Below are 57,671 nucleotides of genomic sequence, written 5' to 3'. Positions count from 1 at the left end.
ATTACTATTTGTCTGTGACCCCCGAAAAGGTTTACGATCGAATTCGCTTGGTTGGACCTTATTCGAATCCAAATGTGCCAACGCCATTCTCTTCCAATATTCCATTGCGTCTGCGTCAAGAAGACTATCATGATGATGCCATTATTTTGAAGCTCGATCGCCAGAAGACAACCTTCTTGTTGGCTCGGCTAGCGAACCAGCATGGCATGGAAATGACGATTGATAATGCCCAGTTTGTTGGTGTTTGGACACCAGCCGGGAAGGATGCGCCGTTTATTGCCGTTGAACCTTGGTGGGGGATTGCCGATACGGTTGATGCCACCGGTAACTTTAAGGAAAAGTTTGGTGTGAACGTCCTTGCAGCGGGTGATACCTTTAACGGTTCCTACTCGATGAATTTCTTTTAAGCAAAATATTTTAAATCAATCAATGAAAGAAAAAAGCCAGCTGCTCATCCAGCTGGCTTTCGGATTATTAGACTATGAAAATTACAGAATTATTTGAACAGAAAAAGCCAATTGCCCAGTCAGCCTTAGCCGTTCCGATGGCATTGGGGCCGGCCGATAAATTTACCCCCTTCAAGCAGGCGTTAGACCAGAAGAATCCAGATGCTGTTATCTGGCAAGCTGATGCCATTGTGGATGAGTTTTCCAAAGAAGTCATTTGGGACCAGGTTAAGGCCGGTGGTGCGCAGGCGGTTGAAGAAAGAGACGCTTCCGCGATGAAAAAAGCCGTAATGAAGGCAGAATTGGACCAGGCTCACCAAGAATTTCTATCTAATTGGCCGGCTATGCACCAGCAAATTGTCAAGGAATTAGTGGACAACGCTCTTCAAACAGCAGGAGATCACTTGGTTTTGCTGGCTTATACGACGAAAGAGGCCGGTGGTCAGGGAGAACTAGCGCCGGCTGACCAGGCTTATTTCTTAGCCACGGCATTGCAAGCCGGAGCAGACCGTTTTGCCGGAGTCTACTTGCCAGAGGAACTGGATGAAAATTTGCAGGAAAAGGTCATAGCCGTCGCCGAGAAAGTGGCTGTTCCGGTTATTCGAACGGGAATAATTGATGATTTGACGCCAGAAACAATTCGAGCGGCTTTCTCTGCTTTGTTGACCAAGAATCCGGATGTGGTGAATTTGCAGGTTGCAGCTGATCGACTAGCTGAAATTGACTTAGCTGATTTTGAATTAATTTTAGCCGGTTTGGCTGATCGAGCCGGCGAAACTGCTCTTGTGTTAACGGTTACCGGTATCCTTTCGAAGGATCAAATTGAATCTTGGCTTGTTTTTCAATCTGCCCTCGTCACCTTAGCCTTAGGGGAAAATTGGCAGACACCGTTGATTAAAAGTACGATTAGTGAATTAGGTTGGGCGTAATTGTTACTGTATCTATGAACTGATGTTTGTTTAGATTTTTTCAACAATTTGTGCGAATTGTGCGATGCTACTTGTCGATAATTTTGGGAATCAGAATGCATTGAACAGCAAACGTTGAATGCAGAAGTGCTCGATTGCCTATGATATAAAATAAATCTGCATGGATTAGAAAAACTCGTTTAAGAGATAGGAGCTTGCCTAACAAAGTTAGTGATGTTATACTATTGTTAACCAACTGAGGTAGTTTATCTATCTACCTACCCGGCACTCTTCGGAGTGCTGTTTTTTTTATGCTCAAAACTTAGCTTTACTGACTAGCCGTTCGACAGTATTATCGGCAGAAAAAAGACTCCGTTTTCCTTATCGGTTGATAGGGAGAGCGGAGTCTTTGCTTTATTGTCCATTATTGTTTGGGTATAGGTTGTTTAGATAGGCAACCAAACCTGATTTGACATCGCGAGCAATCTTTTGCTGATAGGAACTTTGACGAATGTAAGAGAAGTCATGGTCTGAATTAATGAAACCATTCTCGAGTAAGACGGCGGGTCTGGTGACGTCTTTAATCACGAGGTAAGGCATCGTTTCGTAACCGCGATTTTCAAGTGGGAGGTTATTCAGTGAGCCGTTTAAAGCTTGGGCGAGTGATTGTGAATTGTCATTATAATAATACTGGGAAACGCCAGAAGCACTGTTGTTCGACTCTGAGGAGTCGAAGTGGAAGGAAATCTGGGCATCGGCGTTATACTTTTCGGCCTTGCGGGGGATGTAAAGTAAGGGAACAACGACATCCTTGGTGCGGACCATGATGACCCGCGCACCGGCATCGGTCAGAACTTTTTCGGTCGCCAACGCTGTTTTCAGGGTGTAGGTCTTTTCATAATGCTTGCCATCCGTTGAAATCGCACCGGTATCGGAACCACCGTGACCGGGGTCTAAGACGATGGTTGCTTCAGACAACTGGGTAGCAGTTTTCAATTTAGTGTTATTAGCAACCCAAGAAGCAACCCAACCCACTTTTTGATTATTATCACGCTTAACCTGCCACCAACCATTGTTTTTAGCAACGACAGTCAGTTTGGTGCCGGCCTTCAACTTGGTGATTTGTTTGTAGTTCAGTCCCGGACCCGTTCGTAAGGGAACTTGGTCTGGACGAGTCGTCAGTTGGTTTTGTTGCGCCAGCGAGATGATGAGAATCATGGTCGCGAAGGTGAAGACGCCAACGATGATGGCTCCGATTTTATTTTGTTTAATCCAATTTATTAAATGAAACATCAATCCGGCCTATTCTTCATATACTTCTGTTTATTTTATCACGAATATTCCAGAAAAAGGGTTCTTGATTCGAGTATAATAGAAGACATGAAACAATTTAGAGTAGAAAACTTAACGTCTGTATACGGCGAAAAGGTCCTCTTTGATGACCTTTCCTTTTTGATTACCCAGGGTGATCGTGTTGGTCTAGTAGGGGTCAATGGTTCTGGGAAAACGACCCTGTTAAATGCCCTTTCCGGTAAACAACCGGCTGATCATGGAACAATTTCGACCCAAAATGATTATCGCGTTGGATACTTGGAACAAGATCCTGATTTGGCTGGACACATGCAGGTCCTAGATGCGATTTATGCTGGGGACCAGCCTGTTTTTCAAACAATTCGGGCTTACCAGGAGTCCTTAGATTTTCTGGCGCAAGATCCTGAAAATCCAAAGGCAGCCAGCCGCTTTGAAAAGGCCCAGGCTGCCATGGATCGGGATGATGCCTGGACCATCGAGGCCCAGATTAAGACTATTTTAACGCAGTTACATTTAACGAATTTAAATCAAGAAGTGGCTAGCCTGTCGGGTGGTCAAAAAAAGCGTGTTGGTTTAGCGCAGGTTTTGATTCAAGAGCCGGATCTCCTGATTTTAGATGAGCCGACCAACCACTTGGATTTTGATTCCATTGCCTGGTTAGAGCAGTATTTGGCCAAGTATAAGGGTGCCTTATTGACGGTTACGCACGACCGTTATTTCTTGGATCGAGTAACGAATCGAATTTTTGAGCTTTCCTTTGGGAAACTCTATGAATACCAAGGAAACTACCAAGATTACGTCGAGGGCAAGGCTATTCGCCAGGAAAACGAGGCGGCTGCTGAACATAAGCGCGAAAAGCTTTATGAAAAAGAACTGGTTTGGATGAAAAAATCAGCCCGAGCCCGGACAACGAAGCAAAAGGGCCGAGAAAAGGCCTTCGCGGAGTTAGAGGACTCGCTAGGGAATGTGCGTACGGACCAAGACGTTGAGGTGTCATTGGGCCAGCAGCGTCTGGGTAAGAAAGTAATTGCCTTAGATCATGCCTCTTTGGCTTTTGGCAATCAGGTGATTTTTAAGGACCTGTCATTGCGTTTTGGTCAGCGCGACCGAATTGGTATTACCGGACCGAATGGGGTTGGAAAATCTTCTCTTTTGAATGTTTTGGCCGGTCGGTTGCCATTGACTGATGGGGTATTAGAAATCGGGGAAACGGTGCGAATCGGCTATTACACGCAGGTAACGGAGGAAATCCCGGCCGATAAGCGGATGATCGAATACCTAACGGATGTTGCTTCGAGTGTGAAGGACCGCGATGGAAACGTTATTTCCGCCAAGGACCTGCTAGAGCAGTTTCTCTTCCCAAGCTTTATGCATGGAACTTTGGTGCGTAAGTTATCTGGTGGTGAAAAGCGCCGGTTGTACCTACTAAAGATTCTTTTGCAGGAACCAAACGTTTTGTTACTGGATGAGCCAACTAACGATTTGGATATCGGCACCTTAACTGTTTTGGAAAATTTCCTGGCCCGCTTTGCAGGAACTGTCGTGACGGTTTCCCACGATCGTTACTTTTTGGACAAGGTGGCCGACTATGGTTACTACTTGTCTGGTAATGGTCAAGTTGACCGATATAATGGCGAGTTTTCAATTTACTTGGATGAGGTTGTCTTACCCGGTGAAAAGAGTGCTGGGACAGGTCGTCTGGATAAAAAAGAAAAATCAGCAACTGAAAAGCCATCAGTACCAGCACAAAAGCCTAAAGAGCGTAAGTTAACCTACATGGAAAAGCGTGAATGGGAAACGATTGAGGATGAGATTGCTGATTTGGAAGCGCAAGTAGAGGATTTTAATGACCAAATGGCCGCCAATGGTGCCGATTACCAAAAGGTCGCTGAAATTCAAAGCCAATTGCAAGAGGTCTCTGATGCCCTTGATGCGAAAATGGAACGCTGGGCCGAATTAAGTGAAATTGTTGAAGGACAGGGCTAAAACCCTGTTTTTTTATTGAGGTGGCTAAGATTATTTTGGGGCTTTGAATGACCATTGTCCTCCTTGTTTCCGTCTAATGATGCTGAAAAAAGGAGAAACCGATGAATTTGAATCAATTTTTGCTAGCTCTTCACCTGACGCCTGGATTAGGTAAGGCTAAAGAAGCAAAGGTCATTGCCGCTTTGAATCAGCAGGGCAACCCAGAGCAGGGGCCCTATCCCTGGCCCTTTTTAACGTTGGCCCTTGTTCTAGGATTGGAACCTGGATCACAACCATATCGGCAGATTCAGGCGAGCTATGAATGGTCATTGGACAAAGCTTTAGCATACCAAGGAGACTGGTTGACCTACTTTGATGCTGACTATCCGAAGAGATTGAAAGAGATTTATCAGCCGCCATTAGTCCTCTTTTACCAGGGGGATTTTCGGGCGCTGACTCTGCCGTCACTGGCAGTAGTTGGGGCGAGGGCTGCCAGTCCTTATGGGCTAGCGGCCCTACGGCAATTGTTGCCGGATGTGGTCAAGACAGGGATTAGTGTTGTTTCGGGGTTGGCGAAGGGGATTGATGTGATGGCTCATCAGATGACTTTTCATTATGGTGGTGTTCCGGTGGCGGTCATTGGCACAGGGTTGGACCGGGCATATCCAGCAAATCACCGTTTACTGCAAGACCAGGTTGGTCAGCAGGGGTTATTGTTGTCGGAATACCCAGTAGGGTCCTTGCCATTGAGAAGCCACTTTCCAGACCGCAATCGAATTATTGCGGGCCTTTCGAGTGCCACGTTAGTGATTGAGACCAAGCACCATTCCGGGTCGCTGATTACTGCTAATTTAGCGTTACAAGAAAATCGACAGGTTTTAGCGGTTCCTGGTCCGATTAATGCGCCCCTGTCGGTCGGCCCAAATGAATTAATTCAGGCAGGTGCGTTGCCAGTCTTAACGAGCAGTGATATCATTAAAGCGGTTTCATGTTTGACTTAAAAATTTGCCTTATATAGTAGGAAAATGATTCCACCCGTCTTGCCAAAGCGTAGCTTTGACTGGTATGATGGGAGAGTTAAACCAAAAGGAAAGCTTGCTTTTGGTTGATAAACGTGATTATTGATTCAAAACAATCACCTTTGTCGCCAATCAAGTAGCTTTAGAAAAATGGGGAATCACACGTTGGTAGAAGCAAAGACCAAGAAAACAACTGCTCCAAAGAAAAAGAGTAAGAAGAAAACAAGTAAAAAATTAGTGATTGTCGAGAGTCCGTCAAAGGCCAAGACAATTGAAAAATATCTTGGCTCGACTTATCAAGTTGTTGCCTCGATTGGCCATGTCCGCGACCTCCCTAAGTCAACGTTGGGTGTTGATGTTGACCAGGATTACGAACCAAAGTACATTAATATTCGCGGTAAGGGTCCGGTGATTAAGGACCTGAAAAAAGCTGCTAAGGCTGCCAAGCAAGTCTATCTCGCATCCGATCCGGATCGCGAAGGAGAGGCGATTGCCTGGCATTTACAGCATATTTTGGACCTTGATCCAGAACAAAAGAACCGAGTGGTCTTTAACGAAATCACGAAGGATACGATTAAAAATGCCTTCAAGGAACCACGGACCATTAACCAAGACTTAGTTGATGCTCAGCAGGCTCGGCGGATTATCGACCGGTTAGTGGGTTACTCAATTTCACCAGTGTTGTGGAAGACGGTTAAGCGTGGCTTGTCAGCCGGCCGAGTACAATCAGTTGCCCTCGGCTTGATTATTGCCAGAGAACGCCAAATTCAAGCTTTCCAACCAGAGGAATACTGGACACTGGATTCCGAATTCAAGAAGGGCAAGTCGAAGTTTAAGGCGAACTTCTATGGTTTTGCTGGTAAAAAGCAACCGTTACCTGATAACGCCGCCGTTCAAGCGGTCATGGCTGATTTGGACTTGAAAAAGCCCTTCCAGGTATCAGAAGTCAAGGCCAAGGAAAGAAAGCGGCAACCGCAGCCACCATTTACAACGTCAACCATGCAACAAGCGGCCAACACCCAGTTGAAGTTCCGAACACGGAAGACGATGATGACGGCTCAGCAGCTTTACGAAGGAATTAACTTAGGGCGTGGCCTCGGTCAAGTTGGGTTAATTACCTATATGCGTACGGATTCGACCCGACTTTCAGCCGTGGCGAAGAATGCTGCTGCTCAGTATATTCATGACGAGTGGGGCGAGGAATATTCAAGCCATAAGCCCGTTGCCGGGACGCCGCAAGAAGGGGCCCAAGATGCCCACGAAGCAATCCGTCCAACGGATGTCACGAAGACACCAGCGTCGATTAAGGATAAGCTAACTCCTGATCAATTCAAGCTGTATTCCCTGATTTGGTCGCGCTTTGTCGCATCTTTGATGACGCCAGAAATTTTGGATACCTTAGCCGTGACGGTTGAGCAAAATGGCGTTTTATTCCATGCCAATGGATCAAAGACGAAGTTTGCTGGATTTACCAAGGCTTATCCGGCTGCTAAAGAAAAAGATAACCTTTTGCCTGACTTGGCAAAGGGGGATGAAGTCGACTTGGCGAAGACAAACCCCGAACAGCACTTCACGATGCCACCAGCCCGCTATACTGAAGCGTCTTTGATTAAGGCTTTGGAAGAAAACGGTGTTGGTCGTCCTTCAACTTATGCACCAACATTGGATACCATTCAGCGGCGGAACTATGTTCGGGTGGATGCACGGAAATTTGTGCCCACTGAATTAGGTGAAATTGTCCAGACAATTGTTGAGGATAAGTTCCCAGATATTACCGATACCAAGTTTACGGCCCAGGTTGAGCATTCACTAGATGAGATTGAAGTCGGTGATAAGAAGTGGGTCCCGGTCGTCGATGAATTTTACAAGCCATTCTCTAAGGAAGTTCAGTCCGCTGAGGAGACCTTGGAAAAAATTACGATGCACGATGAATTAGCTGGCATGGACTGTGAAGTCTGTGGCGCACCAATGGTGATTAAGATGGGCCGCTATGGTAAGTTCTATGCTTGTTCTCGCTTCCCTGACTGTCGGAATACAAAGGCGATTGTGCAAGAAATCGGCATCACTTGTCCAAAGTGTGGTAAGGGACAGGTTGTGGAACGCAAAACCAAGCGTGGTCGGAAGTTTTATGGCTGCTCTCGCTATCCTGACTGTGACTTTGTCTCATGGGATAAGCCAAAGGATCCAACTCAAGTAGACGAACAGGCTGCTAGCGCAACTGGTGAAGACCAGGAAGCTAATGGTGCAGTCGCAACTAAGACGAAGAAAAAAGCACCCGCGAAGAAAAAAACGAGTGAAGCGAAGTAAAAGAATTTTTGAAAAGCCGCCACTAATGATATGTCCTAATTTTTGGGTTCATATCACTAAGGACGGCTTTTTTTGAGAAATGAGTAAGAAAGGTGGCTGTATGGCTACAAGTAAGAAAGTTTTAACCATTGCGGGATCGGACTCGCTAGCCGGTGGAGGACTCCAGGCTGATTTGGCCACCTTTGCCGAGGCTGGTTTGGCTGGCTTTTCGGCGATTACGAGTATTGTCAGTATTCAGCCTAGTAATGTGGCGGTTTTTCCTGTGCCAGATGAGGTCTTTGACCAGCAATTGAATTCTTTATCCCAGGTCGAAGACTTTGCTGCCATTAAGGTGGGGATGTTAACGTCGGTCAAGCAATTGGACCGGGTGGTTGCCTTTTTACAAGACTATGCCGGTCCAATCGTGGTTGACCCTGTATTGGCCTTGAAGGAAGGCCACCTGACCGAGAATAAAGCGCTGGTCCAAGGGTACTTGGACCGCCTGTTGCCACTGGCAACGGTCACGACACCGAATTTAAATGAGGGGTTGGCTTTGGCAGAGCGGGCTAGCGCCTTGGCGAAAACGTCGAGTGATTTGGCAAAATTAGCACAAGAAATCAGTCAGCGTGGTCAAACTGCCGTATTCCTAAAGGGCGGCCAGGGATTTGTGGATGAAAAAGCTCTGGATGTGCTGGCAGTGTCAGGCCAAATTAGTTATTTGGCACAAGCAGCCTTAGGCGAGGATGCCTTTGTTGATGGCGCCGGTTGTACCTTAGCGGCAGCAATTACGGCCAAATTAGCTTTGGGCGAGAACTTGCAACAAGCGGTTGAGCAAAGTCAGTTTTTTGTTCATCAAAGCATTCAGCAGGGGTATCGTCTGAATGACAGTCGAACGGATGGCAACGTCTTGCAGATTGGTGCCAAGTGGTCGAAATAAAGCGGGCTAGTTAACCCTTTACTGATTTTGTGATAGAAAAAAGGAGTTCTCCTACTTAGGAGAACTCCTTTTAGTATGTGTTTAAAAAATTAGCCCTTACCATCTTGGAAGGCAGCATAAAGGGTCATCCCCCCATCAACAAAGAGGGTCGTACCAGTCACGTACTTGGCTTGATCGGATGCTAGCCAAACGGCAGCATCGGCCACGTCTTCAGGATCACCAATCTTTTGCATTGGAATCATCGATTGCGTTTCTTCATATTGGGCCTTGTCAGCAAACTTTTCCGCATTAATTGGTGTGTTAATGGCACCGGGAGCGATATTGTTAACGCGAATACCCTTTGGCGCATATTCCATGGCAATCGTTTCGGTAAAGAGCTTGACACCACCCTTAGCAGTTGCATAGGAAGCAAAGGTTGGCCAAGGAATTTGTTGGTGGACGGAAGACATATTGATGATGTTACCAGTCCGGTCATTGTCCAACCAGTAGTTGAGGGCTTCTTTTGCCCCAAGGAACACACCGGTCATATTAATGCCAATGACTTTATTCCATTCCTCAAGTGTGATTTTGTGGGTTGGTGTTTGAATTTCCATTCCAGCATTGTTGACCCAAACATCCAAACCGCCAAAGTTATCAATCGCAGCCTGTAAAAGGGCCTTGACGCCGGTTTCAGTTGAAACGTCAGCCTTGACGGCAACAGCATCGCCACCATTTTCTCGAATCTTGTCGACGGCCGCTTGCGCCCCGGCTTCGTCGGAATGGTAGTTAATGACAACGTTCATCTTTTCTTGAGCAAAGCGCAATGCAATCGCATTACCAATACCCTTTGAGCCACCGGTAATCACGGCAACCTTTTTGTTCAAATCGTTAAACATCTAGTTCCTCCTTGTACAAAAAAACAGCGAAAGTTGGTTTCGCTGTCTACTGTATCTTAATGAACTTGGATTGGCAAGTTTATTTGTTTTGCTTGCGGTATTGAACGGCCGTCACACCGGCTTCTTGCTTGAAGACGGTGTTGAAGTATGAGAGGTTGGGGATGCCAACCTTGAGGCCAACGAGGGCGACAGAGTCTTTGCCATCTTTGAGTAGCTTCTTGGCATGGAACATCCGCACTCGTAGAAGATAGCTTTGTGGGCTTTCTTCGGCTACGGTCATAAAGGCCCGGTGTAGGATACCGGATGAGACAGAAAAGTCTTCGCTCAAGGACTCGAGTGTAATTCGATTCTTATAGTTGGCTGACAGGTATTCTTTCACTCGGAAGACTAAATCAGCCTTATCGGATAGTTCGCCAAATGGCTGACAATCAGAGCAGGGACGGAAACCCTCGAACAATGCCTCGTCATTTGTTTTGAAAATTTGAATATCTTCAGGGTGGGTGTCACTACCATGGACGCATGAGGGACAACAAACCCGCTTATCGGTTGTGACACCGTAGATAAAGCTACCGTTATAGTCTGCATCTCGATTGTGAATTGCTTGCCAACGTTTTTTTGTTAATGAGTACATCCTGAAGACCTCCTTTTAGAATTTATCTAGTTCCCATAAATTGCTTATGAAAAAGTTCCAGACAATAATAACACAAATTGGTCTATTTGAGTATTACTATTATTTTACAAAGAAGGCTTTTTGTGTTTCAAAGGCTGATTTAGTAAAATAGAAGAGAGCATTCACGCAAAAAGCGTTTGGAAAGGCGATTAAAAAATTGACTAATTATGCAGAAGAAATGATGGCTGCTATTCGCTTGGGACAAATGGACCAAGCACAGAAAGCCTTTCAAAAATCACTAGCCGAAGATGAAGATGATTTGGTTTATTCACTGGCTGAAGATCTCTATGCCATTGGTTTTGTCGAAGAGTCCAAGAAAGCTTATTTACACCTTCTAGCCAAATACCCTGATGAGGGTGACTTGAAGACGGCTTTGGCGGAATTAGCGATTGAAGAAAACGACTTGGATTTGGCGCAGGACTACTTGGCCCAAATTTCAGAGGATTCGCCGGCCTATTTGCAAGCCTTGCTGGTTAAAGCGGACTTGTACCAATCAGAAGGTTTAAGTGAGTCGGCAGGACATGCCTTAGCAAAGGCGTCACAGCTGGCACCTGATGAGCCGGTGGTAACCTTTGCCTTGGCTGAGTTTTACTTTACAACCGGTCAGTATCATCAGGCCATTCGCGGTTATCGCCAACTCTTGTTAGCCGGTCAACGACGGATTGCTAAGGTTGATATGGCTGCTCGAATTGGAACGGCCTATGCAGCGATTGGAAACGTAGATAACGCCATTGCCTACCTCGAACAGATTAAGCCGATTGACTTGACGATTGACACCAAGTTCCAACTGGCTTTCTTGTATGTCGAGAAGAAGGCTGACGAGGATGCCTTACCACTCTTTGAAGATATTTTGGCGGCAGACCCACAGTACACTTCTGTTTACCCACTTCTTGGACAACTCTATGAACGGATTAATGACCTTGACCAAGCGGAAAAGACTTATCGTTTGGGGCTGTCGTATGATCAAACTAACCCGGTTTTGTATCGCCAAGCCGGGCTCTTAGCCTTTAGATTGGGTCAGTACGACCAGGCGAAAGAAGATTTCAATCAGGCGCTTGCCCTAGATGACCAAGACTTAGCAACTTATAGTGCTTTAGCTGACCTCTATTTGGCTCGTCACGACTACGATGCCGTCATCGAAACCGTTGGTGCAGCCCAAGAATTAGACTTAGTTGACCCACGCTTTAGCTGGGACTTGGCGCGGGCTTACCATGCCAAGGAAGAAGAAGACAAGGCAGAGGAACAATGGCAGGCCGCGCAGGTTGATTACCCGGCGGATCCTGATTTTTGGCACGACCTCGCTGATTGGTATCACGAAGTTGGTCGACGAAAAGAGGAACTGACTGCCTTAGAAAAGGCTGTTGATCTCGATCCAGACAACTTTGAATTAGCCGACCGCTTAGCTGACTTATCGCTTGATTAAAAAAATGAATGGAAATCCCTTTGTTTCGTGCATTCAGGGTAAAATCTTGCTAAGATTAGATGAATAGTAAATGATTAGAAGGAGGTGGCGATGAAGCTTGAACTGTTACCAAGTGAATTGACGGCTGCCAAGCCGATTCTAAAGCAGATTAATCAAGCCGGCTTTCAGGCTTATTTTGTTGGCGGTTGTGTTCGCGACATTATTTTAGAAAAACCAATTCACGACGTGGATATTGCTTCTTCTGCCTACCCAGAAGAAATTAAAAAGATTTTTAAAAAGACGGTCGATACCGGTATTCAACACGGTACCGTTATGGTCTTAGATCACGGTGAAGGGTATGAAATTACGACCTTCCGGACGGAATCCACTTATACAGATTTTCGTCGACCTGATCAAGTTACGTTTGTGCGGTCATTGAGTGAGGACTTGAAGCGCCGAGACTTTACCATTAATGCGTTTGCCCTTGATGAAGACGGTCAAGTGATTGATTATTTTGACGGTCTGACTGATTTGGCCAACCGACAAATCAGGGCGGTCGGTTTAGCAAAAGAACGTTTTACAGAGGACGCTTTGCGAATGATGCGTGCCCTGCGTTTTGCTGCGCAATTGGATTTTCAAATTGAAGATCAAACTTTAGCTGCCTTGGTGGAATTAGGACCGAATTTAGCTAAAATCGCCGTTGAGCGCATTCGAGTTGAATTTGAGAAAATGTTGCAAGGGTTGGCCGCTGGGTCAGCTTTGAAAATCTTAGTTGAAGCTGGACTCTTACCTTACTTACCAGGGGAAACCGGCTTGATGACGGAAGCCGATGTTTTAAGGGTTGCGAATCAGCTGGAAAGAAAACAACCGCAAAGTGAACAAGTTGTCTGGGCTTTGTACTTAGGTCAGCAAGGATTTGATGGTCCCACTCTGCAAGCACAACTGCGGCAATGGAAGTTATCAAAAGAAGTGATGCAGGCCGTGCTGGCGGTTGGACCACTGTTAGCCAATGTCAACCAAATTGACCGGTGGGCCATTTATGAGCACAATGCCCACGTGAAAACGTTGCTGGAAACGCTGACAATCATGGGAGTTGACCAAAGTGTGACGGAGCGCATTCAAAAGACATATGATAGCCTGCCAATTTATTCAATGAAGGACCTTGCCTTAAGCGGTGGGGACTTGATTGCAGCCGGCTTGGCGCAGCCGGGGCCTGATTTGGGTGTGGCATTAAAGAAGATGGAACAGGCAGTCGTCTTAGGTCAGGTAGACAATACCAAAGAGGCCTTGACCACCCTTGTAGAGGAGCAGACACATGGCAACAGTTAAAATGGTTTGGGCGGAAGATGATCGCCATGCAATTGGTAAAGATGGCGATTTACCATGGTCGATTCCATCGGACTTAAAACATTTTAAAAAGGAAACAGTCGGTTCTACCATGGTAATGGGCCGTGCGACATGGGCAGCCATTGGTCGTCCATTACCAAAACGGAAAACGGTTGTTTTAACTCGGCAAGTTGATTTTGATCCCGGCTTTGAAGAGGTTGCTGTGGTTCATTCTCTAGCAGATTTACAAGCCTTGATTGATGATGAAATCAGCCAGGGACACGTCGTGACGGTTGCCGGTGGTGCCCAAGTCTTTACAGCATTAATGCCAATGGCGACGGACTTAATTGTCACAAAGGTTGCCGGTGACTTTGATGGCGATACCTTTGTCGACCCAGTTGATTTGACTCAGTTCACGTTAACAGCGCAACAAGAGGCCGTTGATGGCGACTATCAATTAACCTTTTTAACATATAAACGGAAGTAAGTAGGAGACGATTCCATGGCTAAAGTACAGATTGTAACGGATTCAGCCGCTAAGTTAACCCAAGCAGAAATTGACCAGTACCAAATTAAAGTTGTCCCATTGACTGTTCAGATTGATGGCACAATTTATCAAGATGGGGTGACCATTTCAGCTGAAGAATTCTTGGAAAAGATGCAAGAAAGCGACCAATTGCCACAGACTTCACAGCCTTCAATTGGGGCCTTTAAAGAAGTTTACGATCAATGCTATCAAGAAGATCCCGATGCAGTCGTCTTATCTTTGCACCTGTCATCTGGCTTATCCGGTACGGTAAATGCGGCCGCTCAGGCAAACGCCTTAACAAAAGCTGATGTCCATGCTTTTGATACGTTGAGTGCTGATCGCTCGGAAGCGTTTGTTGTCTTGGCAGCAGCCAAAGCAGCACAAGCTGGTCAGAGCCTGGAGGAGGTTTTGAAGGTGGCGGAAACTGCGCGAGACCAAACATACATTTTCTTGTCATTCCGCTCACTTGACAATATGGTTGCTGGTGGTCGCTTATCAAAGACACAGGGCTTGATTGGTAATCTCTTGAATATTAAGGTCGGTGCTAAGGTTGATGAGGAAGGCAAAGTGGATGTCGTGGTGAAGGGCCGCGGATTAAAGACTATTAAAGCCTTCAACGAGAACGTGATCGAGCAAATGAAGGGCTATAAGCAGATGAAGGCGATTGGGGTAACTTATACCGGCATCAAGGATGAGGCCGAAGAAATGGTCCAACGCTTAAATGCCATTTGGCCAGACATTGACATTCTTTTGTCAGTGGCAACACCAATTATCTCGACCCATACGGGGATGGGCGCTTTGGCCATTCTCTATGAAGCAGAATAAAGAAAGAGTTGATACTAAGTGAAAAAGGGTAAGATAGTTATTTTAACAATTGCCGGGATTGTGGTTGTTTTGGGAGCAGGGGCAGGCGTTGCTTACAGCAACCTGGCCAACCAAACGGGTCCAACGGTTAGCACTAAAAAATCAGACAGTGACCAATCGACTGGTTCAAAGAAAGTATTAGCAACGAAATCATTCACTAAAGACAAAGTCAACGATATGATTCAGTCTGAACTGCAAAATAGTCATTACCAGGTGAACCTGGATGGTCAAAACATTGTTGCGAGCAGTACGAGTTCGAGTTTAAAGGGGCAACTGACGATGACACCAAAGGTTACCAGTGATGGAAACGTAGTCTTGACTGTTAACAAGGCGAAGGTTAATTCACTGGATGTCCCAGCGAAGGCAGCTCTTGGTTACCTACTGAAGCAAAATGTGGCACCAGCTGGCGTGGCCATTCAACCAAGTCAGGGTCAAATTACTTTGGATTTGTCACAATTAACTCAGGACGGTCAAACAGCTTATCAAGCTAAGCAGATTGATGTCCAGAATGGAATTTTTAAATTTGCAGAGGTAGATACTAGTGCCCAGTAAGTCACGAACTTTTTATGGTTGGTTAATGACCAACCGCAATCCGGTTGCAGCAACCGAGATTCAACAATTTGCTAACAACGCCTTTTTAGACCAAAGTTTTCCAAAACAGTCGACGGACTTTGACGAGCTTTCAAATTACTTGGAAGGTTCAGCGAGCTATTTAATGTCGATGACGATTTTTGATGAGGCTTGGTCCGAATACCAAGCTTCGCGCTAAGAGAAAGATAGGAAGGAAAGTCCATGGGACAATTAATACAATGGTACCCTGGCCACATGGCCAAGGCCTTTCGCTTGATGCGCGAAAACTTAAACTTGGTAGACATCGTTTTTGAACTGGTCGATGCCCGCTTACCGGCGTCATCACGTAATCCAGAAGTGGATAAATTGATTGGTGATAAGCCAAGACTGTTAGTTTTAACCAAGGCTGATTTAGCCGATCCAAAACAGACCAAGGCTTGGAAGGAACACTTTGAAAAAGAAGGCCTGAGTGTTGTCGTCTTGGATACACGGAGTCCGAAGACCCCCCAAACGATGACGAAGGCGGCTAAGGCTGTTTTGGCTGATAAAATCAAGGCTCAGGAAAAGCGTGGAATTGAGAACCGTCCCATTCGAGCAATGCTCGCAGGGATTCCAAACGTTGGTAAGTCAACTTTGCTCAACCACCTGGTTCAAAAGAATGTGGCACCAACGGCTAATAAGCCGGGCGTCACGAAGAAGATTGCTTGGCTCAAGACGCCAGCAGGTTTGGAAATTTTGGATTCCCCAGGGGTCTTGTGGCCTAAGTTTGAAGACCAACAAATCGGTCTCCGCTTGGCCTTGAGTGGAGCGGTGAAGGATACGCTTTTCGCCAAAGATGACGCTGTGCTGTCTTTGATTGCTTTCTTCCGGGACTATCGGCCACAAGCCATCATTGACCGCTATCACTTGGCTGATGATGCCTTTACAACAATGTCTGATGTCGATATTCTCTTAGCTATTACGGCCAAGTTGGGCTTCAAGGACGATTACGATAAGGCGGCGGTCCGTGTTTTAAATGATCTACGTCAAGGAAAGTTGGGTACGTATACCCTAGATTTAATTCATGAGTGAAACGATTGCGAGCATTAAAGCGGCTTTAAAAGAAGCTGCATCAGATGATTCACGCTTGGCAACTTGGCGGTTGGATGACCGAAAAGGTGTTCAGGCAGCCATTTTAGCTTTTGATCGACGGCAGGAAAAATTAGCCGAGCAAAAGGCGGCTTTTTTGTCGCGCTTTGCCTTAGAAGAGCCACTTTGGGCAGCTGGTTACCAAAATATTGCCGGTGTTGATGAGGTCGGCCGGGGACCATTAGCGGGCCCGGTTGTGGCTGCGGCAGTTATCTTACCGAAGGACTTTGACCAGTACGGTGTGATTGATTCAAAACAGGTGAGTGAAAAACACCGATTGGAATATGTTCAGGCGATTAAGGACGAGGCTATTGCTTATGGCATTGGCGTGGTTAGTGCGCAAGTGATTGACGAGGTTAACATCTATCAAGCCAGTCGGTTAGCGATGAAGCAGGCAGTCGAACAATTACAGCCAGAAGCCGACTATTTACTGGTGGATGCGATGACGATTGACACGGCTTTGCCGCAGCAGTCGCTGATTAAGGGGGATGCTCGTTCAAACTCGATTGGTGCTGCCAGTATTTTGGCTAAGGTTACCCGTGACCAAATGATGGCTGACTATGACCGAGAATATCCGGGTTATGACTTTGCTCATAATGCTGGTTATGGGACGGCTAAGCACCTTTCGGGTCTAGCGGAATTAGGTCCAACGCCGATCCACAGGCTGACTTTTGAACCGGTGAAAAAGCTTTTATCATGATTTTTTATGGAGCGCAAAAACTTTGTTGCTCCTTTTTGCTAGTTAGCTTGTGCTGACACAAGAAATAATTGTTTAATTGAGAAAGGAATTGCTTATGACAGCAATTAAACTGAGCCCGCGGTTAGCCGCAGTAAAAGATTTGGTGAATGATCAGGCGCGCGTGGCTGATATTGGGTCAGACCATGCTTATTTAGCAGCGGCTCTGCTATTGGAAAAAAAGAGCGAGTTTGCCTTGGTGGGCGAGGTTGCCCAAGGGCCACTCGAGAACGCTATTCATACGGTGGCGACTTATGGTTTGTCTGACCGGGTGACTTGTCGGTTAGCGGACGGTTTAGCAGCGATTGAACCGGATGACCAAATCGAAACGGTCGTGATTGCCGGAATGGGCGGTTTGTTGATTGAAAAAATTTTGGCTGCTGGTCAAAATAAAGGGCCGTTTAACCAGTTAATTTTGCAGCCAAACACCGATCAAGCGGCGGTTCGACTTTGGCTAAGTAAAAATGGGTACCGAATTGATCAAGAAAAAATTGTGCAAGAAGGGCACCATCGCTATGAAATTATCGTGGCCGTTCCTGGTCAACAGGAGCTGACCAGGGCTGAGTGGACCTTTGGTCCAAAGCTCCTTCAGGCAAAAGACCCAGTTTTCTTGGCCAAGTGGGAACAGGAACGTAATCGAGCAGCTGAAGTCTTATCACGATTGGAAAGTGCCCAACAAAAGGGCAGCAAAAAGTACGTGAACTTACAAGAAAAGCTGAACTTTATTAACCAGGAGGTTTTTGATGGTCAAAGCAAGTGAATTGATTGAAAAAATTGAGGCCTTTGCCCCAAAGTCGCTAGCCGAACCGGGCGACCCAACCGGATTACAAATTGGCCAACCAGAGCAAGAAATCCATCGTGTTCTGACCACGTTGGATGTGCGACCAGAAGTCGTCCAAGAGGCTATCGATTTAGGGGCTGATTTTATCTGGGCTCATCATGAAGCCATGTTTCGGCCTGCGAAGAACCTTGACTTGTCGGACCCGCAAAATGCGATGTACGCACTTGCGATTAAAAATAATATTGTGATTTATGCCTCTCATACCAACTTGGATGCCGCTGCTGGCGGTCTGAATGATTGGTTGTGCCAGGCATTTGGTATTGAAAATCAGATACCGCTACTACCGGGTGAAGGGGACCAACCCGGGATGGGGCGGATTGGTGAGTTAAAGATTGCTATGACCATGGCTGATTTTGCTAAACAGGTCAAAGCCGTTTGTCAGGTAGATGCTGTGCGCTTGATTGCTAACGATGCGAATAAAGTCGTCAAACGGGTGGCAGTTCTAGGTGGCGATGGTGGTAAGTTTTGGAAAAAGGCGCAAGAAGCTGGCGCTGACCTTTACTTGACCGCTGATTTGTACTACCATGTTGGTCATGATATACTGGCTGCTGGTTTTGCCGTGTTAGACCCGGACCACCATATGGAAGCCTTGGCTAAAGAACCAATGGCCAAAAAAGTTCAAGAATGGTTTGCTGGGCAACTGCCGGTGACGGCTAGCCAGAAGAATACTGATCCCTACACCTATTTTTAGGTCTGTTTGCAAGCAGGAGGTTTTGCATGTCTGAGAAGTACCCACAGTTAGTGTCTCGTTTCTTACGTTATGTCAAAGTTGATACTCGGTCTGATGAAGAGAGTCAGACGATTCCATCATCATCAAAAGAAGTTCAGTTTTTAAAGGATTTGGCCGTTGAGTTAAAGGAAATCGGCTTGGAAAACGTCCGCACGATGAAGGATGGTTATCTCTTTGCTGAATTGCCTTCAAATTTGCCAGATCGTCAGGGAACCAAAATTGGCTTTATTTCTCACGTCGATACGGCTGATTTTGAAAGCGAGCATGTGAACCCACAAGAGGTTGATAACTACGACGGGCACTCTGTTTTGGAATTGGGAACGTCTGGCTATAAGTTGGACCCAGCAGTTTTCCCACATCTTAAGAACTATCAAGGCCATGATTTAATTACAACGGATGGAACCACCTTGCTTGGTTCTGATGACAAATCAGGCGTGGCTGAAATCATCGCCTTGGCCGAATATTTGTTGGCCCACCCAGAAGTAAAGCACGGTCCCGTTCGCTTTGCCTTTGGTCCGGATGAGGAAATCGGTATCGGCGCTAATCATTTTGATGTCGCTGCCTTTGATGCTGATTTTGCCTACACGGTTGATGGTGGCCCATTGGGCGAACTGGAGTGGGAAACCTTCAACGCTGCCCAGGCTGAGATTGTGATTACCGGCCAAAACGTTCACCCTGGTACCGCCAAGGGTGCGATGGTTAATGCCATCCAAGTTGGGATTGATTTTCATAACGCATTGCCTGAGCATGACCGGCCTGAAAAGACAGAGGGGCGTGAAGGTTTCTATCATTTGATTGATATGGCAGGAACGCCAGAAGAAGCTACGTTAACTTACATTATCCGTGATCACGATCGGGAAAAGTTTGAAAATCGTAAGAAAACGATGGTCCAAATCGTCGACCAACTCAATCAAGACTTGCAAAAAGACCGTGTGGCCTTGACCCTGAAAGACCAATATTACAACATGGGTGATGTTTTGAAGGATCACCAAGAAGTTGTTCAATATGCCAATGAAGCTATGACGGATTTGGGTATCGAGCCGGATACACAACCAGCTCGAGGCGGAACGGATGGATCAAAGATTACCTTCTTAGGTTTGCCAACGCCAAATCTTTTTGCCGGTGGTGAAAACATGCACGGTCGCTACGAATTCGTGTCCAAGCAGGTGATGGAACAGGCAACTGACGTTTTGTTGGGTATCCTGACAAAGGCAGCAGGGTCAAAGTAAGATACTTAATTTAGCCTGCTAATATCAAAATTAATGGCAACAAAAAAGACTAGGAATTTTCCTAGTCTTTTTTAAAGCAAGCTGTTGGTGTTTTAGGCTTGGCTGTCTGCCTTTTCTGCTTCTGCAGAATCTGACAAGGCAGGGACCAAGATGAGGGCAGCTTCACCAACGATAATCGTTACGAGAGCTGTCAAACCTGGGTTGAAAGTTACGCCGGTCATTTGTCCGACCAAGTAACCAAGAACTTCACCAAACAGTGCACACCAGAAGGCGGCAGTAATATAGCGCATGTTTCCACTTCCTTTATTATTTACCCACTATGATACGCCCCTCTTATAAATTCGCAAGAGAATTTGTCTAATTTAAGGGCGACAATTTCGGATAAGTGTTGGTTAAAAAAGCAAAGTAGTCAAAAGGGGAAGGGGGCTATCCTTGGAATTTTTCAGCTAGGCAAACAAATTTTCGGTATAATGTTTTTAGACTATTGACACTGTTGAGGAGGACTTTATGTACGCACCATTACAACAAAAAAGCGCTTATTCGCTTTTGCAAGGTCCTAACTCAGTAGAAGAAATCATTCAAGTCGCCAAAGGCCGGGGTTATCAAGCGGTCTCTTTGGCGGAAGAAAACGTGCTTTACAGCGTGGTTGCCTTTTACAAGGCAGCAAAAAAGGCTGGCATCAAACCGGTCTTTTCGCTTGTTTTGCAAGTGAATGGCCTGGTGAACGTGGCGACGGCTTTTCCGGTTTTATTGACCGCTAAAAATCAGGTTGGCTATCAAAACTTGGTTTATTTGTCTTCCAAAAAGATGGCGGACCCTGACCAGGCGCTTCAATTTACTGATTTGGCTGGTCACCTTGATGGGCTTTCTTTGACTTTGTCACCAAAATCAGAATTGGGGCAGCTGATTGTTGCTGAAGATTCAGGGGCTAAAAATTATTTGGACCAATTAGCCGACAAGGTTGATGGTGCTGATTTTTACTTGGGCATTAATCCCTTAATGTCAAGTCATCATCAAGATCTCTTGGTTGCTTATGCCACAGCCCATCAAATCCGTTTAATGGCTTGGGACCAGGTCGACTACTTAAACGAGGATGATGCTTTCTTTGCCCAGGTTTTGCGGGCAATCGATCAGGGGACCCAACTAGAAGATTTAGAGCTTTTAGCGCGCGAAAAAGGGGCTTACTACTTACGGTCACTGGCGGAAATTGCTGAATCGTATCAAAAAAGCGCGGCCTTGCGTGGCGCTTACCAGAATAACGAGGCCCTGATTGAAGAGGCTAACGTTGATTTGGCGTTTAAGTCGCCGGCCTTGCCTGTTTTTCAGCAAGATTCTGGTTTGGATTCCAAAACTTACCTGACCCAGTTGGCTAATGCAGGCTTGAAGAGGCGGTTAACGGGTCATGAGGACCACTTTCAAAATTATCAGGACCGGCTGAACCATGAGTTGGATGTTATCGCGCGGCTGGGTTTTGCTGATTATTTCTTGATCGTTTGGGACATTGTTAAGTACGCCAGAGACCATCATGTCCAAACGGGGTCCGGCCGTGGTTCGGCTGCGGGTTCGTTGGTGGCCTATACATTAGGGATTACAAACGTTGATCCTCTAGCCGAAGGATTGCTATTCGAGCGGTTCTTAAATCCTGAGCGAGCATCGATGCCCGATATTGATATCGATTGGCCGGATGATCGTCGTGATGAAATTCTGGCCTACCTCCATGATAAGTACGGTCAGGAATCCTTTGCGCAGATTATTACCTTTGGTACTCTGGCTGCTAAACAGGCCTTGCGTGATACCGCCCGTGTCTTCGGCCTCGATTCCAAGGCGCAAAAACGACTTTCAGAAGGGGTGCCAGCCGGTAAGAACGGCCGTAAGGTACCGCTGAAAGAAGCCTGGGAGGCGCCTGACCAAAAGCTTAAGCAAGCGATTTATGACTTGGACTTTGGCCAATTGTTGATAAAAACGGCTTTGGCCATTGAAAACTTACCCCGCAATTATTCAACCCATGCTGCCGGTGTGGTTCTTTCAGACCAACCGTTAGTCGATACGTTACCAGTTCAAGTTGGTAACGATGGCTACTTGCTGACCCAGGTTGAAAAGGGGCCGGTTGAAGAACTTGGCCTATTAAAGATTGATATTTTGGGCCTGACAAACTTGAAAATCTTGGCGCAAACAATCGCCTTGGCCAAAGACGAGTTGCCGGCTGATTTTGATATTAAAAAAATTGACTTTCAGGATAAAGAAACGTTGCAACTGTTTGCCAACGGGAATACAACGGGTATTTTCCAGTTTGAATCGGCTGGTATGAAGAATGTCCTAAAGCGACTTGAAGTGGACGACTTTCATTTGATTGTGGCGGCTACGGCTCTTTACCGACCAGGGCCTAGTCAACATATCGACCCCTTTATTAAGCGGCGTTTGAAACAAGAACCTGTGCCGACTATTGACCCTGTCGTTGACCAAATCCTGTCACCGACCTATGGCATCCTGGTTTACCAGGAGCAAGTGATGCAGGTGGCGGCGGTTTATGCTGGCTTTTCGTTGGCGCAGGCTGATTTTCTGCGGTCGGCGATGTCTAAGAAAAAGCTTGATCAGATGGCTTCTGCCAAGTCTGCTTTTATAACGGGAGCGCAAAAAAAAGGCCACCGGCTTGACGAAGCGGAAAGACTGTTCGCCTATATCGATCAGTTTGCCAATTACGGTTTTAATAAATCGCATGCGGTTGCCTATAGCCAGTTATCATTCCAGTTAGCTTACATGAAGGCTCATTATCCATTGGCCTTTTATACAGCGATTTTGAATGCTCATCAAGGTGGTGTCGAAAAGGCGCAAACCTACTTGGCCGAGGTCAAGAAACTCGGCTTGAAGGTCTTGCCGCCAAATGTCAATACCTCTACTAGGGATTGGTCTATTCAAGATGGTGCCTTGGTCATGGGCTTGGGCAATATTAATGGCTTACAGACGGCCTTTGTGACGGCTTTGCTGGACAGTCGCAACCAGATTGGGCGCTTTGCCAGTCTGCAAGACCTCGTCAAGGCTTTGCCTGAAAAATTCCAAGATGAAAAGTTTTTCAATCAGCTCACTTATGCCGGAGCGCTTGATCATTTTGGCTATAACCGAGCAGAACTCTTAGCTAATTTGCCGGATTTAATTAATGCAGTTAGCTTCGGTGACTTGGTCTTGTCAGAGACGAAAATCAAGAAATTAGCTGATTTACCGTTAGTAGAGCGATTGCAAACGGAAAAAGAGGCCCTTGGCTTTAATTTATCGGGTCATCCAACTGAGGCTTTTCAGGCCGATTACGACCGGGGATCTGTGACGGCCCTGGTTAATTTAGTTGCTGGGCAGAACGTCAAAGTTTTAGGCCTCGTTAAAAATGTCAAAGTCATCCAGACGAAGCGGGGTGACGATATGGCTTTTGTTAATTTAACGGACATGACTGGCAGTGTGGACGTCACCATCTTCCCCAAAATCTATGACAAAGTAAAATCGACCTTAAAGGTTGGACGCTTAGTGCGGGTAGGTGGCAAAACGGAGGTCCGTCAGGGGCTGTCTGTTATTGGAAACTTCGTTGACGCTGTGGATGCGAGTCAAAGCCAAAGCTTCCAAGCTGATTTGGATAAAAAGCATCCGGTTCATCAAGAGGCGGCATCAACATTAAAGGCTGCTCAGTCAGGCACTTGGTTTTTACGTTTAGATGAAGGCCATGATCAGGAGCCGATTAAAAATCAGCTTTGGCGAGTGATGCAGCAAAATCCAGGTGAATACCCGGTGATTTTGTATTGGCCGAAGACAAAAATCAGGCGAATGTTACCACAATCTTACAATTTAGCCGGACCAGAACAGTTAAAACGGGCATTAGAACAGGTTTTATCTAGTAAAAATGTCGTTTTCCGACAAAAAGACTAAATTGTGTCTTGTGAATTGGTTATAGAGTGTATTACAATATGAAAAGGAAGTTGTTTGTAGGCAACTCACCAAGATATCAAAGGAGCTATTTACCCATGAAAAAGACGAAGATCGTCTCAACACTTGGTCCATCATCAACTGATGTAGACACAATTGTGAAGTTAATTGAAGCAGGTGCTAACGTATTCCGTTTCAACTTCTCACACGGTGATCACGAAGAACATTTGGGCCGTATGCAAGCAGTTGCAGAAGCCGAAAAGATTACTGGTAAGACTGTTGGTCGTTTGCTTGATACAAAGGGTGCGGAAATCCGTACTACTAAGCAAGCTGACGGTAAGATTCAATTCTCAACTGGCGATGTATTCCGTATCTCAATGGACGACAGCATCGAAGGAACAAAGGAAAAGATTGCAGTTACTTATCCTGGATTGTTTGACGACGTTAAGGTTGGCGGACAAGTGCTCTTTGATGATGGTTTGTTAGCTACTACTGTCACTGAAAAGGACGAAGCAAACAAGGAATTGGTTGTTAAGGCTGAAAACAACGGTTTGTTGGGATCACGTAAGGGTGTTAACGCCCCTGGTGTTTCAATCAACTTGCCTGGTATCACTGAAAAGGATGCTGATGACATTCGTTTCGGTTTGGACCATGAAATCAACTATATCGCTGCTTCATTCGTTCGTAAGCCTGAAGATGTTTTGGATATCCGTGCCTTGTTGAAGGAAAAGAACATGGAACACGTTCAAATCATCCCTAAGATCGAATCACAAGAAGGTATCGACAACTTGGATGCTATCTTGGAAGTTTCTGATGGTTTGATGGTTCCACGTGGCGACATGGGTGTTGAAATCCCTGCCGAAAACGTGCCTTTGATCCAAAAGGAAATGATCGACAAGATGAACGTTTTGGGATTGCCAGTTATCACTGCCACTCAAATGCTTGACTCAATGGAAGAAAACCCACGTCCTACACGTGCCGAAGCTTCTGATGTTGCCAACGCTGTCTTTGATGGTACTGATGCAACAATGCTTTCTGGTGAATCAGCTAACGGTGACTACCCAGTTGAAGCTGTTGCTATGATGGCCGCTCTTGATGAAAAGGCTGAATCAGCTTTGTCATTGTACAGCCGTCATGCTGACACTTTCTACGGTGATGATGATGTTGAATCAGTTGCCTCAGCAGCTGCTCGCTTGTCAGACTCAGTTGAAGCTAAGGCCGTTGTTGTCTTGACTGAAACTGGTTACGCCGCACGTATGGTTTCAAAGCACCGTCCTACTGCAATGACAATTGCTTTGACAAAGTCAGAACGCGTACAACGTGGATTGACTTTGAACAACGGAATCTTGCCTATCTTGGCTGACACACCAAAGTCTGTTGATGACTTGGTTGCCAAGGCCAAGGAAGTTGCTCAAGCTCAAGGTTTGGCAGCTGCTGGTGACAAGATTGTTGTTGTGACTGTTGCCCCAATCGACATGGCAAAGTCAGCTAACAACGTTTCTGTTGAAACAATCTAATGATTTACTTGAAAAGTCCGATTTTGTCGGGCTTTTTTTGTTCTAAGTTGTGTTAAAATAAGGTAAGTTCAACTAAATGAGGTGCGGGATTTTTGACAACGCAAACAGAGAAACTATTCACTTTTGAGAACATTGAACAGCAGACCAAATTAACGGGTCCAAAGGATCAACTTCTGGTTTTAATGGAAGAGGGCTTGGCCGTTAAAATGCTCGTTCGTGGCAATCAGGTAGCTGTCCAAGGCGATTCGAACCAAGCTTCTTTGGCGCTCGCCGTTTTGGAAGCACTGACACAATTGATTAAGAAACAAATTTCCGTCGGTCCTGCTGACGTTATCTCTGCGATGACAATGGCGAAGCGCGGAACATTGGATTACTTTTCAGATTTGTATAGTGAAAGTATTATCCGCGATAATAAGGGCCGGGCAGTCCGTGTTAAAAATTATGGTCAGCGTCAATATGTCCAGGCGATTCGTAAGAATGATCTAACCTTTGGAATCGGCCCCGCTGGAACTGGAAAAACTTTCCTAGCCGTCGCCATGGCCATCTCAGCCTTAAAGAAGGGTGACGTCGAGCGGATTGTGATTACTCGCCCTGCAGTCGAGGCTGGTGAATCACTTGGGTTCTTACCGGGTGATTTAAAGGAAAAGGTTGACCCCTATATGCGGCCCATTTACGATGCCATGAATTCTTTAGTCGGAGCAGACCACGTTGCTCGTCTAATTGAACGGGGTGTCCTAGAAATTGCACCACTCGCCTATATGCGTGGTCGAACCCTTGATGATGCCTTTATCATTGTCGATGAGGCTCAGAATACGACGAACGCTCAAATGAAGATGATTTTGACACGTTTGGGCTTTGGCTCTAAGATGGTCGTTAACGGGGACCCATCCCAGATTGACTTACCACATGGTGTTCGGTCTGGGCTAGTGGCTGCTCGCCGGATTCTCCGCGATGTCAACCGCATTGCCTTTATTAACTTTGAGAGTGGTGATGTCGTTCGCCACCCAGTCGTTGGTCTGATTGTTTCCGCCTATGAAGATGCGGATGCACGACTAGCTGAATTAAAAAACGCACAGAAAGAAGCCAATAACTAATGGATTTAGCATTAATTGATCAGACGAAAGACGGTGTGACACAGTTTCACCAAGACCTCGTCCAATCTGTTTTAAATTATGCTGGTGCCTATCTAGAATTACCAGACAACACTGAGATGTCAGTGACCTTTATGAATAATGATGCCATTCAGGCTTATAATCGCGATTATCGCGGTAAAGACAAGCCAACGGATGTCATTTCTTTTGCCATTGAAGAGGATGGCGATGATAGCCCTGTTCTTCTTGATGAAGAAATGGCCGAAGATATTGCTAAAAATATTGGGGATATTTTGGTCTCCGTTGATATTATCGAGAGCCAGGCGGAATACCTTGGTCACTCCTTTGAACGTGAGCTTGGCTTTCTAGTTGTTCATGGTTTCTTGCACTTAAACGGTTATGACCACATGCTTGGTGATGCCGAAGAAAAAGAGATGTTTGATTTGCAGAGGAAGATTTTAGATGACTACGGACTTACGCGATAACAACCACGGTCAGATTGAAGAGACTGATTTTCACCCTAAGTCTGCTGTGGAAGAGTTGGCGGAACAAACCAATCCCAAGGCGCCATCAGGGCGGAACAAGAATTTTTTGATTTCAATGTACCATGCATTGAAAGGGATTTTCTTGGTGGTGATTCGCGAGCGGAATATGCGTTTCCATTTAAGCTTCGCATTCTTTATTCTGGTGCTTGGCCTTTACTTGGGTCTTAACCGGTCTGAATGGTTGTGGGTCGTGATTGCGGTCTTTTTGGCTGTTTATGGCGAGTTCTTAAATACGGTGGTGGAAGCCGTCGTAGACCTGGTGGTTGAACGCAAGTACCATCCATTAGCCGGTCTGGTGAAGGATGTTTCGGCCGGAATGGTTTTAGTCGCTGTTGGTGCTGAGTTGATTATCTTAGCTCTGATTTTCCAGCCACACATCTGGCATTACTTTGGGATTGAAACGAATTTCTCTCGTTTCGTCCACCGTTTGAAAGGATAACTTATTTTATGACAAATCCAGGATTTAAATCAGGTTTCGTTGCCATTATTGGTCGACCAAACGTTGGAAAGTCGACTTTATTGAATCGCATCGTTGGTGAAAAAATTGCCATCATGTCGAATAAGGCGCAGACTACCCGAAATAAGATCCAAGGTATTTATACAACCAATGAGGCCCAGGTGGTCTTTATTGATACACCCGGTGTTCATAAGCCCCAAAATTCTTTGGGCGACTATATGGTCAAATCAGCTTTTTCAGCTTTGCATGAGGCTGATGCTATCTGGTTCGTCGTTGACGCAAGCCAAAAGCGTGGCGGGGGTGATAACTATATCATCGACCGTTTGCAGGAAGTAACGAAGACACCGATTTATTTGCTGGTCAACAAGGTGGATTTGTTGCCTAAGGAAGAACTGTTCGAGGTCATCCAGTCGTATCAAGAGGATGCACCAGCCTGGAAGGAAATCTTCCCAATTTCGGCAACAGAAGGTGACAACGTCCCCGAGTTGTTGGAAACGGTCATCGGTGATTTGGATGAAGGACCACAATACTTCGATTCAGATCAGTTGACGGATCACCCGGAACGCTTCGTTATCTCCGAATTAATTCGTGAAAAGGTTTTGCAATTAACTAAGCAAGAAGTTCCACATTCCGTGGCGGTCGTGATTGATAAAATTTCCTCTGATGATGATGGTTTGGTTAGCATCCAGGCTTCAATTATCGTCGAGCGTGCCAGTCAAAAGAACATTGTGATTGGTAAGCAAGGCCGAATGATTAAAGAAATTGGTACACGAGCACGGAAAGATATTGAGCGCCTGCTTGGTTCTAAGGTCTTTTTGGAAACCTGGGTTAAGGTCGAGGAACGTTGGCGTGATCGACCACAGGCTTTGCAAAGCTTTGGCTACCGTAAGGATGATTTCTAAACCGCTTTACCAGCCACAATAGCTGAGCAGACAACCATCAGCTTGATGGTTGTTTTTTTATGGAAAGGAGGGCCGTGATGGCATTGATTGAAGGTCTCGTCTTGTATACACGGCCTTACCGAGATAATGATCTGCTGGTTCGAGTTTTTACGAAGGAACAGGGAATAATGACTTTGATGGCTCGTGGGGCCAAGAAGGCAAAGTCAAAAGTTGGTTTTGCTTGTCAGGCTTATTCCTGGGCAATTTTCGATGGCGCTTATCCAAAAAATAATACGGGATTGGGTTTCATTAATGACGTTCAGGATAGTCATCCTTATAAAAATGTGGTTGGGGACATCAATGTGAGTGCCTATGCAGCGCTAATTGTAAAGCTCCTGGATTTAGCCTTCGAAGAAGGGAAATCAGAACCGGAGTGGTATGAAAAAACGCTGATTGGTTTTGAAAAACTCAATGAACAGGTAGACCCTCAAGTTATTACCAATATTTTTGAATTACAGCTGTTGCCCGCTTTTGGTGTGGCGCCAAACTGGCAGGCTGATCCGATTTCCGGAGCAGTAACGGGAGTCTTTGACTATTCTGAAAAATACAACGGCATCATTGAACGGTCACATTTTGACCTTGATGACCAACGTTTAAACTTGGACCAGAAAGTTGTCTATTATTTACGGCAATTTTCAGCAATTGACATGAATAAGATTGCTAAGGTAACCTTATCTTTAATGACCAAGCGCGGTATTCAACGGGTAATTGATTATCTTTATGACCGACAAGTCGGGTTGAAGCCAAAGGAAAAGGTCTTCATTCAAAAAATGGCTGCTTTTGAAGGGCAGCTGACCATTAAGGCGCGAAAGGGAAAGCCATGAAAAGAATTTTAGTTTTACATACTGGTGGAACGATTGCCATGCACGAGGATGCTGATGGCGATGTTGAACAGGGTGCACAAAACCCGCTGAATGATGCCCACCTCGATTTACCGGAAGTGGAATTGACGACTGAAAACATTTTTAACTTGCCGTCCGAACATATTACCCCAACCCATATGTTGGCCCTCTATAACCGTCTCAAGGATGCGGAACAAGATTTTGACGGGGTAGTCATCACACATGGGACGGATACATTGGAAGAGACCTCATTCTTCTTGGATGGAACACTTTCCTTTGAAATTCCGATTGTCATGACCGGTGCTATGCGTTCCTCCAACGAATTGGGTTCCGATGGTTTATATAATTTCCAATCGGCCTTGCGCGTGGCCATTGACGAGCAGTCAAGAAATCGGGGTGTCATGGTTGTTTTAAATGATGAAATTCATGCTGCCCGGTTCGTGACGAAAACACATGCAACGAACGTTGCTACTTTTGCCTCACCGATTTCAGGGGCGATGGGTATGGTCAATAAGCGCAAGATTCTCTTCTTTTATGACCTGCCAGATAAGCAAACTTATCCAATTAAAGCCGTTGATAAAAGAATTCCGGTTATGAAAGCTTATGCCGGGATGGATGGCCACATTCTGAGTCTTTTAGCCGACTCAGGCATTGATGGCATCGTGATTGAAGCGCTTGGAGCAGGAAACTTGGGTGAGGATGCTGCCCTCGGGGTTTTGAAACTCTTGGATGCTGGCATTCCTGTTGTGATTGTTTCGCGGTCCTTTAAGGGCATTGCGGAGCCGGTTTATGATTACCTTGGTGGTGGCGTGCAGCTCGAAAAGGCCGGAGCTATCTTCGCCTCGGCCGTTAATGGGCAAAAGGCCCGACTAAAGCTCTTAATTGGTCTGGAAAATCAGCTAAACACGAACGATTTAAATAATTACTTGCACGAATTTTAATAAAAGTCGTACTTATGCTAGACTATCGCAATAAATCTTTGCTATAATGACTTTACACTAGTTAATCAGCTGACTGGCTAGCTGATGTTGTTTGATTTAGTGAAAGAAGATGCCCAGGAGAGCTTAAATCATGAATTTTACTGACCAAGACCCATTGATTTTTTCAGCCATTCAACAAGAAGGTGCCCGGCAAAACCGGACAATCGAATTGATTGCTTCTGAAAACTTTGCTTCAAAAGCCGTTCGTGCCGCCCAAGGTTCGGTATTGACGAACAAGTACGCAGAAGGATATCCCTACAAGCGTTACTATGGTGGAACGGAATACGTTGATATCGTTGAACAAGCTGCGATTGATCGTTTGAAGGAATTGTTTGGTGCAGAATATGCCAACGTGCAACCACATTCTGGTTCACAGGCAAACGCAGCAGCCTACATGGCCTTTTTGAAGCCAGGCGATACAATTTTGGGTATGGATTTGGATGCTGGTGGTCACTTGACTCACGGAGCCAAGGTAAGTTTTTCTGGTAAAGTTTACCATTCAGAAACTTACGGTTTGGATCCAGAGACTGAAACTTTGGACTATGATGCCATCATGGCACAGGCCAAGGAAGTTAAGCCACAAATGATTGTGGCTGGTGCATCTGCCTATTCACGAACAATCGACTTTAAGAAGTTCCGTGAAATCGCTGATGAAGTTGGGGCCTACTTGATGGTTGATATGGCCCACATTGCTGGTTTGGTTGCAGCTGGTTTGCACCAAAATCCAGTTGGCATTGCTGATGTCGTGACATCAACAACCCACAAGACTTTGCGTGGCCCACGTGGTGGGGTAATCTTGTCACAAGAAAAGTACGCAAAGCAAATTAATTCAGCTATTTTCCCTGGTTCACAGGGTGGACCTTTGGAACACGTGATTGCTGCGAAGGCCGTTGCTTTCGGTGAAGCATTGCGTCCAGAATTTAAGGACTATGCAAAGCAAATCATCAAGAACTCACAAGCAATGGTAGCAGTCTTTGAAAAGACTGATGACATCCGTGTTGTGGCTGGTGGTACTGATAACCATCTCTTTAACTTGGATTTGACGAAGACTGATTTGACTGGTAAGGAAACACAAGAATTGTTGGACCGTGTCTCAATCACGACGAACAAGGAAGCCTTGCCAAACGAACAACGCAGTCCATTTATTACTTCTGGAATTCGTATTGGAACACCAGCCATCACGACTCGTGGTTTCGATGAAAACGATAGTGCTGAAGTTGCTCGTTTGATTGTTGAAGCAATTCACAACCATGACGATGAAAAGGCATTAAAGGACATTAAGAAGCAAGCAGAACGCTTGGCAATGGCACACAAGTTGCCTTAATGACCAATAATGGTATAGAATGATGAAAAGCTGTTAATGCAGCTTTTTTTCTTTGAATCCGCTGGAGGTGAACAGATGCCTGACAAAAAGACGATTCGCCAGGAACAAAAAGCCAAGTTGAAGGCCTTGAGCCCGCTAGCAAAGGCTGAACAAGAAAAACAGTTGTATCAAAAACTGTTTCAACAATCAGCCTGGCTTCAGGCGCAAACTATCGCGGTGACGGCATCGCTTCCTTTTGAAGTGGAGACAACACCGATTATGGAGGCCGCCTGGCAGGCCGGTAAAACGGTTGGCTTGGCGAAGGTGGTTGATCGAGAATTAACCTTTGTTAAAATCAGTGCCGATAGTGCCCTGACAGCTGGTGAAAGTTTTGGTATTTTAGAGCCCGAAAATGGTCAGGAACTGAAGAAATCAGCAATCGATTTGGTCTTAGTACCAGGGCTCGCCTTTAGTGATGCCGGCCTTCGGGTCGGTTTTGGTGGGGGCTATTATGACCGTTTTCTCGCCGATTACGAGGGGGAAAGTATCAGCCTCGCTCTGGCAGAGCAAAGACGAGCTGATTGGGTACCTGACAACTTTGATGAAGCTGTCGGCCAGGTTTTGACTTTAGCAGACGAGTAATGATGACATAAAATTTTGATGAGAGACCTGACGATGACGTTGGGTCTTTTTCTTAGCAAATTTTTACTGATTTTTCCTTGCGAAAGCGAACATCTGTTCGTATAATAAAAACAGACTTACTGAGGAGAAACCTGTCGGATGACTGCTAACGATTTTGCAAAAATTTATCAAAATGAAGACCGGCGGGTTGTCTTTCTAATCGATTCAAAAAGCTTTTATGCCAGTTGTGAAGCGGTTGAACGCGGTTTAAATCCGCTGAAGGCCATGCTGGTGGTGATGTCACACCAGGAAAACGACACTGGGGGTCTGGTCCTGGCCTCGTCGCCAATGGCTAAGAAGCGACTGGGGATTTCCAACGTTACCAGACAAAAGGATGTCCCAGATGTTCCTGGCCTAATCAAGGCGGAGCCGCGGATGAACCTTTATATCAAAAAAAACTTAGCCATTAATGCTATCTACCAACAATACGTTGACGATGAACACTTATTACCGTATTCCATTGATGAATCGATTTTGGATATCACCGATTTTTGGCATCTATTTGGTAAGAACCCCAGAGAAGTCGCCCAAAAAATTCAACGGCAAGTCCTGGCTGAAATGGGAATTTACCTTTCAGTTGGCATCGGGGATAGCCCTGTTTTAGCCAAGTTAGCCTTGGATTTAGAAGCTAAAAAGGCACCACACCTACTGGCCGAGTGGCACTATGAGGATGTACCGGAGAAGTTGTGGCCCGTGACAAACTTTGGTCATGTTTGGAGTATTGGGTCAAAAACGGCACAAAAATTGCAGCGGTGGGGCATTGCAAGCATTGGCGATTTAGCCAAGCAAAATCCATACGTCCTTAAAGAGCGCCTTGGCTTAATGGGGGAGCAACTTTATGCCTTGGCGTGGGGCATTGACCGGTCTGATTTAACGGAAAAAATCACGCCAAAAGATAAGTCTTATGGGAACTCACAAGTCTTACCAGAAAATTACCATGATGGAGTGGCCATCCAAGTGGTGGTGCAAGAAATGGCAGACCAGGTGGCAAGTCGCCTTCGAGCGCACCAACAACAAGCAACCCTGGCATCACTATATTTGGGTTATGCGGACCAAGGAATCGCTTTCAATACGCGTCATAATCCCAAAACAGGTTTGCATCAGACCGTTCGTATCGAACCGACTAACCGCAGTCAAACCTTAATGGCCGTTTTGAAACGTATTTTTCAAGAGAATTGGTCGGGTGACCCAGTTCGCTATATTGGAGTTTCTTTTTCTGGTTTGGCAAATGAAAGCATACAAGCAATTTCACTCTTCGACAAAGCGCCTAGCCCAACAGATCAAGAGGAAGACCCGGTTGATACGGTGGTTGACCAAATCCGTCGTCGCTTTGGGGCGGCGAGCCTGGTTCGTTCAATTTCGTTGGAAAAGGGGGCCACGGCGATTAGCCGAGCTAATTTGGTTGGGGGCCACAATGGGGGAAATGCTTATGAGTAAGGATTTTTCTGCTAATCCAGACTGGTTAGCGACCGTCGCTGGCTACTTTGACCATGATTATCGCGAGCGAGGGAAGGTCAAGTGGAATGGCTTTTTTCTTTCGGATCACACTGCTGGATTAAAAAATCAGAAGACGGATCAAGACCAGGCAGATCAGACACAGTTGCATGAGGCCATGGCATATGAGCAAATGCAGCAGGTAGTTGCTTTGGCTTATCGGAATTCACAGCGATTGGTTGTCCAAGCGAACAGTTTCGATATTGAGGGACGGGCCAGTCCTGTGGAAATTGGTCGAGTAACAGGCTTTTTTATGGATGGTTTTTACTTAGATAAAGAACCAAAAAATTGGGAAGACTTGCAGTTTGTGGAGGTTGATCATGGTCGAAAATGAATTAATAACTGAAATCTTAAAGGAAATGGCACCATTATTTAAACGGGCTAAAAACACCGTTTACGAATTACGAGTGGTAGACCAGCGCTATGCCGGACAAGTTAATTTTTTCTTTGAGTGGAATCAGGTTGGTCGCTCAACCATTTCTCGTCAAATCTTAACCGTTCCCAGACGGCGGGTGAAAGATTTGGAAGGACTGATTACGACTTTGAAGTCCAAAACGATGGTGAAGGTGACGTTAGTATAATCGCTGGCAAATCAGCACTAGGCATCTTTTTATTAATAATTGTCTGTTGAATGTTACAACTGTGCAAATTCTTTTACATCTTTGTAAAACAAGGTTATAATATGGCTATAGCAAAGTAGAACAGGAGATGTCTTATGTCAGTAACAGGAAACACAGTTCCAGCAAGCATCGCAATGTTGAAGGTGCTTGAAGATTGGGGTGTTGATCACCTCTTCGGCTATCCTGGGGGTTCGTTTAACTCCACCATGGCAGCCCTCGCAGAGCGAAAAGAACAAATTCACTATATCCAAGTTCGCCATGAACAAGTTGGTGCTTTGGCAGCCGCGGCGGATGCCAAGCTCACTGGTAAGATTGGTGTCGCCTTTGGGTCAGCCGGACCTGGAGCTACAAACTTGTTAACAGGTCTTTATGATGCTAAGGAAGACCATGCACCTGTTTTGGCCCTTGTTGGTCAAACGCCACGCGCGGTGATGAACTCACACTTTTTCCAAGAATTCAACGAAGATCCAATCTTTGAAGATGTATCCGTTTATTGCCGAACTGTCATGACGGCTGAAAGTTTGCCACACGTGGTCGATCAGGCCATTCGTGAGGCCTACAAGCATCAGGGTGTCGCAACGGTGATTATTCCAAACGACTTGGGCTACGAACAAATTCCGGATATCGCTTATGGTTCCCATGGAGCCACAGATGATAAGAAGACGCCACAGCCAGAACCAACTGCTGACGAAGTTGACCAATTCTTGGCAATGGTCAAGGAAGCCAAGCGACCAGTTATCCACGTTGGTCGTGGGATTCAAGAGGGTGGTGACATCCTGATTGAATTATCAAAGAAATTGCAAATTCCTTTGGTCATGACCGGTTTGGCAAAGGGCCATGTTGACGAAAGCTATGCAGGAAACTTAGGTATGGCTAACCGTGCTGCCTCAAAGGCTGCCGATGAAATCATGGCGAGTGCTGATTTGTTGATTGCCATTGGGGCTGATTTCCCATTTGCCAAATTAGTTTACACGACCCATCCGTTTAAGTTCGTTCAGGTTGATAACGACCGCACAGAACTTGGTCGCCATCATAACCTCGATTTGGGTATCTGGTCGGATGCAACTGCCTTTGTCCAGGCTGCCTTGGACCGTAGTGAATCAGCACCAGAATCTGCATTCTTCAAGGCCGCTTGTGCTGACAAGGAAAACTGGTTTGCTTACCAAAAGCAATTGCAAGATGATACCCGTGAGCCGCTCCGAGCTGAACCAATTTACAAAGAAATTAACCGTGTTGCTGACCCGGATGCCGTTTTTGCCATTGATATTGGTGACAATATCATTAACTCCTTCCGTCATTTGCATGTGACGCCAAAGAATAAGTTCGTGATTTCTGCTATCTTTGCTTCTATGGGTTCTGGACTACCAGCTGCTTTGGCTGGCCAATTGTCATACCCTGGTCGCCAAGTTTGGAACATCGCGGGTGATGGTGCTTTCTCGATGATTATGCAAGATTTGCTGACCGAGAAGAAGTACGATTTGCCAATTATTAATGTTATTACAGCCAACAAGACGTTGAACTTTATTAAGAGTGAACAAGATGATGTGGCTATGCATCATTCAGGAATTAATCTTGCTGATCAAGACTTCGCCATGATTGCCCAGGGAATGGGTGTTGAATCAGTGACGGTTACCAAGGCTAATGAATTACCAGCAGCCTTTGATAAGGCGATTAAGGTCACGAAGGCTGGTCGACCATTCTTGATTGAAGCTAAAATTTCAGATGCCCGTTCGTTGCCTGTCGAAGAATTACAATTAAAGCAGACCGACCAGGGTATGGAAGAAACGCTCAACCCAACTTATAACAGTAACCTTGATTTGCAACGACCAAGTTCGGTTCGTGAATTCTTAGATTCATACGATGGTCAAAACTTGAAAACACTCCCAGAATTCTTTGAAGAATACGGCGTTGAATGGTAAACTTATAAGCTAGCTTATTATAAAAGTCTTCTTTTGAAGGCTTTTTATTTTGTTTATAGAAAGCATTGCCTGCTTAAAGAGAATCGGTGTAAAATAGAGCGCAAAGGAGCTTGATTATGCCAAAACTTGTTTTACTACGTCACGGTCAAAGTGAATGGAACCAGTCTAACCGTTTTAATGGTTGGATCGATACTTATTTGTCTGCAACTGGCAAAAAACAAGCACAGGATGCCGGGCAGGCGCTCTTAAAACAGGAGATTCATTTTTCCCGAGCCTATAGTTCAGTTCTTAGTCGGACGATCATGACCATTAATCGCATCTTGGATGAATTGGGTCAATCATATATTCCGCTAACGAAGTCTTGGCGGTTAAATGAACGCCATTATGGCATCTTGCAAGGTGAGGATAAGGATGATATGCGTGCCAAGTATGGTAAAGAGCAGGTCCAAATCTGGCGACGGTCTTATTCTGTCTTGCCACCTAAACAGCCGGCATATGATCCGACAGTTACCATTGATGGCCGAACTTACCCGGCTTTTGACCACCGCTATGCCCAGGTGCCATACGGTCTTTTGCCACTGAGCGAGAATATTCAAAGTACAGAAGTTCGAGTGCGACCGCTTTTTGAAGAGGAAATCGTGCCACGGTTGCGTGCGGGAGAAGACGTCTTGATTGTTGCTCATGGAACCTCCATCAGGGCTTTGACGAAGCTCATCGAGGGTTTGACACCGGACCAGGTCACCAAAGTCGAAATTCCAAACGGTGAACCGATTATTTATGAATTTGATAAAAGTTTATCTGTTTATAAAAAGGAAATTGTGCGCTCTTCTGTCAAATAATTTTAAAAATCAGTTCTGATTTCTTTATGCTATTTGCTGTATTTTTAAAAATAGCACAAATGATTAGCAACGATACCAATTGAGACAAAAGTTGAATTATTTTCAACAAATAGGGATAATGTGCTAACAAATATTGAAAGAAATCGGAGTCCCTACCAAATGAATTTTCAAACTGTTGTGAATAGTCGGCGTTCCATTCGCTGGTTTCAAGATCGAGGAGTTTCCACGGAAGCGCTACAGGCGATTGTCGAAACGGCACAGAAAGTCCCATCTTTTGTAAACTCGCAACCAGTCCGAGTGGTGATTGCCACTGGCAATACCTTGGCAACGATTCGAGAACAACACTTACAATCCGTTTTGAACCAAACACCGAGTCAATCAGTATTGCCATATCAACCAATTCCAGAGTGGGACGATGGCGCCAAAGCGAATATCATGGGGTGGTTTGCTAGTACCAAGGAACAAATTGGTGATGATTGGGGTACAATGATGGGGAAGGCAGGTGCCAACCTCTATAATGCCCAGGCAATCGTTTACTTAACTTTGCCTAAGGATTATCCTGATTGGTCATTAGTTGATTTGGGCGCCTTTTCAGAAGCATTGATGCTGACGGCCCAAGATGCAGGTGTTGATTCTTTGCCGGCTTATGAATTTGTTAAATTTGCTGATGATTTAATGGCACCGCTCAAGTTAACAGATGACCAACAGGTTGTAATGGGCGTTGGGCTCGGTTATCGCGATGAAGATAGTTTGTTAAATCAAATTCGTTCTGGTCGCATGGACACGAAAAGTATTTTGACAATTTTGGATTAAGTGAAGGGAGATTTTGATGACAAAGACACTTGTGATTGGTGCACACGGTAAAGTTGGTCAAATTTTGGTTCAAGATTTAGCTAAAAATCAGCGGGAGGTTTTAGCGGCCTTTCGGAATAAAGACCAATTGCAAACAGCAGCTGATTTAGCAGGCGTTGAGGGCGTTTATTTTGACCTTGATGCCGATGAACAAGCGATGGCCCAATTTTTCATGGACCATCAAGTTGGCCAAATTGTTTTCACGGCCGGTGCCGGAGGCAAGGGTGGTATCGAGCGAACGGTAGAAGTCGATTTGGACGGCGCCATTAAAACGATGGTTGCTGCCAAAAAAGCTAGTGTTGCCCACTATGTGATGGTTTCAGCTGCTGGAGCAGATGACCGCAGTCGGTGGTCTGCATCCGGTATTTATCATTACTTTATGATGAAGCACTATGCTGATTTGTATTTGCAAAATTCCGGTTTGGATTATACGATTGTTCGCCCAACGCTGCTTTTGGACACTGCTGGTACTGGTAAGGTTTCATTGAGTGTGGACTTTGCTGGTCCCAAAGAAGATTTGCAAATTCCGCGAGCAGATGTTGCTTCCTTTGTCACAGAAGTATTAGCTCATCCTGAACAATCAGCTAATCAAATCTATGATTTAACAACTGGTCATCAGAACATTCAAAATATTTTTTGATTCAAAATGAAGCCGAGGGGCGCCCTTGGTTTTTTTTTTATTTAAATTAAAAATAAATGATAAAATGGTTGGCATTCGCTCATAAAGTTGTAAACTACAAATCAAAAGATAGAAAAGACAAGCGATAATAAGAACTGTCTGAGTGAGAAAATGATTAGAGAGCGCCTGTTTGGTGAAAGGGCGTCGTTTTCAAACTCAAAGACGATCATTCTTTAGTTAGTGGGCTGAATAAAGTAAGCCTTGCTCGGTTGGTACCGTTATCAAACCGGCGTATCGCCTTTTTGGCCGTACGTTTGAGGTTGGACTTTGCCGTTCAACAAATTAAGGTGGTACCGTGCGTAAGCGCCCTTAGCAACGATTTTTTTCGTGGTTGAGGGCGTTTTTTTATCTGCTGATTTTTTAGAAAAGGAGGGCACCGTGAAGTTTCGTACCGTCGTGAGCTGTTTGTATACTGAAAGGAGCATTAATTATGACAATGACTGAATTGAAGACCAAGGTAAAGGTAGTACCAGCAAAGCAAGAGGACAAATTGGCGCAAGCCCTCTATCATGCTTATCAAGAACGTCAGCCGCTTGAGATGACTGAATGGGAGAAGGTTGTCAGCGATGATCAAACTGCCTATGAAGTGCAAGACCAATTGATGGAATTGAAAAATCAGCCACTTGGGGGTTACAAGGTCAGTTTGACTAGCCAAGAAACGCAAGATATGTTCGACTCAAATGAACCATTGTATGGGGCTCAGGTGCAGAATCATTTTGTTCAGTCACCAGCCAATCTTTCGTTGAAGAGCGATTTGTTGGACCCATTGGCAGAGGTGGAATTGGTCTTCAAAGCCAAGGAAGACTTGCAAGTCACTGATTCTTTGGAAGATTTGCGTCGTAAAACGACTGTGGCAGCTGGTGTGGAAGTACCTGATGCCCGGTTTACGGACTGGTTCCCATCGTTGAGCAAGTACTTAGTCATGGCAGATGCAGCGGTTGGCGGTTTTGTGGTTTATGGACCAGAACGAGAAAGTACATCTTTGACCGTTGCTGAATTTGAGGATGTGAAGGCCCATTTGGCCCATAATGGCGAAGTGGTCGCTGAAGGAAGTTCAGCTGAAGTTTTGGGTAATCCACTTAAATCGTTGCAATGGCTAGTTAAAAGATTGGCAGCGCAAGGAAAAACCTTGCATGCGGGGGAGCGAGTTTCTTCAGGAACCTTCCTATTGCCCCCACATCTAACAGAAGGAACTTGGACAGCTAGCTTTAACCACGATTTTGCAGATGTTGTGGTGGAAGTTAGTAAATAAACAAACAATTTTGAAATATCAGACAGAATAGTTGTCTTTTTACGTTAAAATGAGTATAATCATTTCCGTTGGGCAATGCCGGTTGCCATCATGTTGGTAACCTTCATTGTTCAGTCACCCATTTTAGCGGTTCCAAATTGTCTGTTTCAGTAAACAACAATTGGCCGTACCAATAAATTGGGCGGCCTTTTATTTTGAATAAAATCGATCGGGGAGTTTGTGTAACAGACTGAGAGGATGGTAAACCATTGACCCGAACACCTGAACCGGATAATGCCGGCGGAGGAAATCGTATCACTTTTGTAATCGAGGACTCCGTTTTGGGGTGCTCGATTTTTTCTTTTAAATGAGAAAGGAGTGGTAGTGAACAATTCACGGTGATGATGCCGTGGCGGGATGAAGGGGAGCGCCTTGATCCTGAAAAAACAGCGATGGGAAGCCGTGTTCCGGCGTGAGAGGAGACCAATTAGTCTCGACCGAACTTTTTACTAGACAGGGTCTGCCTGACTGGTTTAACCGCAAGAGTGGGAAAGGAGCGCTGTTTTTCGCTACCCCACTGATTTTAAAAGGAGCGTTTTCAGATGAAGACACAGAAAAAATTATCAACGAAGAAGATGTTAGTGACGGCCTTGTTGGCTGCTTTGGCCTATGTTTTAAATAGTTTTGTCTATTTCCCGGCAATGGCACCTTTCCAACACTTCGTTGATGTCTTAGCCGCCGTTTTGGTGGGGCCATGGTATGGCTTTGCTAGTGCCTTGATTTGTGGTATTTTGCGAATGATGTCCGGTCGGACGATTCAAGCCGTGACGGGTGCTATTTTTGGCCCCATCCTCGGTGGTTTGATTTATCGTAAAACCCACAACCTTTACCTGGTTTTCCTTGGTGAAGTGATTGGAACGGGTATTTTAGGGGCGTTGACTTCTTATCCATTGATGAAGATTTTCTATGGCTTGGACGTCCACAAGTGGTATTACTTTGTGCCATATTACACACCAGCTGCCATTGTCGGTGCTGGAATGGGATTGGCAGTGGTTCTGATTTTTCAGAAGACGGGACTGCTTAAGCGGATGCACGCGAGCTTGGACTAAATAATCACGGTCAATCAGGGCGGTTTTGGTAATAGGGTTGGTAAAGGGGAGAGTGAGCGATGAGCGGTAAGGAATATCTGATTTTTGACCTCGATGGCACATTAGTTGATTCCATGCCTTTTTGGGAGAATTTAGCCACTGAATTGCTTCACCGACATGGCATTGACCAGTTGCCAGCAGACTTGCATGACCGGATTCAAACCATGACTTTGACGGATTCGGCCGTCTTTATACAAGAGTTATTTGCGTTACCGGTCACAGCAGAGAGCTTGGCGCAGGAGATGCGAGCTTTGATGGACCAACACTATCGAAATGATATTCCGCTTAAGGTTGGCGTGTATGCATACTTACAAAATGCATACCAATCTGGTCGCAAAATCGTTCTGGCAACCGCTAGTAGCTCGGTGTTGGCCAAAGACTGTCTACGTCGTCTGAAACTGCTGCCATTTTTTGACTTTGTTTTTTTCTGTGAAGATGTTGGGCAGGATAAAACGCAACCTACAATTTACCAGGCTGCTGCACGGTATTTTGGCCAGCAACCGAACAAGATTTCAGTCTACGAGGACGCACTGTATGCGGCTTCAACTGCAAAGAGGGCGGGTTTTCATTTGATTGGTGTCTACGACCATCAGTCAAAGAAAGAGTGGACTGATTTACAAAATTTAGCAGACGAAACGATTGATTTTGCGACTGTAGTAAAAGGAGAAAATAAATGAGTGCAAGTGTAGCGATTCAGGTCTTACCAGCGGCCGAAAATGACCAAGAATTGTGTCGAATGGTCGATGAGGTGATTTCTTATATTCAAAGTACTGGCTTACGTTATGAAGTTGGCCCCTTTGAAACAACCATTGAAGGCAATGATTACAACCAGTTGATGGACATCGTGAAAGAGTGTCAGCATGTGGCTGTTCGGGCAGGTGCCAAGAAGGTTTCCGCCTATATCAAGGTCGCCTATCAACCCGATGGTGAAATCTTAACGATTGATCAAAAAATCGGTAAGTACCAAAAATAAAAAAAGTCAGACCCGCAAAGGTCTGACTTTTTTTGAGCTGACGATGATAGAATCGCAGCTTTCATTATTGCAAGAGTGCTTCCAAAGTTGGCAAATCCTCAACTACTTGGGTTGGTTTGATTTCTGCCGGGTTGTCTTTGTGATTGGGATTAATCCAAATGGTGTCGAGTTGATAGTTTTGGCCACCTAAGATGTCAGAAGTTAAGCCATCCCCAATCATTACTGTATTTTCCTTGGTCATTTGTGGGTTATCTTGAAAAATGCGGTCGAAGAATGCTGCGTCGGGTTTAGAAGCACCAATCATTTCAGAAGTGAAAATTTGGTCAAAGTACTGATCTAAGCCAGTTTCCTTGAGGCGCAGGCGTTGAGTGGCATCCTGGCCATTCGTACCAGCGATAATGGTATATTGGTCTTGCAGGTGTTGCAAAATTTCAGTTGCATAGGGGAGCATCCGATAATTATGGTCACGCAATGTGGCGTATTCTTGCTCAAGTCGGTCGGCATCATAGTCGATTCCGAGAGCTTCGAGGGTCTTTTTGAAACGCTCTTCAAAAATTTGTTGGCGAGCAATTTCTTTGAATTCGTATTGTTGCCAGAGATGGTGGTTAATCTCTTGATAAATCTTTAGTGCATGGTCTAAATCAGTGCCTGTTAAGCCTAATTCATTTGAAAAAAGCTGACGAATGGCGGCGACTTCGCCTCCGGTAAAATCCAAGAGGGTGTCATCAAGGTCAAAAATCAAGTATTCATAGGTCATGCTACAATCCAACTTTCTATACTATAATTAACTTTAATTATGATAACACGGTGGTTAAAAGACAACCCCTTAATTTTTGTTTTATTTTAAAAGAAAAAGGGGCGTTCCGAACTGATTTTAAAAATGATTAAAAAACGTCCTTTGTTATCAAATTTTAATCTTGATAAACTTGACGAAGCCCCCCTGGTTAGGTGTTTAATGGGGAGGTAATATTTTTTGTTAAAATACTAACGAAAGAAGGAATGATTGTCTGATGAGAATCGAGAAGAAGCATGTTGTCGGGATTGTCCTGGCAGTCGTGGTTTCGCTTTTTGCCCAATTTTTGAGTAAATATTTACCGCAATTGGGAGCCGAAAGTTTGGCCATGATTATTGGGATTTTGTTGGGAAACACTATTTTTGCTGGTGACCAGTATGGTGCTGGGGTTAAATGGTCAGAAAAATATCCAATTGAGATTGGGATTGCTTTGCTGGGGTCGACTTTGACCTTTAAAACACTTTCCAAATTAGGATTGAATGGTATCTTCTTTATCATTATTAATATGATTTTGGTGATCGGGATTGTCTTCTTGTTGGGGAAGTACCTGTTTAAGGTTGATGATAACAGCACGATGCTGATGGGTGCCGGCAATGCCGTCTGCGGTTCAAGTGCCATTGCGGCTGTTGCGCCCGTTATCAAGGCCAAGGATGATGATCGTCGAACGGCGGTCGCAACCGTTTCTTTGACGGGAATGCTGCTTTTGCTGACATTGCCAAGTTTGTCGCACTTCTTATTTGGTGATAACAACCTATTGCGTGGTGCCTTAGTCGGTGGCACTGTCCAATCTGTTGGCCAGGTTGTTGGAACAGCTTCCTTGATTAACTCAAATGTTGTGACCTTTGCAACGTTGTTTAAGCTGTTGCGGGTCATTATGTTGGTCTTTGTGGTTGTTTTGTTTGCTTATATCGCTAAGCGGCAAAATGCAAAAGAGGCGGTCGAAGAGGACGAAAAGGCTAAAATTACGATTCTACCTTGGTACATCATCGTCTTTGCCATCTTACTGGTAGTGAACTCAATCATGGCCTTGCCGGCCCCAATTCACCAGTTCAGTCACACGGTGTCGACATTCTTTGGTGTGGTTAACTTGGCTGCGATTGGCTTGAACTTGAAATGGTCAGTTATCAAAAAGAGTGGGGTTAAGTTCCTTAGTTTTGGTTTCTTGGTCGGCGCTGTTCAAGTTTTGCTCGCTGTTGTTTTGATTCATTTATTCTTTTAAATATTCGTTGAAAAATTAGTCCTGACGTCAACCGTCAGGACTTTTTTGTGTTAAAATAATCGTATTAAGGGCATATGCAGGCGAAACCCGTATCAAATTGCCGTCCAAAAAAGGAGGCTTTTTTGATGCGCATTCATGTTTTGCAACATACACCAAACGAAGGACCAGGGAGCATTGCTCGTTGGTCACAGAAACACGGTCATGAGATGACTGTTCACCACCCAGCTCAATTTCAAGATGTCTTGCCAAGTGCGGAAGATGTTGATTTCTTAGTTATTTTGGGTGGGCCTATGAGTCCTAATGATGACTTGCCTTGGATTGCTGAAGAGCGATCATTAATTGCGCAACTAATGGCCCAGCATAAGCCGATTTTTGGGGCGTGCTATGGTGCTCAGCAAATTGCTAAGGTTCTTGGGGGCGAAGTTCTTGATGCCCCTTATAAGGAAGTTGGTTGGGCACCGGTTAAGAGAGTTAGCGATCGTATTCCGGGATTGCCGGAGAAAGTGGAAGCGCTCCATTGGCATGAGCAAATGTTTACCATACCTGATCAGGCAGAGCTTTTGTTCAGTACTGATTTGGTCAAAAATCAGGGTTTTGTCTTTGAAAATCTCTTAGGATTACAGTTTCACTTTGAGCCAGAGGCGGACAACGTTCGCGAAATGGTTGCTAATGATAGCGCGTATGCCAACGATGCTAAAAATGCTTTGCACCAAACGGGCGCTGATATTTTAGCTCACGGTGTTCCAAGTAAAAATCAGGAAATCATGTTTTTGTTGTTGGACTATTTAGTTGACCAAACAAATTAATTTCAGACAAAAATAAAAGGGCTGTCATTGTGACAGCCCTTTTATTGTGCATTGATTCAATTGACTTAGTCTTTGATAACGAGTAGGTGAATCAATTTGTCGTAACCAGTGCTTTCATCAGCATCGCTTACACGTAATGGACCAGCGATCACTCGAGTAACGCCAGCCAAAACTAGTGTTCCAATAATGACCAAAGCAAGTGTTACCAAAACGGCGATTGCTTGATGACCAAGTAAGTCCCAGTGGCCAGAAATTAAACCAGCGGCACTACCAGGTAAGTTCTTATCAGCGAAGACACCAGTCAGAAGAGCGCCAACGGTACCACCAATTCCGTGAATACCAAAGGCATCCAATGTGTCGTCGTAACCGAAGAAGTTCTTAATCGTTGTGATGCTGACAAAACCAAGGACGCCGGCAATCAAGCCCATGACAATAGCAGCCCATGGTTGAACGTAACCAGCTGCTGGTGTAATTGCTACCAAACCAGCTAAGGCACCAGTTACCAATCCATCGAGCGTGACCTTCTTTTGAATCTGGTAAGCAATCACTCCCCATGAAAGAACAGCTGCTGATGAAGCTACCCATGAATTAAGCAATGCCACAATGGCTTGGTTGTTGGCAGCTAAAGCTGAACCAGAGTTGAATCCAAACCAACCAACCCAAAGTAAGAAGCCACCAACCAAGACGAAGATTGGATTTGTTTGGTGTGGCTTTTGATCGTTACGTGGGCCAAGAATCAAGGCCAATACCAAACCTGTGACACCAGACGAGATGTGAACAACGGTACCACCAGCGAAGTCAATAGCACCCAACTTAGCTAAGAAACCGTTATCCCAAACCATGTGGGCAAGGGGAGCGTAAATGAAAATCAACCATAATGTTAGGAAAGTTAACATTGACTTCAAACGCATCCGTCCAACTACTGAACCAGTGATGATGGTAATGGTGATAATTGGGAACATTCCTTGGAAGATGGCAAAGGCACCATCTGGAATGTTCAAACCGCGAGTAGACCCTGAAAGAGAGACGTGGTTCAGTCCCAAGTAATGTAGGTTTCCAATAAAGGAACCAGATCCACCAAAGGATAAGCTATAACCTAACAATGCCCAGACTACTGTGGCTAGACCAATCAGCAATACTGATATACCAACCGTATGCAACAAGTTTTTCTTGTCGCCTAATCCTGCGTAAAACAATCCCAAACCTGGGGTCATGATCCAAACCAAAACGGCTGATGTCAGGACCCAAGCAATACTTCCACTATCCATGTGAATTCCTCCAAGTACTGTTTCCCTGCTATTTATTACAGGTCTTATCATACCGCTTGTTATAACTGTACCAATTTAAATTTGGTAGCTTTCCTGACAAAGATTATATGCCTTGTTAGGCAAAGGGGGGTATATTCGTCAGTAAATATTCGGGAAACGCGATGAATTGCTGACCTGGTGACCGAATACACCAGGGTTTTTATCAATAAGGAGAACTCATGTTTGACACTGCTGATGATTTTATTCGACGTGATCCTGCTTTACAGCACCGCTACCAGGTTTTGCTTTTTCATACTGGTTATAAGGCGGTCAGGGCTTATCGTAAAAGCCATTACCTCTGGACGCATGGCCACCCATTTTTGGCTCAGCTACTTGCGACCCATAGTAAGAGAAAAACCGGGATTGATATTCATCCCGGCGCAACAATTGGTAAAAACTTGGTGATTGACCACGGTGTCAACGTTGTGATTGGTGAAGAAACTGTGATTGGTGACGACGTGACAATTTACCAGGGCGTCACCTTAGGCGCTCGTTGCGCTGTTAAGGATGGCGTACGGCGTCATCCAACCATTGGCGACCGAGTCTTAATCGGTGCTGGTGCCAAGGTAATTGGGAACATCCACATTGGCCAGGATAGCAAAGTCGGTGCCAATGCTGTTGTTTTGCAAGACATCCTTGCTGGTCAGACGGTTGTGGGTATTCCTGCCCGTGTGGTCAATTAATGGAAATCAGCTGGGTTGAGTTTTTGAAAGAGGATAGTTATTGATAAAAGTGTAGTAACATTTTTGTAAATGGCTCAGAGCTAGCATTAATGTGGCCTGTCAATTATATCGTCTTTTCCTAATTAAAATTGAAACAATTCATAGAAAAAAGCAAAGTTAACTTTGCTTTTTTTGTTAATTTAAAATTAACTGATTAGGGAGGCTGATTTAGAGAGAAAGTAAAACTTTTATATTAATTGCTAATATGTATAATATATTACGTAAGATATTATAAATTAGAAGAGAGATGGTTTTGTGATGCGAATTAAGATGTTTAAATCGGGTAAAAACTGGGTCATGATGGGAGTGGCGATTGCTAGTGCCTTAACTTTGGCGGGTATTTCCGCGAGTGCTGATGTAACTAGCGCACAAAGTAACAACCAGGCAACGGCGACTGCTACGGTGAACTCATCAGGACAAAGCCAACAGAAGGCTGCTGATCAGGCTACAAGTGGCAGTTCAAATGATACAAATCAAGCCGACACGGTTAACGATAAAAGTGATTTAGCACAGGGCTCAAACAACACAGCAACAACTAGTGAAGCGAACTTCAAGACAACGACTACAAATAGTACGAACACTGGTTCAGAAAGCGCTCAAAAATCGGCTGATGATTCAAAGCAATCAACCAAAACAGCTGAAAGTCAGTCTACCGTGAGTACTAGCGATAGCCAGTCAACGTCATCTGACCAAAATCAAAAGAATACGACCAATAATCAATCTGCAGCAACGACTAATAATGGTCAAAAAGCGGCTGATAATCAACAAAGTCAACGCGATACGGCACTGACTAATTTGGCTCAGCAGCATGTTAATGGTTATATCTATTCACCTGATGTTTCAGGAGCGAATGGTGGTTGGAATTGGTTTGTTGATGGAAAGCCCTACACAGGCTTCCAATATCATGAGGGAACTTATTACTGGTTTGTTGATGGTGTCCGACAAAATCAGGGTTGGCGGAATGCTTGGAATCTGAACTATTATACAGACCAAGATGGCCGTGCTGTCCAGGGTATTCAAAACATTAATGGTCAGGATTTTGATTTTGGTAATGATAACACGTATTACTTGCGATCAACTGGTTACCTTTATGACGGTTCAGCGCAAAATGGTGGATATCGTTGGTACGACAATGGTCAACTTTATTCTGGCTTTCGTGGTTATATGGGCACTTACTATTGGTTCTTGGATGGTGTTCGACAAAATGAAGGTTGGCGTAGTGCCTGGGGCTTAACTTACTACACTGATCAAGATGGTCGTGCTGTCCAGGGCAGCCGGATTATTGATAGTAAGTTATATGATTTTGGTGATGACAATACCTACTATGAACGGCCGTTAAATGGTTATTTGTGGGATGGATCAGCTCAAAATGGTGGTTACCGTTGGTATGATAACGGTAATCTTTATACTGGCTTTAAAGCCTACACTGGCACTTATTACTGGTTTGTCGATGGTGTTCGGCAAAATCAGGGTTGGCGGAATGCGTGGGGGCTAACCTATTATACGGATCAAGATGGCCGCGCTGTACAAGGTATTCAAGGCATTGATAACGGTACTTATTTCTTTGGTTATGATGGTACTTATTACATGCGAACTAACCAATACTATACGGATGGTAACAGTATCTACTATGCCGGTGGTGATGGTCGTGCATTGACTGGTAACCAAAATGTTTTGGGCCGTTCAGTTTCGTTCGATGGTAACGGTCGTTTAGATGTTAGCCAGTTGAATATTGATTTTCCTCATGTTTCTTTGAACCAAGGACAACTAGGCGCACCAGAAGGTTGTGAAGGCGTTTCATTCCAGATGGCGCTTTCCGCCAAGGGCAAGAATGTGCCAAATATTCACGATATTTATAATCAGATTGGTTATGGTTTTAACGTTTCAGCTGACCAAGGTTTCCATGGCAACCCATTTGGCTACGGCCAATGGTATACTCAAACGGTTTTGGCCTCTGCCTTGGCCCGAAACTTGAACGGCGTCTTTGGCGTTCAAACCAAGGACATCACAGGAGCCGGTGTCAATGACGTGCTGGTTCAATTATTATCATGGAACCCAGTTATTACCTACGTCCCATGGAACTTGCAGCTTAATAATGCAAGTAACAACTTCCATGTTCAACTGATTTACGGTTACCAAAATGGTGGCTTTAAGATTGCTGATCCACTACAAATTGCTCGTGGTGCCAATTATTGGCTGTCAACAAGTGATTGGCAGTATTTGAACTCCAATGTGCAGCCAACTGGCTATGGTGCACCAGCTTCCATGAACGTTGCCATAATCTAAAACAAACGATTAGATTGATAAAAATTAGGACATTGTCCTCTCTTCTGTCACTTGAAGCTAGGCTCAAAACTGAGCTTAGCTTCTTTTTATTGCGCTACTATCCTGTTTTCTTGCTATAATAGAATAAACTTAATGAAGGAAAAAGTGCATGGCAGACTGGCAGAAAATCGTTGTAAAAGTTGGAACAAGTACCATTGTGGACCTGGATGGGCAAATCAAATACCCGGTTGTGAACCGTTTAGCTCAAACACTATCGACCTTGCAAAAGGATGGTCACCAGGTGCTATTGGTGACCTCAGGTGCCATTGGAGTCGCTTTGAACCAGATGAATTTGCACCAGCGGCCAAAGGAAATTCCAAAGCAACAGGCGCTCGCTGCCATTGGGCAGGGGTATTTAATGTCTTTGTACCACCAAAGCTTTGCCTTCTATCAGCAGCAGGTTGGGCAGGTTCTTTTGACTTATGATGTCTTTGATAACCCAGTCATGCTAGAAAATACTACAAATGCCATTGAGGCACTTTTTGACCAGGGTGTGATTCCGATTATTAACGAAAACGATGTGATTGCCGTTGACGAGTTGGATCACCAACACTCGTTTGGTGATAACGACCGCTTAGCCGCATTAGTGGCGAAGCAAATTCAAGCCGATGGCTTAATTATTTTGAGTGATGTTGATGCACTTTATACGGCTAACCCAAATATTGATCAAAATGCCAAGCCGATTCACCGAGTGGAAGAGATTACGGAAACAATTTGGCTTAGTGCAACGGGTTCAACTTCCGGTTTGGGCACTGGTGGCATGAGCACAAAGTTAGCGGCAGCTGATTTAACGATGAAAAATGGTCAAAAAATGGCCTTGGTGAATGGGAATGACCCGGCCAATATCCTTGCTGTGATTGCAGGAGAAGAAATTGGGACACTTTTTGAGGAATAGACGATGACAACAGTTGAAAAAATTGGCCAACAGGCCAAAGAAGCAGCACACGTTGTTGCGCAATTATCAATACAAGACCGCAACCAAATTTTATTGTCGATGGCTGAAGCCTTGCGGGAGCAAAAGTCAGCTATTATGGCCGCAAACCAAACGGATTTAGAAAACGCGACAGCGCTTTCTGGCCCAATGCGCAATCGCCTAACGCTTGATGATGCGACGATTGAGGGCATCGCTACTTCCTTGGCAGCTGTGGCAGACTTGGATGATCCGTTGGCCGGTCCTTACGAAAACTGGGAACACCCATCTGGATTCAAAATTATCAAGAAAACTGTTCCACTTGGAGTGGTAGCGATGGTCTATGAGGCCCGACCAAATGTGACAGTGGACGCCGCTGCCTTGACGTTCAAATCAGGTAACGCCGTGATTTTACGTGGTGGTAAAGAAGCAATCCATTCCAACATTGCCTTGGCGCAGGTGCTGCGTTCCGTACTGACGGACCATCAATTGAATCCTAATATTATTCAATTGATCACCGATACCACACATGATTCCGTTAACGAATTGCTTCATCTGCGTCAATACGTGGACGTCTTAATTCCTCGTGGTTCTGGTAGCTTTATTGACTTTGTGGTGACGAACGCCACCGTACCAGTGATTGAAACCGGGGCAGGCAACACGCACATCTTTGTGGATGAAGATGCCGACCAGGATCAGGCAATCGAAGTGATTGTCAATGCAAAAACGCAAAAGCCCGCTGTCTGCAACGCCGCCGAAAAGCTACTGATTCATGAAAAAATTGCTGCTGAATTCTTGCCGAAGGTGGCTTCGGCCTTGATTGAAGCTGGTGTTGAACTACGCGGCGACGACCAGGCTGTGGCTATTGATGGCCGTCTCTCATTAGCAACACCAATTGATTGGGATACGGAATACAATGACTTAATCATGGCGATTAAGGTTGTGACCGATATCGATGCTGCCATTGATTGGATTAATGCGCATACGACTCACCATTCCGAAACTATCCTTGGAAAAAATCCACAGCATGTCGCTGATTTTATGAACCGAGTGGATGCAGCGGTGGTGTACCAAAATGTTTCAAGCCGCTTTACGGACGGCTTTGAATTTGGCTTTGGTGCCGAAATTGGGATTTCCACGCAAAAGTTGCACGCTCGTGGTCCAATGGGCTTGCCAGCGTTAACGACTATTAAGTACGAAGTTTTTGGCGATGGTCAAACGCGCCATTAAAATCAAACATCCAGACAATTTCTTATTAAATAGTTCAAAAAGTTATCAATCTTTTTGAACTATTTTTGTTTTCTGTTACGATTTTAGAATAAAAAGGTGTAAACTAAAAATATGCAAAAAAATACCTTTCATTTTAATACAAATCGATTGATGGTCATTATTAACGGGGCTTTGGTTGGTGTTTTAACCGGGATTGCGGTGTCCGTTTTTCGAATGAGCATTGAACACTCGCTTTCGTGGTGGCGTGATATGTATACGTACATTAAAAATGGTCACTGGTCAATGCTTGTCCTCGTTGTTCTTATTAATTTAGTAATCGGCGTGATTGTCGCGCTGTTAGTGAAAAAGGAACCCAATATCGCGGGTTCCGGGATTCCACAGGTTGAAGGGCAGTTGATGGATCAACTGCATTTAAATTATTTTTCGATTCTATGGCGGAAATTTGTTGCCGGTATTTTAGCTATTGGTTCGGGCCTGATGTTGGGACGCGAAGGACCCTCGATTCAACTTGGTGCCGCCGTCGGACAGGGGGTTGCTGAAACTATCAAGGTTGACCATAGCCAGAAAAAATCATTAATTGCGGCCGGTGCGGCATCTGGTTTGGCTGCTGCCTTTAATGCACCGTTAGCTGGTGTGATGTTTGTTTTGGAAGAAATTTACCATAGTTTCTCACCAGTTATCTGGCTGGGGGCATTGGCTGGTTCAGTGATTGCCGATGCAATTTCCACGATTGTTTTCGGCCAGACGCCGGTTTTGGCGGTTGGACAATTACCAATTATTCCAGTCCGCCTCTATGGCCTGCTATTAATTTTGGGACTTGTTCTCGGTTTGCTTGGTTTTCTGTACCAAAAAACGCTCTTGGCCAGCCAGAAAATCTATCAATGGACACACCTACCAAAATATTTAAACGGCCTGATTCCACTGATGCTTGTCATTCCGTTAGGCCTTTTTTGGTCAAATGGCCTTGGTGGGGGCAATAATTTAGTCTTAGCGCTTGGTCACCACGTTCCAGGCATCAAAATTTTATTGGCCATGGTACTGGTTCGCTTTATCTTCTCGATGATTAGTTACGGCTCAGGTCTTCCTGGAGGCATCTTTTTACCAATTTTGACGCTTGGTGCCTTAAATGGTGCTATCATTGGTCAGGTTTTTGTCATTTTTGGTTGGTTGTCTGCGTCTTATCTCATTGATTTCGTGGTTATCGGCATGGCTGCTTATTTTGCGGCCATTGGGAAAGCACCCTTTACGGCTATCATCCTGATCATTGAGATGGTCGGTTCCGTGACCCATGTTTTGCCATTGGCCTTTGTCAGTTTAGTAGCTTACCTAGTGGTCGATTTGTGCAATGGTGCACCAATCTATGAATCCTTGCTGAACCGTCTTTTGCAAAATCAGGAAGAAGATGGCGGCCAGCAACTGATTACCTTGGAAGTGCCAGTTTTGGCCGGTACAGTTTTAGAGGATCGTGAAATTCGCAATATTGACTGGCTCAGTCAAAGCTTAATTACGATGGTGAAGCGGGGAAATCAAAGCTTACTACCAGCTGGAGACCTGATTTTACGGCCGGGGGATACCATTTATGTTCGGACGGCACAAGCCGAATCCAAAAAGGTTCGCGCATCGCTTCTATTAAAAATGTAAAAATATTGAAAAGGGTTCGATTCAGTGCTTGCTGAGGGGGCCCTTTTGTTATAATATTTTTTAAAATCAGCAAAGAGGAGAGAAAGCCATGCGTTATCAAAAAATACTCGTAACGGGAGGCGCTGGCTTTATTGGCGCTAACTTCGTTCGTTATCTGCTGGAGCATGAACAGAAAGTCGAAATCACGGTTTTAGATAAGTTAACTTACGCCGGAAACTTGGACAATCTAGCCGATTTATCAACTGAACGACTGCATGTAGTGGTTGGCGATATTTGTGACGCGCCACTGGTTGATCAGCTGGTTCAGACTGTCAATGTCGTGATGAACTTTGCGGCGGAAAGCCATAATGACAATTCATTAGCCAATCCAAGGCCATTTTTGGATACAAATATTATCGGTACCTATACGTTGCTGGAAGCAGTTCGTAAATACCGTGTCTTTTACCATCACGTTTCCACTGATGAAGTCTTTGGTGACTTACCGATTGATTCAACGGCGACTTTTCAAGAAGAGTCTCGTTATCAACCTTCGTCACCATATTCGGCAACCAAGGCAAGCTCTGACCACTTGGTTCGGGCGTGGGTCCGGTCTTTTGGTATTCAAGCTACGATTTCAAACTCGTCGAATAATTATGGCCCTTATCAATATGTTGAAAAGCTAATTCCACGGACAATTGCTACTGTCATGAGTGATGAAAAGCCCCAAGTATTTGGTTCGGGGAAGCAGGTGCGTGATTGGTTGCACGTGACGGATCACGTTCGAGGCCTGTTAGCTGTCTTGGAAAGAGGGAAAAGTGGTCAAACCTACCTTTTTTCGGCTAATTGTCAGTTGAGTAATTTAACAGTTGTGCAAAAAATCATGGACCAGCTTGGCCAAGATCCGTCGAATATTTCGCATGTTGCTGATCGTCCCGGTCATGATCAGCGTTATGCCTTGGATGCTAGCCGCACGATGGCAGTTCTTGACTGGCACCCGGTCTTCACTGATTTTGATGCCGGTTTAGAAGAAACGATTGCTTGGTACCAAAATCACGAGGATTGGTGGCAAAAAGCGCACTCGATTGTCGAAGTTAAGTACCTTCAGGAAGGACGTCGGTGAAAAATGGCTGAAAAATTTTTTATTCGTGAGGCTACGCTGCTTGACTTGGCTGCCCTTCATACGCTCAATACAAATGAGTTAGGTTATGATTACCCAATTGAGAAGGCGAAAAATCAGTTATTGCAATTACTGGAAGATCAACGCCACCACCTGTTGGCGGTTGCTGAAAGTTCACAACACGAGGTTTTAGGTTAACTTCATGCCGAAGTTTACCAGGAAATTTATGCTGATCCTGCGTTGAATATCCTGGCATTGGCGGTTAACCAGTCAGCGCAGGAGCAGGGAATTGGCACGGCTTTAATTGGGTGGTTAGAGGCGGCGGGCAAAAGCCGAAAAATTCGAATCATCCGGCTTAATTCTGGTGCAAATCGCCAAAATGCCCATGCCTTTTATCGACATCTTGGCTTTGAAGAAGTGAAAACGCAAAAGAAATTTGTCTTAGTGAGTGATTGACGGTCTATTCCGTAAAGCGAGACGGAATGTTCAATCGGTAAACGCCTTCCAAAATTGGTATAGGCGTTTTTTTAATCAATATTATTCTAATTAAATTATATAGTTGCTGATTTAACAGCTTTTTTTATTAGAAAAATTATTTTATCCGCTAAAAATTACAAAAATCGTTATAAGTATGCTACAATAATATTAGTCATACTTATTAGTTTAAGAATACTTTTATTCACTCTAATGGCGTCGTACTTTCATACATATCTGAATATTAATTTTGACAGTTAATTGTGCCAGTATTCCAATTAGCTAAAAACCTACATGTTAATCGCAAACGATTAGCCACAAATGTTCGCTTTTTATCTATGAAGAGACACGATTTCAAAATTCGGGGACTTACACCACTTTATTGTCGGCGCCGAACTTTGAGTAGTATGCAACTGCCAACACGGTCACGCAAGAGAAGACGTGCCGTGGCCAGGAGACCATCTCTGGTGTGATACCTTCTCATGAACCATTGAAAGGAATACTCATGCAAGCATTCCAAAAAGGAGTTCAAGCAACACTCAAGGCTCTTGGGACAAAACCGGACCAAGGGCTTTCGGAAAATCAGGTCGAGAAAAGCCGGCAAGAACACGGAAAAAACGTTTTCGTTGCTGAAAAGAAGACGTCTTTAGCTAAGAAAATCTTGCTTAGTTTAAAGGATGTGGCAACTATCATTTTGCTGATTGCGGCCGGGATTTCCTTTGTCGCCACTTATTTGGAAGGAAGTAATAATTACTTCGAAAGTCTGTTGGTGATTGGGATTGTGGTCATCAACTCAGCATTGTCCATTTTCCAAGAAGGAAAGGCGGAGAGCTCTTTAGCCGCCTTGAAGGATCTGAATAAGAGCCAGGTTAAGGTTTTGCGTGACGGCCAGCCGGAATTAATTGATTCGGATGACGTTGTTGTCGGCGATATTTTGCTCTTAGAAAACGGACGATCCATCGCCGCTGATGCGCGTTTAATTGAAGCTGTTGAATTGCAGACAGAAGAGTCTGCATTAACTGGTGAAAGTTTACCCGTTGAAAAAGATGCGGAGGCTACTTTTGAGGGAGACAAGGACGTCGACCTCGGTGAACGAGTAACGATGGTTTACCGTGGTACGACCGTTGTTAATGGTCATGGTCTTGCCATTGTCACGGCCGTCGGAATGGCAACCGAAATGGGTCAGATTGCCAGCCTGTTGAACAACGAAAACAGCACGCCATTGACACCATTGCAACGTCGTTTGGCTCAATTAGGTCGTAATATTTCTTATTTGGCCATTATCTCGGCTATTGTCGTTTTGACGCTGGGAATTGTGCAAGGAATGGATTTGAAGCACATCTTCTTAACGGCCATTTCCTTAGCCGTTGCCATTGTGCCGGAAACGCTGCCAGTGATCGTGACCATGACTCTAGCTCTTGGCGTTCAGCGAATCGCCAAGAAGCACGCTATTATTCGTCGATTACCAGCGGTTGAAACGCTGGGAACAACGAATGTCATCGCTTCGGATAAGACTGGAACGTTGACGCAAAACAAGATGACAGTTCGTCAAGTCTGGCAAGCGAGTCAAAATCAGTTATCAGCCACAGCAGATGGTATCACACCTGAAGCCGAGGAAGTTTTGTCACTGGCCGCAATGTCAACAAACGTTGCCGTAGCGGAAGATGAAGATGGGGAAACTCGTTTTGATGGCTTGCCAACGGAAGTTGCGTTGGTGCGGGCTATTGACCCAATTAAAAGTCGAGAAGACTTATTGACTGAATATCCTGTAGTTGATCAGGTACCATTTAATTCAACAAAAAAGCGGATGACAACCGTTCATCAGCGACCAGATGGTGGTTACATTGCCATCACTAAGGGAGCCTTTGATGTTTTGGCCCCAATGTTGGCAAATGGTGATGTGGCCGAAGCCGAAAAGATTAACCAAAAGTTCGGTCGTCAGGCACTGCGTGTGTTGACCATTACAAAGCAGGTCTTTAATCAGTTGCCCGAAGAACCAACTCAGGAATTTTATGAAAGCAACTTAGAACTGGTCGGTTTGGTTGGTATTATTGATCCACCACGTCCAGAATCGGCAGCGGCTGTTGCCCAGGCAAGACAAGCTGGGGTTAAGACGGTGATGATTACCGGTGACCACGTTGAAACGGCGAGTGCAATCGCCCGTGAAATCGGAATTTTACAACCAGGCGACAAAACATTAACCGGTGCCGAATTGGCCCAATTATCCGATGCTGAATTGGATAAGAATGTTAAGGATTATAGTGTTTATGCTCGTGTAACGCCAACTGATAAAATCAGAATTATCAAGTCATGGCAGCGACAAGATGCCACGATTGCCATGACGGGTGATGGTGTTAATGATGCGCCGGCCCTGAAGGCAGCCAATGTTGGTATTTCCATGGGTCAAACCGGAACTGACGTTGCTCGTGGTGCTTCCGATATCGTTTTGACGGATGATAACTTTGCAACGATTATTAGTGCCATCGAAGAAGGACGAGGGGTTTATGTTAAGGTTCGTAAGACCATTAATTTCCTTCTGTCCGCTAACATTTCGGAATTAATCGCCATCTTGATTGCCATGATTTTGGGCTGGGGTTCACCATTACTCCCAATCCATTTGCTCTTTATCAACCTTGTAGCCGATGGTTTGCCAGGATTCGCCTTGAGTCGTGAACCAATGTTAACAAATGTGATGGATAAGGCGCCAATGCCAAAAAATGCATCACTGTTTAGCCAGGGACTTGGCCGACAGATTGCCTTAAACGCATCGCTCTTTGCCTTGGTGACCTTAGGTGCCATCTGGTTTGGTCAAAACGTGGCCATGGGTGGTATCGCCACTTCAGAAGAAGTGGGCCAGACGATGGCCTTCGTGGTCTTGTCATTAACGTCGATTATTCACGTTTTCAATATCCGTTCTGAAAAGTCGCTCTTTTCAATTCGCTATGGTGCCAACCCATCGTTGGTGAACATGGCCATCTTAGCAACATTGATTACCATTGCCGTTTCTGTGATTCCGGGTGTTCAAGGACTCTTCGGCTTGGTTAGCTTATCAGCTAACCATTGGTTGATGATTGTTCTCTTAACTGTTGTGCCGACAATTATCTTAGAAATCTTGAAGAAAATCAGTCCCAAGCTCTTTCAGGTTTAATGACTAACAACTTACTCGAAAGGTAAATGAGTATGCAAGCAAAATCGAGACCCGAACGCCGAAAAAGAGGCTTCCCCATTAGCAGTATTTTCATTATCTTAGGTAGTTTTATTGGTATTGACCAGGTTGAAAAGGTTTATCCCGCTATTCAGGATAATCTCTTCTTGAACTTTATCATCTTTGTTTCGATTTATTCAGGACTAAGTCTGG

At 45.0% G+C, this 57,671-nt stretch carries 55 protein-coding genes and 1 riboswitch (1 of these 56 cut by a window edge); of the genes, 49 read left to right on the top strand and 6 right to left on the bottom strand.

All coding sequences use genetic code 11. The features are described from left to right. Both AOQ32_RS02175 and AOQ32_RS02170 read left to right on the top strand, forming a co-directional pair. Window positions 1-407, top strand: the final stretch of a protein-coding gene (locus tag AOQ32_RS02175; RefSeq protein ID WP_047974458.1) for an aldose 1-epimerase family protein. It extends 469 nt beyond the left edge of the window; 407 of the gene's 876 nt are visible here — the last part of the coding sequence; its start codon lies beyond the left edge, outside the window; it ends in the stop codon at window positions 405-407. 74 nt (window positions 408-481) lie between these two features. Further along, window positions 482-1,375 (top strand): hypothetical protein, encoded by an 894-nt coding sequence (locus AOQ32_RS02170; protein ID WP_059393390.1) that lies wholly within the window; start codon window positions 482-484, stop codon window positions 1,373-1,375. A 393-nt stretch (window positions 1,376-1,768) separates the two neighbouring features. On the opposite strand, the gene AOQ32_RS02165 is transcribed toward AOQ32_RS02170, so the two are convergent. Beyond that, entirely contained in the window at window positions 1,769-2,647 is an 879-nt protein-coding gene (locus AOQ32_RS02165; protein WP_059393389.1) for an N-acetylmuramoyl-L-alanine amidase, read from the bottom strand. Between the two features lie 87 nt (window positions 2,648-2,734). On the opposite strand from AOQ32_RS02165, the gene AOQ32_RS02160 reads away from it, so the two are divergent. From AOQ32_RS02160 to AOQ32_RS02145, 4 genes are all read left to right on the top strand, one after another. Next, on the top strand, window positions 2,735-4,651 hold the full coding sequence (locus tag AOQ32_RS02160; RefSeq protein WP_059393388.1) for an ABC-F family ATP-binding cassette domain-containing protein: 1,917 nt from the start codon (window positions 2,735-2,737) through the stop codon (window positions 4,649-4,651). 101 nt (window positions 4,652-4,752) lie between these two features. Beyond that, window positions 4,753-5,631, top strand: a complete 879-nt coding sequence (gene dprA / locus AOQ32_RS02155; protein WP_059393387.1) for a DNA-processing protein DprA — start codon at window positions 4,753-4,755, stop codon at window positions 5,629-5,631. A gap of 183 nt (window positions 5,632-5,814) precedes the next feature. After that, window positions 5,815-7,956: a type I DNA topoisomerase gene (topA, locus tag AOQ32_RS02150; RefSeq protein ID WP_420889745.1), complete on the top strand. Its 2,142-nt coding sequence runs from the start codon at window positions 5,815-5,817 to the stop codon at window positions 7,954-7,956. A 100-nt stretch (window positions 7,957-8,056) separates the two neighbouring features. Further along, a complete protein-coding gene (locus tag AOQ32_RS02145; protein ID WP_059393386.1) occupies window positions 8,057-8,872 on the top strand; it encodes a hydroxymethylpyrimidine/phosphomethylpyrimidine kinase in 816 nt (271 codons plus the stop codon). 89 nt (window positions 8,873-8,961) lie between these two features. On the opposite strand, the gene AOQ32_RS02140 is transcribed toward AOQ32_RS02145, so the two are convergent. After that, complete coding sequence (locus tag AOQ32_RS02140) at window positions 8,962-9,747, bottom strand: glucose-1-dehydrogenase (protein ID WP_059393385.1); 786 nt, start codon at window positions 9,745-9,747, stop codon at window positions 8,962-8,964. Window positions 9,748-9,826: 79 nt separating this feature from the next. Beyond that, window positions 9,827-10,378, bottom strand: coding sequence for an Ada metal-binding domain-containing protein (locus AOQ32_RS02135; RefSeq protein WP_059393384.1), 552 nt, complete (start codon window positions 10,376-10,378; stop codon window positions 9,827-9,829). Window positions 10,379-10,574: 196 nt separating this feature from the next. Between AOQ32_RS02135 and AOQ32_RS02130 the strand changes: the two genes are divergently transcribed. The 11 genes from AOQ32_RS02130 to pepT all read left to right on the top strand — a co-directional run bounded on the left by AOQ32_RS02130 (window position 10,575) and on the right by pepT (window position 19,772). Continuing rightward, a complete protein-coding gene (locus tag AOQ32_RS02130) occupies window positions 10,575-11,840 on the top strand; it encodes a tetratricopeptide repeat protein (protein ID WP_242976708.1) in 1,266 nt (421 codons plus the stop codon). 90 nt (window positions 11,841-11,930) lie between these two features. Further along, on the top strand, window positions 11,931-13,148 hold the full coding sequence (locus tag AOQ32_RS02125; RefSeq protein ID WP_059393383.1) for a CCA tRNA nucleotidyltransferase: 1,218 nt from the start codon (window positions 11,931-11,933) through the stop codon (window positions 13,146-13,148). Further along, window positions 13,135-13,632: a dihydrofolate reductase gene (locus AOQ32_RS02120; RefSeq protein ID WP_059393382.1), complete on the top strand. Its 498-nt coding sequence runs from the start codon at window positions 13,135-13,137 to the stop codon at window positions 13,630-13,632. Before AOQ32_RS02125 ends, AOQ32_RS02120 begins: the two co-directional genes overlap by 14 nt. A 15-nt stretch (window positions 13,633-13,647) precedes the next feature. Beyond that, window positions 13,648-14,499 carry a DegV family protein gene (locus AOQ32_RS02115; RefSeq protein WP_059393381.1) on the top strand — a complete coding sequence of 284 codons (852 nt, stop codon included), beginning with the start codon at window positions 13,648-13,650 and terminating at the stop codon, window positions 14,497-14,499. Between the two features lie 18 nt (window positions 14,500-14,517). After that, window positions 14,518-15,090 carry a DUF2140 family protein gene (locus AOQ32_RS02110; RefSeq protein WP_059393380.1) on the top strand — a complete coding sequence of 191 codons (573 nt, stop codon included), beginning with the start codon at window positions 14,518-14,520 and terminating at the stop codon, window positions 15,088-15,090. Next, window positions 15,080-15,307, top strand: coding sequence for a YozE family protein (locus AOQ32_RS02105; protein WP_083994348.1), 228 nt, complete (start codon window positions 15,080-15,082; stop codon window positions 15,305-15,307). The genes AOQ32_RS02110 and AOQ32_RS02105 overlap by 11 nt, the downstream gene beginning before the upstream one ends. 23 nt (window positions 15,308-15,330) lie before the next feature. Beyond that, window positions 15,331-16,179, top strand: coding sequence for a ribosome biogenesis GTPase YlqF (ylqF, locus tag AOQ32_RS02100; RefSeq protein ID WP_059393379.1), 849 nt, complete (start codon window positions 15,331-15,333; stop codon window positions 16,177-16,179). Further along, a complete protein-coding gene (locus tag AOQ32_RS02095) occupies window positions 16,172-16,936 on the top strand; it encodes a ribonuclease HII (protein ID WP_059393378.1) in 765 nt (254 codons plus the stop codon). Before ylqF ends, AOQ32_RS02095 begins: the two co-directional genes overlap by 8 nt. 94 nt (window positions 16,937-17,030) lie before the next feature. Continuing rightward, complete coding sequence (locus AOQ32_RS02090; protein ID WP_059393377.1) at window positions 17,031-17,732, top strand: tRNA (adenine(22)-N(1))-methyltransferase; 702 nt, start codon at window positions 17,031-17,033, stop codon at window positions 17,730-17,732. Further along, entirely contained in the window at window positions 17,716-18,504 is a 789-nt protein-coding gene (locus AOQ32_RS02085; RefSeq protein ID WP_059393376.1) for a Nif3-like dinuclear metal center hexameric protein, read from the top strand. The genes AOQ32_RS02090 and AOQ32_RS02085 overlap by 17 nt, the downstream gene beginning before the upstream one ends. A 26-nt stretch (window positions 18,505-18,530) precedes the next feature. After that, window positions 18,531-19,772 carry a peptidase T gene (gene pepT / locus AOQ32_RS02080; RefSeq protein ID WP_059393375.1) on the top strand — a complete coding sequence of 414 codons (1,242 nt, stop codon included), beginning with the start codon at window positions 18,531-18,533 and terminating at the stop codon, window positions 19,770-19,772. Between the two features lie 92 nt (window positions 19,773-19,864). Here the strand turns inward: pepT and AOQ32_RS02075 are convergent, their stop codons facing one another. Then, complete coding sequence (locus AOQ32_RS02075; RefSeq protein WP_059393374.1) at window positions 19,865-20,062, bottom strand: YjzD family protein; 198 nt, start codon at window positions 20,060-20,062, stop codon at window positions 19,865-19,867. A 217-nt stretch (window positions 20,063-20,279) separates the two neighbouring features. Here AOQ32_RS02075 and AOQ32_RS02070 point away from each other — a divergent pair, with 217 nt between their 5' ends. From AOQ32_RS02070 to AOQ32_RS01970, 21 genes are all read left to right on the top strand, one after another. Further along, window positions 20,280-23,681: a DNA polymerase III subunit alpha gene (locus AOQ32_RS02070; RefSeq protein ID WP_059393373.1), complete on the top strand. Its 3,402-nt coding sequence runs from the start codon at window positions 20,280-20,282 to the stop codon at window positions 23,679-23,681. Between the two features lie 95 nt (window positions 23,682-23,776). Further along, window positions 23,777-25,195: a pyruvate kinase gene (gene pyk / locus AOQ32_RS02065; RefSeq protein WP_059393372.1), complete on the top strand. Its 1,419-nt coding sequence runs from the start codon at window positions 23,777-23,779 to the stop codon at window positions 25,193-25,195. Between the two features lie 92 nt (window positions 25,196-25,287). Then, window positions 25,288-26,289 (top strand): PhoH family protein, encoded by a 1,002-nt coding sequence (locus AOQ32_RS02060; protein ID WP_047974439.1) that lies wholly within the window; start codon window positions 25,288-25,290, stop codon window positions 26,287-26,289. Next, complete coding sequence (gene ybeY, locus AOQ32_RS02055; protein WP_047974438.1) at window positions 26,289-26,771, top strand: rRNA maturation RNase YbeY; 483 nt, start codon at window positions 26,289-26,291, stop codon at window positions 26,769-26,771. Before AOQ32_RS02060 ends, ybeY begins: the two co-directional genes overlap by 1 nt. Then, on the top strand, window positions 26,749-27,270 hold the full coding sequence (locus AOQ32_RS02050) for a diacylglycerol kinase family protein (RefSeq protein ID WP_059393371.1): 522 nt from the start codon (window positions 26,749-26,751) through the stop codon (window positions 27,268-27,270). The genes ybeY and AOQ32_RS02050 overlap by 23 nt, the downstream gene beginning before the upstream one ends. 8 nt (window positions 27,271-27,278) lie before the next feature. Next, a complete protein-coding gene (era, locus tag AOQ32_RS02045; RefSeq protein WP_059393370.1) occupies window positions 27,279-28,190 on the top strand; it encodes a GTPase Era in 912 nt (303 codons plus the stop codon). A 77-nt stretch (window positions 28,191-28,267) separates the two neighbouring features. Beyond that, window positions 28,268-29,053, top strand: coding sequence for a DNA repair protein RecO (gene recO / locus AOQ32_RS02040; RefSeq protein WP_059393369.1), 786 nt, complete (start codon window positions 28,268-28,270; stop codon window positions 29,051-29,053). Then, window positions 29,050-30,012 carry an asparaginase gene (locus AOQ32_RS02035; protein ID WP_059393368.1) on the top strand — a complete coding sequence of 321 codons (963 nt, stop codon included), beginning with the start codon at window positions 29,050-29,052 and terminating at the stop codon, window positions 30,010-30,012. Before recO ends, AOQ32_RS02035 begins: the two co-directional genes overlap by 4 nt. 130 nt (window positions 30,013-30,142) lie before the next feature. After that, the gene (glyA, locus tag AOQ32_RS02030) at window positions 30,143-31,375 is read left to right on the top strand and encodes a serine hydroxymethyltransferase (protein ID WP_059393367.1); all 1,233 of its coding nucleotides are present in this window, start codon (window positions 30,143-30,145) and stop codon (window positions 31,373-31,375) included. Window positions 31,376-31,450: 75 nt separating this feature from the next. Then, entirely contained in the window at window positions 31,451-31,996 is a 546-nt protein-coding gene (locus tag AOQ32_RS02025; RefSeq protein ID WP_158531856.1) for a 5-formyltetrahydrofolate cyclo-ligase, read from the top strand. A gap of 138 nt (window positions 31,997-32,134) precedes the next feature. Continuing rightward, window positions 32,135-33,472 (top strand): Y-family DNA polymerase, encoded by a 1,338-nt coding sequence (locus AOQ32_RS02020; RefSeq protein WP_059393365.1) that lies wholly within the window; start codon window positions 32,135-32,137, stop codon window positions 33,470-33,472. Next, on the top strand, window positions 33,465-33,863 hold the full coding sequence (locus tag AOQ32_RS02015; protein ID WP_059393364.1) for a hypothetical protein: 399 nt from the start codon (window positions 33,465-33,467) through the stop codon (window positions 33,861-33,863). The genes AOQ32_RS02020 and AOQ32_RS02015 overlap by 8 nt, the downstream gene beginning before the upstream one ends. After that, a complete protein-coding gene (locus tag AOQ32_RS02010) occupies window positions 33,850-34,110 on the top strand; it encodes a hypothetical protein (RefSeq protein ID WP_059393363.1) in 261 nt (86 codons plus the stop codon). Before AOQ32_RS02015 ends, AOQ32_RS02010 begins: the two co-directional genes overlap by 14 nt. 134 nt (window positions 34,111-34,244) lie before the next feature. Continuing rightward, window positions 34,245-36,068, top strand: a complete 1,824-nt coding sequence (gene spxB, locus AOQ32_RS02005) for a pyruvate oxidase (protein ID WP_059393362.1) — start codon at window positions 34,245-34,247, stop codon at window positions 36,066-36,068. Window positions 36,069-36,184: 116 nt separating this feature from the next. Then, complete coding sequence (locus AOQ32_RS02000) at window positions 36,185-36,907, top strand: 2,3-bisphosphoglycerate-dependent phosphoglycerate mutase (RefSeq protein WP_059393361.1); 723 nt, start codon at window positions 36,185-36,187, stop codon at window positions 36,905-36,907. A gap of 159 nt (window positions 36,908-37,066) precedes the next feature. Then, window positions 37,067-37,720, top strand: coding sequence for a nitroreductase family protein (locus AOQ32_RS01995; RefSeq protein WP_059393360.1), 654 nt, complete (start codon window positions 37,067-37,069; stop codon window positions 37,718-37,720). Between the two features lie 16 nt (window positions 37,721-37,736). Beyond that, window positions 37,737-38,399, top strand: a complete 663-nt coding sequence (locus AOQ32_RS01990; RefSeq protein ID WP_059393359.1) for an SDR family oxidoreductase — start codon at window positions 37,737-37,739, stop codon at window positions 38,397-38,399. A 469-nt stretch (window positions 38,400-38,868) separates the two neighbouring features. Further along, entirely contained in the window at window positions 38,869-39,690 is an 822-nt protein-coding gene (locus AOQ32_RS01985) for a 2-keto-4-pentenoate hydratase (protein WP_420889744.1), read from the top strand. Window positions 39,691-39,889: 199 nt separating this feature from the next. Beyond that, a riboswitch (TPP riboswitch) is annotated at window positions 39,890-39,995 on the top strand. 276 nt (window positions 39,996-40,271) lie between these two features. Continuing rightward, window positions 40,272-40,778, top strand: coding sequence for an energy coupling factor transporter S component ThiW (thiW, locus tag AOQ32_RS01980; protein WP_059393358.1), 507 nt, complete (start codon window positions 40,272-40,274; stop codon window positions 40,776-40,778). Window positions 40,779-40,837: 59 nt separating this feature from the next. Continuing rightward, complete coding sequence (locus tag AOQ32_RS01975; protein ID WP_059393357.1) at window positions 40,838-41,494, top strand: HAD family hydrolase; 657 nt, start codon at window positions 40,838-40,840, stop codon at window positions 41,492-41,494. Next, window positions 41,491-41,790, top strand: coding sequence for a thiamine-binding protein (locus AOQ32_RS01970; RefSeq protein ID WP_059393356.1), 300 nt, complete (start codon window positions 41,491-41,493; stop codon window positions 41,788-41,790). Before AOQ32_RS01975 ends, AOQ32_RS01970 begins: the two co-directional genes overlap by 4 nt. A gap of 64 nt (window positions 41,791-41,854) precedes the next feature. Here the strand turns inward: AOQ32_RS01970 and AOQ32_RS01965 are convergent, their stop codons facing one another. After that, window positions 41,855-42,547: a YjjG family noncanonical pyrimidine nucleotidase gene (locus AOQ32_RS01965; protein ID WP_059393355.1), complete on the bottom strand. Its 693-nt coding sequence runs from the start codon at window positions 42,545-42,547 to the stop codon at window positions 41,855-41,857. Window positions 42,548-42,800: 253 nt separating this feature from the next. Here AOQ32_RS01965 and AOQ32_RS01960 point away from each other — a divergent pair, with 253 nt between their 5' ends. Together AOQ32_RS01960 and AOQ32_RS01955 are read left to right on the top strand one after the other, a co-directional pair. Then, window positions 42,801-43,802, top strand: a complete 1,002-nt coding sequence (locus tag AOQ32_RS01960) for a YeiH family protein (protein ID WP_059393354.1) — start codon at window positions 42,801-42,803, stop codon at window positions 43,800-43,802. 125 nt (window positions 43,803-43,927) lie between these two features. Then, on the top strand, window positions 43,928-44,608 hold the full coding sequence (locus AOQ32_RS01955; protein WP_059393353.1) for a type 1 glutamine amidotransferase: 681 nt from the start codon (window positions 43,928-43,930) through the stop codon (window positions 44,606-44,608). 65 nt (window positions 44,609-44,673) lie between these two features. On the opposite strand, the gene AOQ32_RS01950 is transcribed toward AOQ32_RS01955, so the two are convergent. After that, the gene (locus AOQ32_RS01950) at window positions 44,674-45,876 is read right to left on the bottom strand and encodes an ammonium transporter (RefSeq protein ID WP_059393352.1); all 1,203 of its coding nucleotides are present in this window, start codon (window positions 45,874-45,876) and stop codon (window positions 44,674-44,676) included. Between the two features lie 218 nt (window positions 45,877-46,094). Here AOQ32_RS01950 and epsC point away from each other — a divergent pair, with 218 nt between their 5' ends. The 9 genes from epsC (at window position 46,095) to AOQ32_RS01910 (ending at window position 57,461) form a co-directional block, all read left to right on the top strand. Further along, a complete protein-coding gene (gene epsC / locus AOQ32_RS01945) occupies window positions 46,095-46,598 on the top strand; it encodes a serine O-acetyltransferase EpsC (protein WP_059393351.1) in 504 nt (167 codons plus the stop codon). Window positions 46,599-46,895: 297 nt separating this feature from the next. Then, window positions 46,896-48,923 carry a KxYKxGKxW signal peptide domain-containing protein gene (locus AOQ32_RS01940; RefSeq protein WP_083994346.1) on the top strand — a complete coding sequence of 676 codons (2,028 nt, stop codon included), beginning with the start codon at window positions 46,896-46,898 and terminating at the stop codon, window positions 48,921-48,923. A gap of 148 nt (window positions 48,924-49,071) precedes the next feature. Further along, window positions 49,072-49,857, top strand: coding sequence for a glutamate 5-kinase (gene proB / locus AOQ32_RS01935; RefSeq protein ID WP_059393350.1), 786 nt, complete (start codon window positions 49,072-49,074; stop codon window positions 49,855-49,857). Between the two features lie 3 nt (window positions 49,858-49,860). Then, entirely contained in the window at window positions 49,861-51,102 is a 1,242-nt protein-coding gene (locus tag AOQ32_RS01930; RefSeq protein WP_059393349.1) for a glutamate-5-semialdehyde dehydrogenase, read from the top strand. 111 nt (window positions 51,103-51,213) lie between these two features. Continuing rightward, complete coding sequence (locus AOQ32_RS01925; RefSeq protein WP_059393348.1) at window positions 51,214-52,743, top strand: ClC family H(+)/Cl(-) exchange transporter; 1,530 nt, start codon at window positions 51,214-51,216, stop codon at window positions 52,741-52,743. A gap of 88 nt (window positions 52,744-52,831) precedes the next feature. Beyond that, window positions 52,832-53,842, top strand: a complete 1,011-nt coding sequence (gene rfbB / locus AOQ32_RS01920) for a dTDP-glucose 4,6-dehydratase (RefSeq protein ID WP_059393347.1) — start codon at window positions 52,832-52,834, stop codon at window positions 53,840-53,842. 3 nt (window positions 53,843-53,845) lie between these two features. Further along, window positions 53,846-54,037 (top strand): hypothetical protein, encoded by a 192-nt coding sequence (locus AOQ32_RS08960; RefSeq protein WP_242976707.1) that lies wholly within the window; start codon window positions 53,846-53,848, stop codon window positions 54,035-54,037. A gap of 42 nt (window positions 54,038-54,079) precedes the next feature. After that, the gene (locus tag AOQ32_RS08955; RefSeq protein ID WP_242976706.1) at window positions 54,080-54,295 is read left to right on the top strand and encodes a GNAT family N-acetyltransferase; all 216 of its coding nucleotides are present in this window, start codon (window positions 54,080-54,082) and stop codon (window positions 54,293-54,295) included. Window positions 54,296-54,818: 523 nt separating this feature from the next. Further along, on the top strand, window positions 54,819-57,461 hold the full coding sequence (locus AOQ32_RS01910) for a cation-translocating P-type ATPase (protein WP_059393346.1): 2,643 nt from the start codon (window positions 54,819-54,821) through the stop codon (window positions 57,459-57,461). The last annotated feature ends 210 nt before the right edge of the window (window positions 57,462-57,671 follow it).

The sequence above is a fragment of the Fructobacillus tropaeoli genome (assembly GCF_001047135.2).
GTDB classification, from domain to species: Bacteria; Bacillota; Bacilli; order Lactobacillales; family Lactobacillaceae; genus Fructobacillus; species Fructobacillus tropaeoli.
This window is presented reverse-complemented; position numbering and strand designations above follow the sequence as displayed.

Coding starts and splice junctions, on each gene's coding strand:
- AOQ32_RS02170 (WP_059393390.1), top strand. CDS start 482: ATGAAAATTACAGAATTATTTGAACAGAAAAAGCCAATTGCCCAGTCA.
- AOQ32_RS02165 (WP_059393389.1), bottom strand. CDS start 2,647: ATGTTTCATTTAATAAATTGGATTAAACAAAATAAAATCGGAGCCATC.
- AOQ32_RS02160 (WP_059393388.1), top strand. CDS start 2,735: ATGAAACAATTTAGAGTAGAAAACTTAACGTCTGTATACGGCGAAAAG.
- dprA (WP_059393387.1), top strand. CDS start 4,753: ATGAATTTGAATCAATTTTTGCTAGCTCTTCACCTGACGCCTGGATTA.
- AOQ32_RS02145 (WP_059393386.1), top strand. CDS start 8,057: ATGGCTACAAGTAAGAAAGTTTTAACCATTGCGGGATCGGACTCGCTA.
- AOQ32_RS02140 (WP_059393385.1), bottom strand. CDS start 9,747: ATGTTTAACGATTTGAACAAAAAGGTTGCCGTGATTACCGGTGGCTCA.
- AOQ32_RS02135 (WP_059393384.1), bottom strand. CDS start 10,378: ATGTACTCATTAACAAAAAAACGTTGGCAAGCAATTCACAATCGAGAT.
- AOQ32_RS02125 (WP_059393383.1), top strand. CDS start 11,931: ATGAAGCTTGAACTGTTACCAAGTGAATTGACGGCTGCCAAGCCGATT.
- AOQ32_RS02120 (WP_059393382.1), top strand. CDS start 13,135: ATGGCAACAGTTAAAATGGTTTGGGCGGAAGATGATCGCCATGCAATT.
- AOQ32_RS02115 (WP_059393381.1), top strand. CDS start 13,648: ATGGCTAAAGTACAGATTGTAACGGATTCAGCCGCTAAGTTAACCCAA.
- ylqF (WP_059393379.1), top strand. CDS start 15,331: ATGGGACAATTAATACAATGGTACCCTGGCCACATGGCCAAGGCCTTT.
- AOQ32_RS02095 (WP_059393378.1), top strand. CDS start 16,172: ATGAGTGAAACGATTGCGAGCATTAAAGCGGCTTTAAAAGAAGCTGCA.
- AOQ32_RS02090 (WP_059393377.1), top strand. CDS start 17,031: ATGACAGCAATTAAACTGAGCCCGCGGTTAGCCGCAGTAAAAGATTTG.
- AOQ32_RS02085 (WP_059393376.1), top strand. CDS start 17,716: ATGGTCAAAGCAAGTGAATTGATTGAAAAAATTGAGGCCTTTGCCCCA.
- pepT (WP_059393375.1), top strand. CDS start 18,531: ATGTCTGAGAAGTACCCACAGTTAGTGTCTCGTTTCTTACGTTATGTC.
- AOQ32_RS02075 (WP_059393374.1), bottom strand. CDS start 20,062: ATGCGCTATATTACTGCCGCCTTCTGGTGTGCACTGTTTGGTGAAGTT.
- AOQ32_RS02070 (WP_059393373.1), top strand. CDS start 20,280: ATGTACGCACCATTACAACAAAAAAGCGCTTATTCGCTTTTGCAAGGT.
- pyk (WP_059393372.1), top strand. CDS start 23,777: ATGAAAAAGACGAAGATCGTCTCAACACTTGGTCCATCATCAACTGAT.
- ybeY (WP_047974438.1), top strand. CDS start 26,289: ATGGATTTAGCATTAATTGATCAGACGAAAGACGGTGTGACACAGTTT.
- AOQ32_RS02050 (WP_059393371.1), top strand. CDS start 26,749: ATGACTACGGACTTACGCGATAACAACCACGGTCAGATTGAAGAGACT.
- era (WP_059393370.1), top strand. CDS start 27,279: ATGACAAATCCAGGATTTAAATCAGGTTTCGTTGCCATTATTGGTCGA.
- recO (WP_059393369.1), top strand. CDS start 28,268: ATGGCATTGATTGAAGGTCTCGTCTTGTATACACGGCCTTACCGAGAT.
- AOQ32_RS02035 (WP_059393368.1), top strand. CDS start 29,050: ATGAAAAGAATTTTAGTTTTACATACTGGTGGAACGATTGCCATGCAC.
- glyA (WP_059393367.1), top strand. CDS start 30,143: ATGAATTTTACTGACCAAGACCCATTGATTTTTTCAGCCATTCAACAA.
- AOQ32_RS02025 (WP_158531856.1), top strand. CDS start 31,451: ATGCCTGACAAAAAGACGATTCGCCAGGAACAAAAAGCCAAGTTGAAG.
- AOQ32_RS02020 (WP_059393365.1), top strand. CDS start 32,135: ATGACTGCTAACGATTTTGCAAAAATTTATCAAAATGAAGACCGGCGG.
- AOQ32_RS02015 (WP_059393364.1), top strand. CDS start 33,465: ATGAGTAAGGATTTTTCTGCTAATCCAGACTGGTTAGCGACCGTCGCT.
- AOQ32_RS02010 (WP_059393363.1), top strand. CDS start 33,850: ATGGTCGAAAATGAATTAATAACTGAAATCTTAAAGGAAATGGCACCA.
- spxB (WP_059393362.1), top strand. CDS start 34,245: ATGTCAGTAACAGGAAACACAGTTCCAGCAAGCATCGCAATGTTGAAG.
- AOQ32_RS02000 (WP_059393361.1), top strand. CDS start 36,185: ATGCCAAAACTTGTTTTACTACGTCACGGTCAAAGTGAATGGAACCAG.
- AOQ32_RS01995 (WP_059393360.1), top strand. CDS start 37,067: ATGAATTTTCAAACTGTTGTGAATAGTCGGCGTTCCATTCGCTGGTTT.
- AOQ32_RS01990 (WP_059393359.1), top strand. CDS start 37,737: ATGACAAAGACACTTGTGATTGGTGCACACGGTAAAGTTGGTCAAATT.
- AOQ32_RS01985 (WP_420889744.1), top strand. CDS start 38,869: ATGACAATGACTGAATTGAAGACCAAGGTAAAGGTAGTACCAGCAAAG.
- thiW (WP_059393358.1), top strand. CDS start 40,272: ATGAAGACACAGAAAAAATTATCAACGAAGAAGATGTTAGTGACGGCC.
- AOQ32_RS01975 (WP_059393357.1), top strand. CDS start 40,838: ATGAGCGGTAAGGAATATCTGATTTTTGACCTCGATGGCACATTAGTT.
- AOQ32_RS01970 (WP_059393356.1), top strand. CDS start 41,491: ATGAGTGCAAGTGTAGCGATTCAGGTCTTACCAGCGGCCGAAAATGAC.
- AOQ32_RS01965 (WP_059393355.1), bottom strand. CDS start 42,547: ATGACCTATGAATACTTGATTTTTGACCTTGATGACACCCTCTTGGAT.
- AOQ32_RS01960 (WP_059393354.1), top strand. CDS start 42,801: ATGAGAATCGAGAAGAAGCATGTTGTCGGGATTGTCCTGGCAGTCGTG.
- AOQ32_RS01955 (WP_059393353.1), top strand. CDS start 43,928: ATGCGCATTCATGTTTTGCAACATACACCAAACGAAGGACCAGGGAGC.
- AOQ32_RS01950 (WP_059393352.1), bottom strand. CDS start 45,876: ATGGATAGTGGAAGTATTGCTTGGGTCCTGACATCAGCCGTTTTGGTT.
- epsC (WP_059393351.1), top strand. CDS start 46,095: ATGTTTGACACTGCTGATGATTTTATTCGACGTGATCCTGCTTTACAG.
- AOQ32_RS01940 (WP_083994346.1), top strand. CDS start 46,896: ATGCGAATTAAGATGTTTAAATCGGGTAAAAACTGGGTCATGATGGGA.
- proB (WP_059393350.1), top strand. CDS start 49,072: ATGGCAGACTGGCAGAAAATCGTTGTAAAAGTTGGAACAAGTACCATT.
- AOQ32_RS01930 (WP_059393349.1), top strand. CDS start 49,861: ATGACAACAGTTGAAAAAATTGGCCAACAGGCCAAAGAAGCAGCACAC.
- AOQ32_RS01925 (WP_059393348.1), top strand. CDS start 51,214: ATGCAAAAAAATACCTTTCATTTTAATACAAATCGATTGATGGTCATT.
- rfbB (WP_059393347.1), top strand. CDS start 52,832: ATGCGTTATCAAAAAATACTCGTAACGGGAGGCGCTGGCTTTATTGGC.
- AOQ32_RS08960 (WP_242976707.1), top strand. CDS start 53,846: ATGGCTGAAAAATTTTTTATTCGTGAGGCTACGCTGCTTGACTTGGCT.
- AOQ32_RS01910 (WP_059393346.1), top strand. CDS start 54,819: ATGCAAGCATTCCAAAAAGGAGTTCAAGCAACACTCAAGGCTCTTGGG.